The following is a 57,671-nucleotide window of genomic DNA, read 5'->3' on the forward strand; positions in this document are numbered from 1 at the left end:
GAGATAAACGCTTATAAAACTTCCTCTGAATAGTTTTGCTGTCTGAAATCATGCCTTGACTGACACAATTCATCGCTTGAGTGCTGCAACTCGTATCTTGTTCTGCACCAATCATGCCTTGGTTTGTACCTCTGAACCTGATAAAACAAACTTAAAAGGCTGTTTAGCGCATCTTTTTATCGGGTTCAGAGCTGCTGTTACGGCAAATAAAAAGCAGCGCCGATACTTATTGCACCGGCACTGTCCGAATCTGTCTTTAATATTTTATGCTCTCCCTTTTTAGTACAAAAGATTCTGAAAGAGTCTTAAGAGGTACCATCCATTCTTTGTAGGTCGCTATTTTTACCGGACAGCGATAAAAATTTACTCTCGATAGAGGCTCTTTTATCCTTTGTTTCGGTTAAAACAGGCTTGTCGTGCGTTTATCAGAATTGGAAGTAGATGAACGGCTGAATCTCGGAGCTTCTTATCTGGAAGACGCAGAAGACAAGACCTACAAGAATAAGTGCCTGTACCACGAAAGGAGTTTCGCTGATGAAGTTTTGGAATCGTTTTTCTCCCTTATGTCCTACGAAATGGAGAGCAAATCCGAGCACCATAAGAGCAAAGACTTCTTTGTATCCTACGACAAACTGAGTGAAGACTTCGGGGTGAAAGGAGGTGAATATCTGCTTGAACATAGCTTGAACGACCTCCATGTTATCGGCACGGAAGAGGATCCAAGACGCCACAACAAGATGAAAAGTGAGAAGCCGTCCGGCAACTCGTTTGAACCAATTGGATTCGGGTTGCTTTCCAAAGATCTTTACAGTAAGCTCCCGATATGCTTTATGAACAGCCAATGCGATACCATGAAGGGCTCCCCAGATGATGAAACGCAGAGCGGCTCCGTGCCAAAGTCCTCCGAGAAGCATCGTAATGAGGAGATTCATGTAGGCTCTAAGGCGTCCTTTCCTGTTGCCACCGAGTGGGATGTAGAGGTAATCTTTCAACCACGAAGAGAGAGAAATGTGCCATCTGCGCCAAAATTCGGTGATATTGACGGACTGATAGGGAGAGTCGAAGTTGATGTTGAATCTAAAGCCCAAAAGCAGTGCTATACCGATAGCCATATCCGAGTAGCCGGAGAAGTCGCAATATATTTGAAGCGCATATCCGTAAGCACCCAGCAGGTTCTCCAATCCCGTATAGAGAGCCGGGGCATCGAATATTCTGTCTACGAAATTGAGGCTGATGTAGTCCGAGATAATCGCTTTCTTGAAGAGACCGCTGATGATAAGTGCGAGAGCTTCGCCATATTCGGTCCTGCCGAGAGTGGGTGTCTTTCTGATTTGAGGGACAAAATCTTTTGCCCTTACTATGGGACCGGCAACGAGCTGAGGGAAGAACGAAACGTAGAACAGGTAGTCTATCCAGCGATTCAGAGGCTTCACCTCCCCTCGATAGATGTCTATGATGTAGCTCATGGTCTGGAACGTATAGAAAGAGATACCGGCAGGCAGGAAGATGTCGCGCAGTGTCCACTCTTTCAGAATCCATTCGGGCTTATTGACGAGCAGTCCCAGTTCGTTCAGTAACGTTACTCCGATGTCTCCAAGGAAGTTGAAGTATTTGAAGTAGGCAAGCACCCCAAGGTTGATACACATACTCAATGCGACCCAATACTTCCTTACTCCCTCTCTGCTGCGAGATAAAGCGTGTCCGATGAGAAAGTCGCTCGTCGCAGCCAGCATCAGCAATACAACGTACTCGCCACTGCTCTCGTAGTAAAACAGCAAAGAGAAAAGGGCTACGTAGATGATGCGCAGAGATGTTCGCCGGCGAAGCAGGTAGTAAAGAGGCAGGAAGAGAAGAAACATGAAGAAGAACAGCCCGCTGGAAAAGATCAGCGGGGCCTGCGGATCATACTTTAGGACTTCTCCGATGCGTGAGAGATCTATGTGTTCTAAAAAGCTCACTGTGCTATGGGGTGTTAGTAGGTATCTTTTTTGTAGAGCTTCACTTCACTTATCATGTCGGATGAGATAAGAGAAGGATGAGAAGATTGGTCGAGAAACTGTCGTAAAGCCTCGGCGGTCAATGCTCCATGCTTGAAATAGCCCTCCTTTGTATAATGGATGTGATCTTGATGCATCCAGCCTTTACTGACCCATCTTTGAGCTTCTTCTTCCGTTCCGATCTGTTGGTAAAGGTCATATACGCCATAGCCGTTGCTTTTTGCAAAATCGAGGATAATGGCTGCTGCCTTTGCGGTATTGGGATTGAAGAGATAGCTGTATGTCGTCCTCCACTTTCTTTTGCTCTTCTTGCCGGTATTGCGAATACGCTTCGACTGCTTCAAGAAACTTGGAGGAGGTGTTGTGAAAAAGAGCTGAACGTTAGGAAGAGCCTGTGTTATGGCAGAGGTGAAATCTTCAAGCTGTTGTCTGAAATTGGATTCGCTGAACCGCCACGTATAGGAGTCGTTTGTTCCAAGTGATACAACCAGTACTTCCGGCTGCATCTTCGTGATGTTTTGAATCTGTTGCGGATCTGTAAAGGTGGAGAAGGTTGCTCCGTTTATTCCGGTGTAAGATACCGAGAAGTCCGTCAACAGAGCTTTGATAGGAGCAGTTGTATAGCCATATCTTATATGACTATCTCCCAAATGAAGCAGCTTGGTCTGCGCTTGAGCTCCCCACATTCCAAAGATGAGAAGCAGCAAGAAGGCTACTTTCTTGTTTAATTTTGTCATAGTACTTCTGTTCAATATCAAATGCTTCCATAAATTTTGTCGCCACGAGTCGCCCTCCTTTGTGCGACAAGTGCGTGTAATCCTTGGCAGCAGCACCCTGCGATGCCAGTTTAGCTATGCCTCCAAGCTCTTGCATGGCTTCGAGCAGGCTGTAAAAACTGATCTGCTCTTCTTGTGCAAGTCGCTCTTGGGCGCGATGAAGTGCAATAACGCCCGGCATGGTAGATGCTCCTCCGCCGGCAGAACGCTGCCCTCTGTCGGAAACACCCATGAGAAGAATGTCTGCACGAGGATTGGAGCGTTTGAGTTGTCGGATGACTTTACGCATCTGACTGATGTAAGAGGAGTAGTTGGTCTGTTTTGCAGATGCCACATTAAGCCCATACTGAAGGATGATAAGGTCGTATGGACGGGCGTCCGTAAATTCTTTATTGATCGAGGAGTCTATTGAGAGGATGCGTATCCCGGAGTTGCCTCTTAAAGAAAAGTTATCCACAGATATTCCGGACTTACCATCCAAAGCAATACCGTAGCTCGCAAAGCTGCTACTCGGCGTATCTACACGCAGACGCACGCTTCTGCTCGTACCTTCATAGAGCAGGTGAGCAACAACAACTCCTTCCGTTGCAGGCAAGAGCTGTTTGCTGATACTGTCTCCAACCGAAACCTGTATCTGCGTATCTTCGTTGCTTCTATAGTAGAACCAAGACTGTTCGATGGGTTTTGCACTTTCGGGAAGTGTGTATTTGACCCAGGGAGAACCGCTCGAATAGGTGTGATAGTATCCGGTTATAGACTGCTTTGACGGAGATTTGTCAAGCAACGAGTGTGTTTTCCATCCTCCGAATTCGTGTCGTACCGATGCCCGAAAGCCGGCAACCTGAGAGGTTAAAGCCAACCAGCCTACTCCCGAACCACCATAGCGGGTCTGGAGCTGATTCCTGAGAGCATCCGTAAAAATGTCTCCCTCTATGAATGAGTCTCCCAATACGGCAATCCTCACAGGACGACCGAGATTGTCCCTGTTCTTGAGGCTGGAGAAGAATTTTTGCATCCCTTGCCGGTTTACTGTATAGTCTCTGATGAGAGTAAGCGAAGTGTCTGTATTCGTAGCTCTAAGCAGACTATCATAGGTGGGTCTGGTATCCGGAGCGAGCTGCTCTGCCGTTGTGCCATCTATGGTATCCGTTTCATTCAGGTACTGACCTCTTTCGGAAAGATCATCTGCATCGTTTGGATCTGCCGGAGGTATTGAGAGAAGTGTATCCGGATCGCTATTTTCGTTATCATCTGAAGGTATATCGCCATCCGCAAGAAGTATATCGTCTGTCAGATCTCCGTTTTCATCACCGGACTCTTCTCGCAGATCAGACAGTATATCTACCGGTTTCAGAGTCCGGCTGCCTATCTTTTCCGGGAGGAAGTAAAGAGCAACCAAAGCTCCAAGCAGTACCCATAGTAGAGCAAGAACTCGAACCTGATAGTTTTTATCTTTTCTCATTAAATGATTATATCCTGAGGTTTCTTTGTGAAACTTGTCTTCTTATTTTATTCGCGCAAATTTACACATTTATATCGAAGTACATGATAACAGCCTTATCTCAAAAGAGTTAAAGTATTAAAAGAGTTTTTTAGAAAGAAACTCTTGCTCCCTTTTGAGAGTAGTCTGTTACTCTCCTCTCAGTATCTGTACCGCAATGGGGCAATTCATACATCGCCCCTCCATGCAGTAGCTTTTGTAGAGTTGGATCAAGGCTTGGCTCTCTCCTGCATTGGAGATTGAAGCAAAGGTATTGGGGGATTCAAACAGGCGAACTATTCGATTGTTTTCGGGAGCTATCTGCTTATAGGTATCCAGCAATTCCTTTTTTCTTTCGGTTAGTTTTGCTTCATTCTGTATGGTGTCCGAATAGTAAGTCCAAAGCAGTGGGAGGAAAACATTGATGATAATGCTTTGTTTCGTTGCCGTACCCAATCCATTGAGTTTTTTATCGGACGGTTTGCCGAAATGGTAGTGTCGGCAGAAGTAGGGACTCGGTTCTACATCCAAAATAGAGAGCAGCATAGCGTAGGAAGGATTATTAGAAAACAGTCGCTCTACTCTATGGTGATCTTGCAGAATTGCAGCCGATATAGCGAGCATGCGTGTCGGGAAAACCACGGGACGAAGTCGAAGAAAGCGGATGGAGCCTTTAGGCATGGGAGTTAATCCGAACTTTTGAGCATAAAACAGAAACTCTTGTCCCAGAAAAGCATGATATTCATCTGAGTATGGCTCTGCAAGAAGCCCCGCTTGTCCCAATAGCATGGCTTCTATTGAGGTAATTCGGTTGGCGTGCTTACGAATAAAGGAGAGTGGAAGAGAGTTGGCTATCTGTTCAAACGCTCCATTGTTGTGTCCCATACCCATATAGCGCAGAAAGAGAACGTAAAGACGCTGAGACCAATCCGCCCCTTCCCCCATTTCTCGTACCTTTTTACTTTTCTGCTCCAATCTCTCCACAAGCCAAAGATCTTGAAGGTATTTCCATCTTTTAGGCGGAAGAGTTGTAGCTTCGGGCAGGCAACGGAGATAGCTGTTTTTAATATTAAGATCCGTGAGTTTGCCCAGTACGGAAGAGTCTATTTGCATTACGGCAGTGGGAATATCATATCCGGAAACAGAGCGTGCCGATGAATTGGGAGATAAGACAACGTGCAAGATAACTCCCGAATAGGCAGGGTCGGTATCGTGCCCATGTTGTTTCCATTCGGAAGCATTGGTATGAATTTCAACAGCTCCTACCCATTCAACCTCTCCTATCCTGATCTTGGCTGAAAGAAAATCCGGCCCTGCCCCGTGGTTATGCTCTCCGGGATGAAGAACTTCCGGGACAATACCATCCACAGTAGTAAGAGAGCTGTAAAGGCGATGCTTCCAGATATAATGCAGGTAGGTTTCGGGACAAGATTTCATCTTTATTCGCGTAGAGAGAATAGCTATTGAGCTTAAGACTTATGAAGCTTTTCCTTTAAGAAATATCCTGTATATCCTTCTTTACATTGGGCTATCTCCTCCGGAGTACCGGTGGCTACGATATATCCTCCTTTATCTCCACCTTCAGGACCAAGGTCTATAATGTAGTCGGCACACTTGATGATTTCCATATTGTGTTCGACCACTATGATGGAGTGCTGCTGTGCAATAAGAGCATCAAAGGTCTTGATCAGCTTATATATATCGTGTACGTGCAAGCCGGTGGTAGGTTCGTCAAAAATGAAGAGGGTCTTTCCCGTATTGGTGTTGGATAGGTAGTATGCCAGCTTGACGCGTTGATTTTCTCCTCCGGAAAGTGTAGAAGAACTTTGTCCCAGTTTTATATACCCGAGACCCACGTCTTGCAGAGCCGTTAGTTTCTCTGATATCTTTTTGCATTCAGTATGGCTTTTGCTGTGTCCCGAGAAAAACTCTATGGCTTGATTGACTGTCATCTCCAACAGATCTGCAATAGAGACATTTTCAAATCGGATCTCCAGAATATCATCCTGAAATCTTTTGCCATGACACTCCTCACAGATAAGAGAAATATCTGCCATGAACTGCATTTCCACCGTTATAGAGCCTTCTCCCTTACACGCTTCGCATCTTCCTCCCTCCTTGTTGAACGAAAAGTGAGCCGGAGTATATCCCATTTGTTTGCTTGCCGGAAGAGAGGCATATAGCTTTCGGATATCATCATAAGCCCCTACGTAGGTTACGGGATTCGAGCGTGAACTTTTTCCTATGGCATTTTGATCCACGTACTCTACTCTCTCGATGTATTCTAATGGAGCATCCACATTTTCACATAGAATGCCTTCCATTGATGCCTGTTCCAGCCTTCTCTTAACCCCTTCGTATAAAATCTCTCTGATGAGAGTACTTTTCCCGGAGCCGCTTACCCCTGTTATTACGGTAAGGATTTGTAGAGGGACATCCACATCTACATGCTTAAGGTTGTGCATGTGTGCTCCTTTTATGCCGATACTGTGCTGCCATATTCTTCTGGTCCCGGGTACAGAGAGTTGAGCTCTTCCGGAAAGATATTCTACTGTATGGCTTCTGCTGGTTTTCGGAAGGGTGTGAGGAGAACCTTGATAGACTACCTCTCCTCCATTTCTTCCCGCATCCGGGCCGATGTCTATAATTTCATCTGCGGATAAGATCACATCTTCGTCATGCTCTACTACCATCACCGTATTTCCTATATCTGTCAGCCTGCGGAGAACATCTATCAGAAGGTGAGTGTCTCTGGCATGAAGACCGATGCTCGGCTCATCCAATATGTATAGAGAGCCTATAAGACTGCTTCCAAGAGCAGTGGAAAGATGAATGCGTTGCGTCTCTCCTCCGGACAATGTATTGGATGTACGAGAACAGGTTAGATACCCAAGACCTATATCGACAAGGAACGAAACACGGTTCCGAAGTTCTGTCAAGATCCGTCCTGCAACCTTTTCGTCATGAGGGGAAAGCTTTAGCTGGTTCAGGAACTCTTTCAATTCCCAGATAGATATATCTACCAGTTCGGCGATATTCTTTCCTCCCACTTGGACATATAGAGCTTCTTTCTTAAGCCTCTTGCCTTTGCAGGTCGGACAGGTCGTTTTACCCTTATATCGTGCCGAAAGAATGCGGTAGTGCATCTTGGTTGGATGATCTTCCAAATACTTGAAGAAGTCGTATATGCCCCAAATTTCTCCATCTCCATTCCAGAGTAGATCCTGCTGTTTTGGGGATAGATCTTTGTATGCTTTATGTATCGGAAAGTCGTATTTCTCTACTGCTTTCTGTATAAACTCCCTTTGCATCTCCGACATCTTCTCTCCTCTCCAACACGCCACGCAGTTATCATAAACGGAGCGATTCTTATCAGGTATGACAAGTTCCGGGTCTATACCTATTATTTTGCTGAAACCTTCGCAGGTTGGGCATGCTCCCACCGGAGAGTTGAAGCTGAACATATTATCCGAAGGCTCTTCAAACTCCATCTCGTCTGCTTCAAACCTGTCGCTGAACAGAGTCTCTTGCCAAATCTTGTCGGGGCTCTCCTGATGGAATATCATACAGCTTCCTCTTCCTTCAAAGAAGCAGGTCTCTATGGCATCGGTGATACGAGAGAGTGTGCTATCGTCATATTCCGATATGGCAGAGAGTCTGTCCACTACGATGAATAGCCGGGATGCGTTGTTTATTCTGTTTGAAAGGGAATGGTCTTTGGTATCTTGAATATCCGAGATGCGCACAACCTCTCCATCAAATAAAATCCTGCTGTATCCAATACCCGAAAGAATACCCAAATGAGCCTCCACGGTTCTGCCCTCAGGTATTTTGATCGGAGCCGTGATCATATATCTTGCTCCTTCAGAAAGAGAGTGTTGTATGAACAATAACACATCGGCGGTGCTGTGGCGCTGAACCTCCTTTCCGCTTATCGGGCTGATGGTCTTTCCCACACGAGCATAAAGCATACGCATATAGTCGTATATCTCGGTGGATGTTCCTACCGTCGATCTTGGATTACGGGATGTAACTCTCTGTTCTATCGCTATTGCCGGAGGAATCCCTTTGATGTAATCGCACTCCGGTTTGGACATTTTGCCCACAAACTGTCGGGCATAAGCCGAAAGACTCTCCACATATCTCCTCTTACCTTCTGCATACAGAGTATCGAAAGCAAGGGAACTTTTTCCGGATCCGGAGAGTCCGCTTACGACAATGAAGCGATTTCTTGGTATTCTTAAGGAGATGTTCTTGAGGTTATTAACTCTTGCTCCCGCTATTTCTATGTAGTTGTCATTCATGGAAGGAGTGTTCTATCCATTCGTCTATAACTTTTGGAAAGTGTGCTTGTTCCAAAAGCGATATTTTGTGTGCGACATCATCGGGAGTGTCTGTCGGACTAAGTTCGACCTCTGCTTGAAACAGAATCTTTCCCTTGTCGTACTCTTCGTCTATGATATGTATGGTTATTCCCGACTTACTCTCCTTGGCGGCTACCACTGCTTCGTGTACATGATGTCCGTACATGCCTTTGCCGCCATACGCAGGCAGCAGAGCCGGGTGTATATTCACGATCTTCCCGGGGAATGCAGCCAATAACCATTCGGGGATAAGCAGGAGGTAGCCTGCCAGAATGATGTGTGTTGCTTTCAAGGTTTGTAGAAGCATCATCAGATTTTCCGGATTTTTGGTAAGATCTGCTGTGCTGAGCGTGTAGGATGGTACGGTAAGACTCTCTGCACGTCGATGGACATACGCATCTTTGTTATTGGATACAACCGCTACAACTTCGGTCTTACTTTTCTTTTGAGAGGATCGAAAATAACGAATAATATTTTCTGCATTGGAACCACTACCTGAAGCAAAAATGACAAGCCTACTAAGCATATTGATGTTAATTTGAGTTATTTTTGCGCCTTGAGAGTTAAATATAGCACATTTATGCGGTTGATGAGCATAAATATTGCGCTACTAAAACTTTTTTCTCTACTTTTGCAAACAAAGATAGACAGAAAAAAGTATTTATATAAACCTATAATTAAAAGAATTATGGACAGAACAGAATTGGAAAAGAAAGTAGTGGACATTATCGTAGATAAGCTAAACGTTCAAGCATCTGAAGTAACAGCAACTGCAAGCTTCACTAATGATCTTGGTGCTGACTCATTGGATACAGTAGAGCTTATCATGGACTTTGAAAAGACTTTCGGTATCAGCATCGACGATACAGAAGCTCAAAACATCAAGACTGTGGGTGATGCTATGGATCACATCGCAGCTAAGCTTCAAGCGTAAGCACTACGATCTGATCGGAACCTCTTCTTACTTTATTTCCATATAGGCAGAGGTTTGTTTTCTTAATAAAAGGAGAATACTGCATGAACCCACTCCCTCATAATGTCAGGGTATTATAGTGGTGTTTCTGCAGTATTTTCTTTTTAGTAACTTTGATGAGGAAAAGACAACACATTATATTATATACTTAAACAAGAACCTATTAAAATGCAACTAAAAAGAGTCGTAGTTACAGGCCTCGGAGCCATAACACCATTAGGACATAATGTTCCGGAGACATGGGCTGCTGTGCTCAATGGAGAATCTGGGGCAGCACCTATCACGCTGTTCGATGCAAGCGAGTTTAAGACAAAGTTTGCCTGCGAGGTTAAAGGCTTTGATCCTATGAGCTATTTCGACAGAAAAGAAGTGCGTAAGTATGATAGATATGCACAGTTTGCCCTTGTTGCTGCGGATGAAGCTGTCAAGGACGCCGGAATAGATATAGAGAAAGAAGATTTGGATAAGGTTGGAGTCATTTTCGCTGCCGGTATTGGTGGTCTTCGTACATTTGAAGAAGAGATCATGCAATACGAGCCCGGAAAAGCTCCTCGCTTCAGTCCTTTCTTTATCCCGAAGATGATAGCGGATATTGCAGCAGGCCATATCTCCATGAAGTATGGCTTTCGCGGTCCCAACTTTGCTACGGTAAGTGCTTGTGCATCCTCTACCAATGCCATCTCCGATGCCTTCAACTATATCCGTTTGGGTAAGGCAAACATGATTGTGGCAGGCGGATCGGAAGCCACTATCTGTGTATCCGGCGTTGGAGGTTTCAATGCACTTCAAGCCCTTTCTACCCGCAATGATGATCCTAAGGGTGCATCTCGTCCGTTCAGTAAGTCTCGTGACGGATTTGTCATGGGCGAAGGAGGTGCAGTGCTTATCCTTGAAGAGTTGGAGCATGCCTTGGCAAGAGGAGCGAAGATCTACGCTGAGGTTGCCGGAACAGGGCTTTCCGCAGATGCTCATCACCTTACTGCTTCTCACCCGGAAGGCTTGGGAGCAAAGTTGGTAATGAGGAACGCTTTGGAAGATGCAGAGCTTAAGCCGGAAGACATAGACTACATAAACGTTCACGGAACAAGTACTCCGGTCGGAGACGTTTCGGAAGTAAAGGCTATACAGGCAGTGTTCGGCGATCATGCTTATAAGCTCAATATCAGCTCTACAAAGTCTATGACAGGACACTTGTTAGGGGCTGCAGGAGCGATCGAATCTCTTATCACCGTTCTTTCCGTAAAGAATGATGTTGTACCTCCTACCATAAATCACGAAGCGGGAGACGAAGACGAAGAGATAGATTATAAGCTCAACTTCACCTTCAACACCAAGCAAGAACGCCCTGTTCGCTGTGCTCTTTCAAACACCTTTGGCTTTGGAGGACACAACGCCAGCGTGATATTCAAGAAGTATAACTCTTGACAAAAAGATACAGAAGCTCATGATTTGTAGTTTCTTAAAACGTAAGATAAGGCTTCTCAACCGTTCGGCAGGGAAGCCTTACTTACGTTTAGAACAGCTTATCGGGTATAAACCTCGAAATCTCAAACTCTATACCACGGCATTTACGCACAGGTCTGCTTCAAGGGGCAAAAGGCGTGAGAGCAACGAGAGACTCGAATACTTGGGAGACTCCGTCATATCTCTCGTTGTCGGGCATGCGCTGTTTGACCTCTATCCGGAGGAGTCCGAAGGGCAGCTTACCTCGTTGCGTTCTATCCTGGTCAATAGGAACAATCTCAATCATGTGGCTCAAAAGCTGGGGCTGGAGCATTACCTGCACTCCTCCAAGGGGTTGGACAAGCAAGGCAGTGCCGCTCTCGGAAACTGTCTTGAGGCTTTGGTCGGAGCCATCTATCTGGACAAAGGGTACGATGCTGCCCGTAAGTTTGTCCTCAAACACGTTGTCATAGATGTCAAGAACATAGAGAAGACCTCCGTGAAGGAGGAAAACTTCAAGACGGAGTTCATCATCTTCATGCAGCGAAACAAGATAGACTATGAGTATCGCGATTTGGACTCGTTCGTCGATCCCAATCTCGGACTGATGCACCGCTGTGCCATCTTCACCGATGGGCGACAAAAGCCTTTGGCGATAGGGGTGGGACACAACAAAAAGATAGCTCACCAGAATGCTTCAAAGGATGCAATAAAGCTGATCAAGAAGTATCAGGAAGATCTCTCTCTCTTGCAGGATCATCAGCCGCAAGCCTCCATCCACTAACTCCGTGCGAACGATGTTACTGCTCATCGGGTCAAAGTCTCTGCTCGGAGGGAACAGAGCTTTTGTATAGAGCGTTTATGAAGATGATCTGAACCTGTTCACAAGTTTACTTGAACCTATTCGATACTCCCGATAAAGCTTATCGGAAAACAGCATCAAGTTTTGGTTGGTACAAATCAAGCCTTGAATGGTGGAAATCAAACTTCGATTTTTAGAAATCAAAGTTTGATTTTTCTTTTTTACCCTATATAGAAATTGTTTTGAACCTGTTTGGGAGATCTTTTTATAGGCTTCAATGCCATTTTATATGTTTGCATTCCGTGATCCGAAAGAGATCTTAGCGGAAGCCGACCTTAAACATGATGCCGAGGTAGGAGAGAGAGGTGGGAAACATAACCGGAGAGATGAGAGGTGTGGTAAGGTCTCGGTCATAAAAGAGCCTTACCGAGAAGTCGCTTCCCAAAGCGTACTCCACAGCTGTTTTCAGGCTATGCGTCCGCAGTCCTTGCGTTGCTTCCGGATTTGAAAAGAGCACACCGGAGCTGTTGTCCTTGCGAAGATAGGTCCAAGAGAGCTTTTCGGATCGGCGGTAAGAGAGATGGAAAGACAGCTCTTGCTTTTGCGGCTTCAGAGAAGGAAGAAGTCTGAAAGAGACTTTGTTCAGTCCGGATACTCTGTAATCGAGAGACAGATGCAGCTCGTTCTGCGCACTCTCTATCACTCGTCCCGATGAACCCGAATAGAGAAATCCTTTTCCGGTGTTGTATTGGAAGATGCAGGTGAAAGAGTTGAAGAGAGAAGCATCCACCCCGATAAGGGGGAAGAAATCCGCTTTCACTTCGTACCTCTCCGGAGCAAGGGCAGGAGCTTTTATTGTCGTAGGATATGCCCGGATGTCCGCATCTGCTCTGGTGGATAGACCTCTGTAGCTGTGCCGTAAAGAGAGCCGTTGAAGCCATCGGGAGGAGCCGTCGAGAGGGAGTTGCCACCTTATCTCCCAAGAGGGCAGAAGGGGTATGGAGGACACGGTGGTGAGTTCTTCCGGAATTTGATGAGACTTCAAAAAGAGAATCGAGGAGCTTTGTGTAGAAGTGTGTCGGCGAAGAGCCGGACTACTGCCCTGTGTGTAGAGATCCTGTTTGGTATCGAAAGCGGAATGCAGAAGAAGATCTATGGATAGTCCGTTCCACGGGGAGAGCTGTGCCGTAAGCGTCTGTTCCTCTCTGTAATAGAGGGTGGATGGGGAGTTGTGCGTAGCTCCTTGCAGGAGATTTCCGCCATGCAGAAGAGCGTCTCTGAATTTGGAGCTGTGCTCCAACCCCAACAGGTAGGAGAATATGGGAGTACGGCTTCCGGTGTCGTCCCGGAGCTGTTCTCCGAAGAGTCCGCTCACTTTGGGTTTCAGGTGTGGATAGCGAGAGGAGGTTTGCCACTGCTTGTGGAGGATGAACCTGCGAATGGTATAAGGGAGACTGCGCCAAAAGGATTTGCCGGAGCTGTTGCCCCTGCTCCACGAACCCTCATCTTGAGGAAAGATGGCTCTGTAAAGTGCTTCGGCAGACAGCGTTGCCGACAATTCCGTTCGAGCATTGCCGGAGAGCTGATGCCCCGAAAAGAGCTTTTCCGACCGGTTTCCTCTCTGCCATGAGGCGGAACTGATGTGGCGCAGAGAGCCGTGAACCGATCGTTTGAGCCACTTGATCTCTTGGAGAGGCAGTGTGTACGCCATCTCGGTAGCGGTAGTGTGCATATAAGGATCGCCCCACTGTTTGATCTCATGCAGTACAGAGTCTCTCCACACATCGTAGTCTGCTTTTGCAAAATGGCGATTCACTCTCAGATATGGTTCCCGTATGAGTGCCCGATGACCGCTTTCCCACTTCCAGAAGAGCCTGGGCGAGAGTTGCCACTCCAGCTTAAAGTCCTGCATCCAATCCCATTTATGGTGTAGACGGATGGGGGGTAGAAGCTGTGTTCTTGCACGCTCCTGCTGTTCGCCGTACAGCCTTTCCATGCTGTTTTTATAGAACAGACGAGTAGGCCACACTTGTAGAGACAAGGGGGTAAATGTTTTACGTGGGGCGATATAGTCGTACTCCAAGGAGAGCTTGGCGTGCTCTCTGTTGTCGAAAAGAGAGAGCGCATTTTCCGCCGTATGCCTTTGAAGAAAAAAGGAGAAGCGAATGTTGGACGGGTCGTAAGGCATGGGACTTTTGCTTCTCAGCTTCCAGCCTATATCGGGAGCAGATATTGTCGTGAGCAACACTCGCTCCGATGAAATCTTTTCAGATGCTTCGTTGGTGCGTATGTCCCCCTGTACCGGATCATATTCGGGTGTCGAGTGTACCCTGCTTTGGCGTATAAAGAGAGGGATGGAGAGCTTCCACGAGGCAGGAAACAGCTCTCCTGCTTGCAGGTTGGCACTCCACTCTTTTTCTCTTTTATGGCTTCGGTCTCTACGGCTGTACATTTCATTGATAGAGCCGAAGCCGGGTGTCCGCTCTCTTGCACGGAAAGAGACGTTGCCTATATTACCGAGAGAAAGAGAGCTATCCAGCTCCATACTGCTTCCGGAAGATAGAGAAGAGCCTTTCAGACTCCAATGGTTGCACCACAACTCTATATCTTTTGGGGTGGCAGAGGCGTTTATAAGACCGATAAAGACGGTACGGATGTTTGCGAGGTTCGGATTTCCCTTTACCCTGTAAACGGCTTCTCCTTTCTGCTTGGCATAGGGAGTGCCAATGGAGATTCCGTTTGAAACCAATGCGGTATTGCGTTCGGCTTTGAGCTGCGTCCACTCTTCGAGCAGAATATCCACATAGTTGGCTTGCGGCCAGACGGCTTCTCTGTCGGAGGCGGAGTTATTATTGTACTTTCCGGGAGAGGTTATCGAAAGAGGGATTTCGTACTCGTAGTAGTTCTCGGAGTGGTCGTCCCCTATTCTGAACGATAAACGTATATCTCCGGTTCCTGCCTGCTCTATCGCCTCTTTGAGATTTTCTGCGTGGGTGAAGAGGGTCAGCCTTTCGTAATCTCTCAAATCTGTGGAGAGTGTTCTGTAAATACCGGAAATGGCACCCGGTTCGAGATTTTTTATTTGCAGGGCGAGAGCTTTCTCATCAGGCACATAGGTGGTGTGCACACCCTCTTCGCGCTCTCTCCAAATGCCGGGCGGAGAAATGTAATTAACAGGCAGGCAACCGGAGTCTTCCTCTATGCTTACACTGCTGACAGCCGAAACGGCGGACGAGGATTGTATGCCCGACTCGGAGAGAACAGAGGCAGCCCTCCATTCGGATTGGGAGAGCTTCCATCCCGTAAACCTCAGGTGGATCTCCTCTTCAAATCCGGTGATGGAGAGACGAACGAACGGAATGTGGCGGAAGTCGGAAATATTGCCGACCAACTCGCCATAGGACTTGAGAGGAATTTTGATTTTGTACCAGCGAATATTTTCTTGGCTTCCGTCAGGCAGTTTCACGGGTGTCTCCACAAAGCTCTCCACATAAGCTTCTCCCGAAGAGAGTGCCTGACGAGAAAGAGGAATGGTGTAGCGGAAAAAGCTCTCTTTATCGAGCAGAGAGTGATTCCCGTCCAGATCTTTGCTGTCGGGATTGAGCGTTGCAGCCAATGCCCTGCCGGACGGATCGTAACCGGGAAGGGAGTTTCCTTCTGTTCCGTTGATGTACTTATGCCGAAACAGAAGAGACGTTTGAGGCAGTGAAAGCCAGAAAGGATCAAGAGGAGAGAGGTATCTGTCCCCGGATGGAGAGTGGAGCCGAGAGAATGGGTAGAGCATCTCTTCCCGAAGAGCCTGTTGGGAGAGGCTGTTTTTCCATGCCTGTAAAAAAGAGGCATACAGCGGATGACTCTGCTCTTCCTGCGAGCTGATGCCATTCAAGCCGACATCCTGAGCCTTGACCTCATCAAGGTTTTCAAAGTTGAATGCTTTGGTCTGAATGCGTCCCGTTCCGGCTTTGCCCCATACGGTGGAGATAAAAGGTTTATTGGGGTTTTCGGGTGTGGGGAGTAGATTTTCTGCTCCGATAGTACCATCTTTGAGAATATCTTCCGAAATCTGTCCGAGGTCTATGACCAACCGTCCGGAGCCATACTCTTTGTCCGGCTTTCCGACATAAGGATCCATCATCCAAAACTCCATGTACTCGATATTTTCTTCTTCAAAATCGGAGAAAGGAAGACGTTGAATGATACTTGCCCACTGCTCTTTGGGAGAAAATGAGTCCGGATTGAGATTGTAACTGCCTCGCTCCATCGGATAGAAAGAGAGGTTCAGAACAGGCAGATAAGAGGTAAGAGTTTCGGTATGACGAGATGGAAAGAGTTCGCTGACACTTACTTCTCTTTGAAGATGAAAGATGCCGGGATGAGCTCCTTGGGGTAAAGGGTAGCCCGCTTCTCTCCATTCGTACTGCAACATGGGGTCTATTCTATACCATGAAAGGTGAGATCTGGTATAGTTTTGCTTAACGGGATCCAAAAGTTGCTGCTGTAAAAAGGGAGCCGAACCCAGATGCCATGCTTCGGGATAGGTGAGATCTACGTAGGGAGTAGGGGTATCAAAGTCGTCTATGATGATCTCTCCGTTTCTTCCTTTCAGTCTGCTCCACAGTTTGGCATAAGAACCTTTTACGGAGAATCGGGACGGAGCATCGTGTGTCTTGCCACTGATGCGCTCTATCCAGGCATGAACTTTCGGGAGATCCGTATCGTAGCGAAGAGAGAAGCCGAGCATGCGATTTTCCACCTCTTCCTGTCCCAAATAAGTTCGGGATAGTGCGCTCTCTTCATCGTAGTGGAGCAGTGAAGAGGTCAAGGAGAGACCTTTGACGGGAGCCCATCGGGCTTCCAATCCGATGAGGTCTTTCTTCTTCTTGAACCGCTGTGCCGGATCGTCTATATTGACCTCTACCGGAAGTTCTGCTTTGAGAATGAGCGGATTTGTAATATGTACCACTCCGGAGAGATAGTCTACAGTGTAGTCTTTATGCTCTGTCAGAGGTCTTCCTCCTGCTGTTACCCTTACGCTTCCTTGAGGGATATTGGTGGCTCCCAACAATATTTCTCCCGTGCCTCCACTTCGTTCATAATATCCTCGGAGAAAGAACCGGTCTTTCTCTTTTTGCCGCTTTGCCACGGTAAGAGTGCTGTCGTAGAGTGCATGATAGGCATAGGGGGAGGAGCCTCCCAGCAGTTGCTCCAAATCTTTACCGAAAGGCTCCAAGAGGGGAAACAAAAGAGAGCCTGTCTCTTTTATGTAGGATATATCCGTGAGCAGGTCGGGTATGCCGTCTGTCCCTTGTGTGCCGTCCGGTTTGGCAAAGTCCAGCTTGAGAAGAGTAGCCAAGGAGAGTTGGTTGATAAAGCGACTCTCCACACTTTCTCCATGTGGCATTACGAGAAGATCCACTTTTACCTTATCCGGTTCTACTCCTCCTCCCGGTGTGAGAGTGTATATATTCTTTAGCATCAGAGGATAAGTGGGATGGTTGGGAGACTTATCCCATGCCGATAGAAGCTGTCCCACTATGACGGAAGATTTATTGGCAGATGAGATAGATCGCTGTCCCACCTCTTCGCCTCCGTTTTGATGGTGGTACCGAAAAGATACAGCGAGCAGTTCGTCCGGAGCAAGAGCTCTTTTTAGAGAGAGTATGCCGAGTAAGGGATGGAGGCTGTACTCCGAGGGCATCATTCTTCGAGCATTTCTGATCACGGAAAAGCTCTGTGGATCTTCCGATGAGAGGATGGCTTCTGCCTCTTCCACCTGTTTGTCTTGCAGTGTCGCTTCATACTTTTTTATCAAAGAGGCGCGCATCTCTCCGAGCTTGGGAGTGAAAGCGACAATATCTCTTACATCCTCCATGACAGTATAACGACTGGTAATCCATACTTCTACCTCTTCCACCGTGTAGGGAGAGGAGAGTATCGGAATAGAATGCATTGCATCGGGAAACGCATCTCGGAATGCGGGAGAGAGGAAGAAGTGCTTTCGGAAATCGTAGTCGGAAGCTCTTAAAGAGAAAGAGTGTCGCTCTTGAGAGGCGTTCTCCCTGTGGATTGTTCGGCTCTCTCCTTCCTGCCTGGAGGCAAAAGCCTCTACTTCCAAGTGTCCTATATTCCAAATAGAACGCAATCCCATGAGGTTTCCCATGGGAAGGATCAGGGAGTTTTCGCTGCGAAAGTCAAAATATCCTGCATCAAGACTCCTCAAGGGGTCGTTTTCAAGTCCCATATACTGCAACTTGAGTAAACGTTGCTTGCGAGCAAAAGGGGAGCTGTTATTGAATCCGACTTGCAGTTTTACCCTGTCTTTAATACCTGCTTCAAGTATAAGGTCAAGGTTGTTTTCAAAATTAAAGACCCTCCTCTTGCGTAAATGCATGGGGAGGGTCGGATTGAGATTTTCTATTGTTTTTATTCCTGTCGCTACTCCCGCATTTCCAAGTGGTCGGATATAAAACTTGGATTTGGAAGCAGATACAACAAGAGTATCGGTCTGAGCAGTAAGCGGCAATGAGATACAGAACAAAGCTCCCAAAGCCAAGAGTGTGCGTCTTAAAAGGCACAATGGATGTTTATCTCTCTTACTGCCCCACACTTGATTTTGTTTTTAGAGCATCGTGAGCCCTTTCTTTATTTTTTCGTTCAGAGAAAGCTCCGGATATTTCTTGAAAAGCGTATCTACCACTTTCTTGGCAGCAGCACGAGGATAGCCGAGAACGACAAAAGCACTTACCGCTTCCTCTTTTTCTGCTTGTGTTTCTGCGGTATCTATATCTTCTATCACCTCTGCCGTTCCGGCAAACTGTTCTGCCGGAATGATTCCGGTGATCTTATCCTTCAGGTCAAGAATGATTCTTTGGGAGGTCTTAGCCCCTATACCTTTTACCCCTTTCAGGGCTGTATCGTTGCCTAAGGATATGTGTCGGGAAAGCTCTCCGGGAGAATAGGAGGATAGTATCAGCCTTGCTGTGTTTGCTCCAACTCCATTTACCGTGATAAGCAGGCGGAAAAGCGCTCGCTCTTCGGGCTGAACAAATCCGAAAAGATCGTGTGCATCTTCTCGAATTATCTCATGGATGTAGATTTTACTCTCTTGAACTTTCTGGAGAAGATTGTAGGAAAAGAGCGAAATATGTACTTCATATCCTATGCCGGAGACTTCAACCACCGCAGTAGTCGGATGTAGGGATGTTATGGAACCTTTGATGTATTCGATCATATAGATGAGATAGCTTAGAGATTACAGGATATAGCTTACTTCTTTGAATGCAAATTTACGTCTGACATCGGTTGTCGGATCATACAGACGCAACATACCATCCACATCTACACCTTCTACGAGTAGCTTAAGAGTCCCCTCGGCTGTTTCAAACTCATGCAGACGTCCATCTTTTCGATAGAGAAGATTGTTGTATTCGTCCCTCGGAGAAACAAAATCTACCTTCATCTGTCGCCATATCTTGATGATCTCTTCCGTGCATCGTATCATAAAAGAGTAGATATCCACCTCTTTTCCATCTTCTCTTTCTATCAGAATGGAAGTGGCATTGGGTGCATCTTTGGGGTCGAACAGGAGTTGGTTGATATTGATACCGATACCCACTATCGCTTGTTTGAATTCGGAACCTTCCCACTCATTCTCAATGAGTACTCCGGCTACTTTTCTATCCTCTACAAATATATCATTGGGCCACTTGATGGATACTTTCTTCCCTCTGGGGATATACTCTTTTATGACTGTTCGTATAGCTAAAGAGGTAAATACTGAAATATCAAAAGGGTGAAACTCTTCTCGTCGCTTGCTGCTGCGGAAGAATAAACTCATTGTGAGATTCTTTCCCGGTTCCGATACCCATATATTCCCTCGCTGACCTCTTCCCTCTGTTTGGTTGTCCGTGTAGACTACCTGCCAACATTCTGTATCCGGATGCTCTTCCAAATAAGCACGCAGATAGTTGTTGGTAGAGGTGGTAGTCTTAAGATAAATAGGGGTTGGCATTGTCTCTTTCATAGTCGCTTTCTTTATTCTGATTTTCTTCTTCTTATGTATTTGCTTCCTGCAAAACCGATGGTTGCCACCATGAGTAGCAGGATAATCCAGCCGGCAACGGATGCTATCCGCTCTGTTGTGTGAACAGAAGCAGGATCGAACCACATCTCAATGGTATGCTCCCCTGCCGGTATGGGTAATGCTCTCAAAATATAGTTGGTTCGTAACAGCTTCGCAGTCTCTCCGTCTATGGTAACATTCCAGCCATCTTTATAAAATATTTCGGAAAAAACAGCTAAGCCATCTGCTTTGTTGCTAGTACGATACACCTTTCTGTTCGGGAGCTTGCTTACTAAAGATATGGTGGCTGTGCTATCTGTCTCAAAGCTCTTCTTCCCTTTTAAGTCTTGCAGGTAAGTCTGCTCTATGACGGCAACCTCTCTCAGATTATTTTCTCCGATAGCCTTAAACTCTTCGTCCGCTCCTTTTACCTTTTTTACAGAGGAAACAAACCAACCATTGCCATAAGCCAGAGAATCTTCTACCACGCTTAGTCCTCGAAGAGAGTCGGGCAGAATGTAGTATTTGGTATTGAGAGCTCGCAGAATATTTCTATCCATCTTGGAGAGGTAACTCTCTATAAGATCCTGATACCGCTGCAACTTCGCTGCATGATAGCCTCCGACAGAGTTGTGATGGTAGCTTGTTGTGGCATCGTTGAAGGTGTTTACAGCCAAGTTCATTACCCTATAATCGGTTGTGTCTTGCAGGATATACTTGTCTGCTTCGGTTTTAGCATAGGTTTGCTCCATTAGTCTGTTGGCGTCATGATACTTCTCGTCGTTCAGGTAACGTTTATCCACGCTCCAAAGATCGACAATCGCCAATATGGTAACGGCAGCAACGGTCAGTGTTTTATTCAGCTTGCCGTAGGCTGACCCTGCCAAAACAGCCATGCCTAAAAGGGAGAATATCACCGCTCTCCAAGCATCTGCGGTGAACAGAGCTTCTCGGATATTTCTTAGCTCCCCGACCGCTATCTGAAATTCTTGGTTTTGTGCTATATAGGGGGCTAATATTCTTTGCTCTTCATCGCTTAAAAATCCGCCATATAGTCCGGGAAAGAGAGCAAAGATAAGAGCTACTCCGCCTGTCAATGCCGCTGCGATAATATACTCGTTCTTGTATGTCTTGAGTGCTTTAGGGGTCTGTATCCATTTCGTAAGTCCTAAAATGGCAAGAAATGGTATGGTAAACTCGGCCACGACAAGTATGGATGATGGTGTCCGGAACTTGTTATACATCGGGAAATAGTCGATGAAAATATCCGTCAGCCATATCATATTATGTCCCCAAGAGAGCATCACGGTGAGAAGAGTTGCTCCTGCCACAGCCCATTTAACAGGTCCTTTGACAATCAAAAGCCCAAGAAAGAAAAGAAAGAGTACGACAGCACCGACATATACAGGCCCTGCCGTGAAGGGCTGATCGCCCCAATATCTGTTTTGTTGAGCAACGAAAGGTCTGTATGGCTCTTGTATCTCCGATAGCATATCCCTGTTCGATGTCCCAATCTGAGTAGAATAGCCTCCTTTGGCATCCGGTATGAGGAAAGTAAGCATCTCATCTATACCATAGCTCCACTGCGTGATATAAGCTTTGTCAAGACCTCCGGCTGTAGTCGTGTGCTCTTGTCCATCATCTGCTTTAGGTGTTAATTCGCTACCACCTCGCATAGTCTCCTTGCTGTATTTATAGGTATGATAAAGATTGGTTGCATTTGTCGCCACTCCTATAAGTCCTCCAACAAAAGCAAGCAGAGTAGCCAAGAGGAAAGGCTTCCACGCTTTAGACCTATAAGCTTCTACCGCCCATCCTATCACCAGAGCCAGCATTAGAAAACCAAAGTAATAGCTCATCTGTATGTGATTGGAGTAGATCTGTAAGGCGGAGAAGAGGGCTATTACGAATGTTCCAAGCAGCCATTTCTTACGTTTATAGAGTAGCACCAAGCCGGCTATAGTGGGTGGAATATACATGAGAGCAAGTAGCTTCCATATATGCCCGGCATCTATAAGGATGATGAAGTAGGATGAGAATGTCCACATTACTGCTCCTGCAAAAGAGGAAAGCCTTTTCACTCCCCATGCACGCATGAAGATGTAAAACCCAAGAAGCATAGCAAAGAGCAGATAACTATCTCCCGGCATCAGATCAAAAGGCTTCTTCAGCTTGTAGAGATCACCTATCGTCTTCAGGTTTGATGCGGATGGATATGTCGGAGATATCTGATACATAGGCATGCCTCCGAATGCGCTCTCTGTCCAGAGAGAGTTCTCTCCTGTCTCTTGTCGGTATTCTCTTACATCTTGAGCCATACCGGAAGCTCCCAATCCATCCATTTGGAAAAGTATTCTTCCCTCTACATTGGCAGGGAAAAAGTATAGGAACGCTATACCGGCCATGAGAAGAATAAGTGCTGCCGATATTAGCCAGGGACGTTTGAGGAACTCTTTTATATTCATATTGATATTGTCTGTTTTGAGTCTGAAGTGAAAGGGGAAGTTATAAATTTTATTCGTAAAAATTCTTTTCGTACTTCGTGAAATTTTCTTTTCTCTTTATCATTCGTTGCCAAAGTGCATGGAGAAAACCTATACCATATCCGTAAAGCTGGATATAGCTGGTGCATATTGCTTTAAGTCCGATACTTAGAGAGCCTGTTCTGTACCATGCGGCGATCATTAAGGCTGCCATGTAAGCAAAGATTGGAATCAACCACCAAGACGATATGGTTACAGCCAAAAGAAGTAATGCCAAATGTCCTAATACAAATAGGGTCGGAAACAGGTGTACTGCTTTCAGTGTGCCGGGATGAAGCATGGAGAGATTGATGCGTGCGATACCGCTGTTGTAAACTTGCTTGTAGAACTGTCGGTATGTGCTTCTGCGTTTATGATAAAGCCATATTGAAGGATAAAAAGCAGAATGATAGCCTGCACGAAGGACTCGTATGCTGAAGTCTATATCTTCCCCAAAACGCAAATTTCCAAAGCCGTTTACTTTTTCAAATGCTTCTCGTGAGACTCCCATGTTGAAGGTACGAGGATAAAACTTATCCAGCTTTACACTCTTGCTACCACGTATTCCTCCTGTTGTGAGAAAAGATGTCATGCTGAAGTCTATTGCTTTCTGCAGAGGTGTAAACTCCTTCATGGCTCTATCCTGTCCGCCAAAAAGATCGGCGCTTTCTTGCTTTATCTCTTTCAGTAGATTTTCTACATATTTTGGAGGAAGTATTGTGTCTGAATCCAAGAATACAAATATCTCTCCTTTTGCAACCGATGCACCATGATTTCTGGCTCCTGCCGGCCCTGTATTCTTCTGTACAAGATAGGTGATATCTAAACTTTTCTGCCAGCGTTCTATTATATCTTTTGCCGGAGATGATGAGCCATCTTCCACAACCACAACCTCCCAAATATTTTGATGGGGTATGGACTGCCGGGAGAGAGAAGCAAGTAGTTCTTCTATCTCATCCGGTCTGTTGTAGAGGGGAATTATAAAACTTATCATCCGGTTTGCTGTTTGGAAAGACCTCTGTTACTTATCTAAAGGGACTATACTTTCTTCTACGGGAGTAAGCAGCTCTACTCCATTATCGGTGATAAGGTAGGTGTTTTCCATACCTACCGGTCCAATGCCGGGGAGGACAAACTTTGGTTCTACCGCTATGGTCATTCCACTTTGGAAGGTATCCTTGCTTTTCCCTGTGAGTACAGGCTGTTCGTTAATCTGAATACCCATGCCATGCCCTACGAATTTCGCTTGAAATTCCGTACCCATGAATACCGACTCAAGCTGCTCCTCCGCTACTTTTTCTTGTGCATGCAGATAAATGTCAGCCACTGAAGAGCCGTGCTTTGCATGATGTTCAAAAAAACGACATATACTACGAGCTACTTCATGAGCATGGTAAGCTCTATCGGGAAGTGTCCCAACGGAGTAACTTCTTGTGATGTCTGTATTATAAACAGAATAGTTCCCTGCAAGATCCACCATTACGGAGCTATTCGGTCGTATTATTCTATTCGTTGCTCCCATTGGCATAGCAGGTGTTCCCACTCCTCCCATTGCAAAATCGTATGGAGCCGGAGACTGAGCATTGTCTCCACTGATAACGTTCCCCATAAAGATTTCCATTCTTGGACCGTAACAACGGAACGTTCCGATGCTTCCACGGAGTCGCATAGCTCTTTCTAACTCTATTTGCAACTCCAACTCCGTCATCCCTTCCCTGTACAGGCGAGGAACATCTTCGTATATCTTACAATGCACAAGAGCACTTTCTCTCATGACTTCTATCTCAAATGGAGTCTTGACCATTCTTGCACGGAGCATGATTCCGTTTGCACTTATAGGAGAAACCTTACCGGTTACAGAGAGCTTGGAGAGTCTGCAATACTCGGAAAAGGATAACTCCTCCTGCTCCAAAGCTGTCCGTTCAGTGATAGCAAAGCCTTTTTCTTTCAGGATGTCGGGAATCAATTCCGGTTTTCTGACGCTGTATCTGCAATTTTCCGGCAGTTCATCGATGGCTTGAGATGGACGCTCTATGAAGAAGACAGGCAGTTCCAACTCTTTATGCAGATAAGCATAGCCCGATACCACTGTTCCTGTAAGATAGATCATGTTGGCATTTGCCCGGATAAGTATAGAGTCTATCCCATTGTTCGTTAGCTCCTGAGAAGCTGTAAATATTTTGTTTAGTCTTAGCTTGAGTTCCGCTAAAGAGATATACATACAGAGTTTTCTTATTTATGTTTGTTGTAAAACACGAAGTTAGTAATATAAACTCAGATATAAGTTGTCTCTTTTGCTTATATTTGCCCTATAAGGAAGCTATTAAAAATCTTACTAAAACGGAGAGAAGAGATGGGTATAGAACAAATACAAGAATACATCTTCCCGGTTCTGCTACCGGTTTTGTATTTTGGTTTCTTTCTTTTTGACAAGAATAGCAGGAGGTATCTGTGGGGAATATTCTCTTATGCGGTGCTTGTTGCCTTGCTTATAGTATTACCTTATTACAGCTCTTTGTGGGTAACATCTGCTATTTTCTGTGTCGTTGGTTTGGGGTTGATGCTTTTGTCTCTCTTTGTCTTTGGCATAGATAAGGAGAGGTATGTGCGTATCATGGGCAAGAAGGTATCGGTCATGAACTTTTTTGCTCTCTTCTTGGTTATCACAATAGTCTTAGCCTCACGTTCCAACGTGCCATCCTATATTTCCGGCTATGTCCTTCCCATTCTTTTTATCTCAATGGAGAGGACGCTTTGTGTCTTTCATCGAAGGGAGAAAAGAAGAAAAAAGAGTTCCAAAACGAAATAAAAAAGCAAGCCCACTGTATCAGCAGAAACAGTGGGCTTGCTTTTTTGATATTACAAGATTTACGATAGCTCTATCTTCCGAACTCGTCTCTCATGTCTTCCGCCTTCAAAGGGAGTTTTAAGGAAGATGTCCAAGATCTCTTTCGCCTCTTCTGTCGTAATGAACCGGGCAGGTAGAGAGAGGATATTGGCATCATTGTGCTCTCTTGCCAAGCGAGCGATTTCAGGTATCCAGCAAAGAGCAGCACGCACATTGGAATGCTTGTTGGCTGTCATGGAGATACCATTGCCCGAACCGCAGATGGCAATGCCTCTGCTCAGATTCCCCTGCTCTATCTCCTTTGCAAGAGAGTGAGCAAAGTCGGGATAGTCGACACTCTCATCACTATAAGCACCAAAATCTTTAACTGTGTATCCCATAGTTTGGAGTATCTTCTTCAATTCTTCTTTCAAAGTATATCCGGCATGATCACAAGCCATGCCTATCATTGAAGTAGCCATGCGATCTCTTTATTTACCAAGCAGGTTCTTTACTTGTGTATAAACGTTTTGCGCTGTAAAGCCAAGCTTTTCGTCCAACACCTTATATGGCGCAGAGAAACCGAAAGAATTCAGTCCCCATACCGTTCCGTGGGCTCCGACCAGACCCTCCAATGTAACGGGCAGACCTGCGGTAAGACCGAAGCGAGGTACATTCGGAGGAAGAACTTCCTGTCTGTAAGAGTCGTTCTGATTCATGAATACCCCTTCCGATGGAACGGATACCACATTGGCATGTATCCCTTCTGCTTCAAGAAGCTCTGCTCCTTCCACAAGAGTAGATACTTCCGAGCCGGAAGCAAGCAGGATGATGTCCGGACTTTGATGCCCTATAAGCGTATAAGCACCCAAAGCTGTTCTACGGGCTTTAGCGTAGTCGCTATCCGGCAGATTCTTTATATTTTGACGAGAAAGGATTAAAGCCGTCGGTGTTTTGGTGTTGTTCATTGCCAACTCCCATGCTACCGTTGTCTCGTGTACATCTGCAGGACGAAGAGCAAGCAGAGCATTCTGACCCGAATGATTCTTCAACTTTTCCAACAAACGTATCTGAGCTTCCTGCTCTACCGGTTCGTGAGTCGGTCCATCTTCTCCTACGCGGAACGCATCGTGTGTCCATACGTATTTGACAGGAAGCTCCATCAGAGCAGCCAGGCGTACGGCAGGTTTCATATAGTCCGAGAAGACAAAGAATGTACCGCATGCGGCAATAAGACCTCCGTGCAGTGCAATACCGTTACAGATACACGCCATGGTGAGTTCTGCCACACCACTTTGGATGAACGCTCCTTTATAATTGTCACGAGAGAAAGTCGTGCTCTTTTTTAAGAATCCGTCTGTCTTGTCAGAGTTGGAAAGGTCTGCACTTGTTACCATCATGTTTTCCACATGCTGAGCAAGATAGCTCAATACGGTAGCAGATGCAGTTCTTGTAGCCTGATCCGGTTTTTGTTCTATCTCTTCCCAGTTCACTTCGGGAGCCTTGCCGGAACACCATTGAGACAGCTTCTTTGCAAGCTCCGGCTCTGCTTGTTCCCACGTTGCAAAAGATTTTTTCCAATCTTCGGAGAGAGCGATGAGCTCCTCTTTGCGCTTAGCATAGAGAGCTTCCACTTCGGGGAATATTCTGAACGGATTTTCCGAATCTCCGCCTAAGCCTGTGATTGTTGCCGGAACATCCGCACCTGCCGCACTTAGAGGCTGTCCGTGAGTAGATACCTTGTTTTCAAAAGAGACTCCTTCGGGTCCCACTGCTCCTTTGCCCATGATGGTACGACCGATGATAAGCGTTGGCTTTCCTGTTGTCGCATTAGCTTCACGAAGAGCGGCACGGATCTGGTCATGATCATTGCCGTTAATGTCTATCACGTGCCATCCCCACGCTTTGTATTTGGCGGCGACATCTTCCGATGTAACCTCCTTTACCGTTGTGGAGAGCTGTACATTATTTGCATCATAGAACATGATGAGGTTGTCCAAACCGAAGTGTCCTGCCATGCGACCGGCACCTTGAGAGATCTCCTCTTGCACGCCTCCATCAGAGATGAAAGCATAGATCTTCTGACGCATCACCTCTCCGAAATGAGCCTTCATATATTTGGCTGCAATGGCTGCCCCTACCGCATAAGCATGACCCTGACCAAGAGGACCGGAAGTATTCTCTACTCCGCGAGCCACATCAAGCTCCGGGTGTCCGGGAGTAACACTTCCCCATTGGCGAAACTCTTGTAGCTCTTCCATGCTATACTTTCCGGTAAGGGCAAGAGTGGCATAGAGCATAGGAGACATGTGTCCCGGATCGAGGAAGAAGCGGTCACGAGCGATCCATTGAGGCTCATTAGGGTTATAAACCATAAACTCAGAGAAGAGAATATGAGCAAAGTCTGCTCCGCCCATAGCCCCACCGGGGTGTCCCGATTTGGCTTTCTCCACCATGGAAAGAGTTAAGACACGAATGTTATCTGCTGCCATTGCAGATGAGGTTTTCATTTCCATAAGCAATATAAGGTATGCGCGTTATATTTTAATACTGATACAAAAATACAAATAAGAGGGGATAATTTCAATTCTATTATCGTCTGTGCAATAAAACGATATTCTCCACGTGATGGGTGTGAGGGAACATATCTACCGGCTGTACACGCTCCACGCTGTAATGAGAGTCCATCATTGCAAGATCTCTTGCCTGTGTGGCAGGATTGCAGCTTACGTACACGATGCGTTCCGGAGCTGCACGAAGAATGGTCTCGACGACATCCTGATGCATCCCGGCACGTGGAGGATCCGTGATGATCACATCCGGCTTGCCATGTGTCCGTATAAACTCATCATTGAGAACATCTTTCATGTCTCCGGCGAAGAAGGTCAAGTTGTCAAGCTGATTATCTTCCGCATTGTGCCTTGCATCTATTACAGCGTCTTCGACATACTCTATCCCCACTATTTTTGAAGCGGATTTGGAGAGGAAGCAAGCGATAGTCCCGGTACCGGTGTACAGGTCATAAACCACTTCGTGAGGCTGTATGCCTGCCATCTCTCTTACTTGTGAGTAGAGCTCGTAAGCCTGCTTGGAGTTGGTCTGATAAAACGATTTCGGTCCAACCTTAAAGCGCAACTCCTCCATGGCTTCCATGATAAATCCTGGGCCGTAGTAGGTTACCACGTCAAGGTCATTGTAGGTGTCGTTTCTTTTCGGATTGACTATGTAGAGCAGTGTAGTGATTTCGTTTCCAAACCGTTCCAGTATGGCATCGAGAAGTGTCCTGCTCTTCTCTTCGTCTTCTTCGTGAAAGATGACCAGCACCATCACTTCTCCCGTCGAAGAGGTGCGGATAACCAGATTGCGCATATATCCGACCTGCTCTTTAAGATCGAAGAACGGGTACTGCCCCGGACGAGCCAGACAAAAATCTCTGACGAATAGACGGATCCGGTTGGACAGGTCTATTTGCAGGTGACACTCCTCTATGTTGAGCACCTTATCGAACATACCGGGAATGTGAAACCCTAATCCCGCCCGGCAACCAACATCTCCATCGCCGATCTCCTGCATCTCTTCCGCTGTAACCCAACGCTTATTGGAGAAAGTGTATTCCATCTTGTTCCGATACTCGAATATCTCTTTGGAGCCGAGAATAGAGCGTCTGTCCTTAAGCTCTATCTTGCCTATCCGTTCGAGTTGATCATATACCTGACGCTCTTTCATCGCCAGTTGCATGGCATAAGGAACGTGTTGCCACTTGCATCCGCCACATGTTCCGAAATGACGGCAACGAGGTTCGACCCGATGCAGAGACGGCTCTAACATTTTCACCACACGCCCTTCAGCAAAAGAGCTTCTGCTCCTTCCGAGCTGTACATCGACCAGATCACCCGGAGCCGTGAAAGGTACAAACAACACCTTTCCATTCTCTAGTCTTGCCAAAGATTTCCCTTCGGCAGCCATCTCTTCTATACGGACGGCTTCCAGTATCTTTCTTTCCTTTTGTCTTTTTCTACTCATCTTCTCTCTTATCTATGGCTTTGCTCTCCAAGGTCAGCACTTCATCGTAGGCTTCCCATTCCGGATCACGCTCTGCATGACAGCGTATCGGGAAAGTAGGAAAATCGGTTGTGCTTTCGTTGAGAGTCTTTTGAAAAGCCTCTATGTTCCTTGTGTAATACGACCAGCTTGCCTCGCCGTCTCCCGTTGCTTTCAGTACGCAGATGGCAAGTTTGTTCTTCTCCATGGCGCGACGAACGGCATCTCCCCATGCTTCTATGGACTTCGACTCTTCTGCCGAGGGGAGTCCTTCCGCATCTTCATCGTACTTCCAAAATATATCCACTCTGACAGGGTACTTCCCGCTTCCTCTATGTTCTGCAATGTCTACACGGCCGTTCACAAAAACCGTCCTGCCATTCTCTCCTTCTGCCAGTGCGAAGAACCATTTCTTACTCAGTTTCATATCTTATTCTGTTCTCTTTTTCGGTGTTGTGCCAGCTGTATGGCGTTCACTATATTTTGCCAAAAGACGTATGCCGCCGGGATCAGCGATGCCAACGGATGTATGTACGTGGTTGCTATCCATATAGCCAATACCGTATTTTTCTGTGCAAAGCTCTGCCCCACCGTGACGGCATTTCCCACATATCTCTTTCCTATCCATCTTCCGACGGCAAAGCAGAAAAGACAGATCACTAATGCCACGACAAGAGAGGAGGATATAAAGAAGCCGCTCATCTCTTGATGCTCGAAGAAGAAGCGGATGGTGGTAGCCGCAATTATAGCCAGCGAAAAAGACCATACCAGTATGGAATATTTGCTTGCATGCTCTACCTTGGAATGCAGTCGTGGAAAAAAGTATCTCAACACCCATACGATGGCGAGCGGACCCATTACCATCAACGCCACTTGTGAGATCACGCTGAAAAACGTCTCCACTGCATTCGCCTCCCGATCGAATCCCCCCACAAAGACCATTACCGGAACAGCCAGCGCACAGAGGATATTGCCCAAAAAGAGATAGCAGGTAACGAAAGAGATATTCCCTCCCAAAAAGTTGGTGATAACACCCGCAGCTGTTGCCGTAGGCGTAAGAAAGATGAGCAGTGCTCCCATTGCCAGCAAGTGGTCTACCTTGTTCAGAGCAAGATAGGCTGCCGTACCGCAGATGAGCGTAAGCACCAGCAGGAGCAGATGCACCCATGATGGCGCAAGGCTTTTGGGAGAGATCTTCGTATAGTTGAGAGTAAGCAGGATAAATAGCAGCCACGGCATCAGATACCCCATATTGCTTAAAATGGGATAGAGTATCACGCCTATGAGCATTGCCCAAAGGAGCTGATAGTTTTTGAATGTCTGTATCCAGCCGGTCTGTTTCATCGCTTTGCTTATCCCTGTTCAGGATTGGCAATGCAAAGGTACTCAATAAGGTCTATACCACGAAAAGGAGAAAAAGGTTTATCAATAATTGTTGCTTTGCCTGTGAGCGGATCCTCAAAGAAGATATTAAGCAGCGACTAAAAAGATGAAGCACAGAGAGCTGTATGAATGCAGGAGAATATTTCACAATACCAAGCCATCTCTTAAATCTTCCGAACGGCTTCATAAAGTATTCTTAAAGGATTTATAAAATCCTCCGAAGCTGACCACACGATGAAATCGAGGCTTGATTTGCAAAAACCAAGACTTGACTTTAGACATTCAAGGTTTGATTTCCGGAAATCGAGACTTGATTGGAATTACTAATCCCGTTAAGAGAGAAAAATATATGCTTTCAGCAGGATTTTTTAATCTGTTTAGAGAAGCTCTACAACGCTATCAGAGAAGAGAGAAAGGGGGGAGAGGCTTTTAAGAGAGGGAGTAATGGTCTCATTACTAAAGGTTAAGAGTAGAGAAGATTTGGGGATTGCGTTTTTTGTTTCAAAGATTTTTTATTTACCTTTGCACCCAAATTTTACGAAACTATTGTCGCAAACCGCGGCCGTGTATTCTAGAACACCACGTAAAAAACAGGAAAAATGAAAGAAAAAGTATCTGTACCTTTCATGCTGCTCGGCATATTGTTCAATGTTTGCCTTATTGCAGCTAATCTTCTTGAGACTAAGATTATCCACATTGCAGGGCTTGATGTTACTGCCGGACTACTGGTCTTTCCCGTCTCTTATATTATCAACGACTGTATCGCAGAGGTGTGGGGCTTCAAGAAAGCCCGTCTCATCATCTGGAGCGGCTTTGCCATGAATGCTTTTGTCTGTATTCTTGGTCTTATCGCTGTGGCTTTGCCTGCGGCTTCGTTCTGGGAGGGAGAGGAGCACTTCAACTTTGTTTTCGGTATGGCACCACGTATTTTGGTGGCGAGTATGACTGCTTTCCTGGTCGGCTCATTCCTTAATGCGTATGTGATGAGTAAGATGAAGGTGGCAACCAAGGGGAAAAACTTCTCCGCTCGTGCCGTTACTTCCACACTCGTGGGTGAGACAGCCGACTCTCTGATCTTCTTCCCGATAGCCTTTGGCGGTATCATCGGATGGAGTGAGATTATCGGAATCATGGTTTTGCAGATCTTCCTCAAGTCGCTCTATGAGGTGATCATTCTGCCTATAACCATTCGTGTCGTCAAAGCTATCAAGAGAATCGAGGGGATCGATGTCTATGACACCGACATCTCTTACAATGTCTTGAAGATAAAAGACCTGTAACAATGTATCTGGATACGGCTCTTGTCGTCTTCAGTGGCGGTCAAGACTCTACCACGTGCCTTTTCTGGGCAAAGAGAGCATTCGCTCACGTGCGAGCCATAAGCTTCATTTACGGGCAGAAACATGTCAAGGAGATAGAGTTGGCTCGCTCCATTGCCGCAGAAGCCGGCATCCCTCTTGAGGTGAAAGATATCTCTTTTATAGGCTCTTTGGGTAGAAACTCTCTGACGGACAGCTCTATAAAGATGGATGAAGAGAAGCCGGAGAACAGTGTGCCGAACACTTTTGTTCCGGGAAGAAATCTTTTTTTCCTCTCCATTGCTGCCGTTTATGCACGAGAACAGGGTATCCGACATATCGTTACCGGGGTCTCTCAGACCGATTTCAGCGGCTATCCCGACTGCAGAGACAGCTTTATCAAATCCCTGAACGTTACGCTCAATCTTGCCATGGACGATGAGTTTGTTCTCCATGCTCCTCTGATGTGGCTGGATAAAGCGGAAACATGGGCTTTGGCGGACGAACTGAATGTCTTGGAACTTATACGCCATAAGACCTTGACGTGCTATAATGGTATTCCGGGCGATGGTTGCGGTGCCTGTCCGGCGTGTACACTCAGACGCAAAGGACTGGAGAAGTATCTCTCGAACAGGAATCCCCGATAGTTTAACAACAGAAAGAGATAAAAAAACGTATGACAGAACTAAAGGATCAACTCTCTCTACTGGGACGCACAACGGAGTACAAGCAAGACTATGCACCGGAGGTGCTTGAGGCTTTTGATAATAAGCATCCGGATAATGACTATTGGGTGCGCTTCAACTGCCCGGAGTTTACAAGTCTTTGCCCTATCACCGGTCAGCCGGACTATGCGGAGATCCGCATCAGTTATATACCCGACGTGAAGATGGTAGAGAGTAAAAGTTTGAAGCTGTATATGTTCAGCTTCCGCAATCATGGCGCTTTTCATGAAGATTGTGTGAATATCATCATGAAGGATCTTATTGCTCTGATGAATCCCAAGTATATCGAAGTTACGGGCATATTCACTCCACGTGGAGGAATATCCATCTATCCGTATGCCAACTATGGTCGTCCCGATACGAAGTACGAGCGCATGGCGGAGCAACGTTTGATGACAAGAGAGTAAGCGCAGAGCCATTTTTGATGACTTATGCAAAGAAACAGGGCTGAACTTCCATATTAGTTCAGCCCTGTTTCTTATTTTGTGGGGATATTTAGGCGATGAGTGCGGTTCAAACAATCAGAATGGAAGATCGTTTACATCGCTTTCCAGTGTCTCTATCATCTTGTCCCAAGGGATCGGTTCCTGTGTTTCTTCCGGCTCTTTGTCCTTTTCCGGTTGGGACGAAGCGGATTTGTCTCCGAGAATTTCGATGGAAGAGGCAACGATCATGGGTGTTTTGGAGATCTCTCCTTTATGGTTCGGAGTGCTTTTGTAGCGCAACTTCCCTTCTACCAACAGCAGCTGTCCGGTCTTGACATAGCTCTCCACGAACTTGGCATTTGCACCAAAGGCGGAGATGGAGTGCCAATCGGTCTGAGGATCTACCTTTTCGTTCTCCTTATTGATGTAGCCTCTCTCGTTGGTTGCAAGCGAAAAGTGGGCACGCAGAGAGGTGAAGTCGTAGTACTTGATCTCCGGATCCGATCCGACGTAACCTATCAGAATGATTTTATTGTAAGTCTTTCCCATAAGAAGTGAAGTCTGAAACATTATAGACTACGGCATAAAGCTCGGATACAACACTCTCTATCGGGGAGTCTGTCCGCTTTTTTCTCATGAGCAGAAGCGGAGTGGGCGACTCTTCCGGGCGGTATGGTGGCTGAAAGTAAGGAATATCTTCCGGCTCGAAACCGAGCGAACGGTATAGCTTGATGCGTCTGACAGCGTTCTGACCCGCTTCCGGATGTTCGCATTCCAGTACAATATCTTTGTCCTCATACTCTTTCATCAGGTCGTTGAGTATCTCTGTCCCCAATCCTTTCCCCTGATAGTCGGGCATCACCATGAGATATTCTATATAAAAAGAGCCGGAAAGAGGATAGGACATCACCACAGCTATGATCTCTCCGCCCTCTTTATAAACAGAGATATAGTGCTGCCGCTCTGCCAAGCTACGGAATGTGCGCCGCTCTTCACGCGGGAAAAGCTCTACATAAGCCCTGACCAGCTTAAAAATCTCTTCGGCAGAAAGGTCTTCTAACTGCACTCTTCTATTTCCATGCTCAAGGCTTCCCATTGTTCTAATGTGCGTTTATGCGTTTCGCTTAGCTTGGAATACTGCTCGAGAAGAGCCGGTGAGGTCTCGTTGCGAGCGAACTTCTCCTCCATGGATTTTAGCTCTTCTTCTTCCTTTTGGATACGCTCCTCCAGCTGTTCCAGCTCTTTTTCCAACTTTCGTACTCTCTTCAGTGTCTCTTTCCGGCGCTGATAATCTTCTTTCCCTTTGGTCGAAATCTCGCTGGTTTCAGCAGGTACACTCTTTTTGACAACCGGAGTCTCCATGCGCTCTTGCAGTAGCTGAAGATAGTAGTCTATGCCTCCGAGATGAGTGATGGCAATGCCGTCTTTGACCTCTATGACCTTTGTTACCAGACCGGAAAGGAAATCACGGTCGTGGGAGACTATGAGTACCGTGCCCTCATAGTTCAGAATGGCTTCTTTCAGAACCTCTTTGTTGTGGATATCCAAGTGGTTGGTCGGCTCGTCGAGTATAAGCAGGTTGCCCGGTTCGAGCAGTAGCTTTATCATTGCCAAGCGGCTCTTTTCTCCTCCCGAAAGCACCTCCACTCTCTTTTCGGAGGTCTCTCCTCCGAACATGAAAGCACCAAGGATGTCGTTTATCCTAAGGCGGATGTCCCCTACGGCTATCCGGTCTATGGTCTCATAGATGGTAAGCTTGGGGTCTAAGAGCGATGCGGCATTTTGGGAGAAGTAGGAGATTTCGACATTGTGCCCCAATGTGATCTCTCCCGTACGGGGCAACTCTCCGAGTATTGCCCGAAGAAGCGTTGTCTTACCTGCTCCATTCTTCCCGACTACGGCAATCTTCTCTCCGCGTTTGATCTCTAAGTTTGCTCCTTTGAGTACATCCAACTCTCCGAAAGAGACCCTTAAATCTTCCACTTTCAGAGGATAAGCACCGGAAACAATGCGCATCGGAAAACGGAAGTGTATGCTTCTGCGTTCGATGCGATCGACCTCTATCCGGTCGATCTTCTCCAATTGCTTCACGCGACTTTGCACTTGAACGGCTTTCGTAGCCTTGCTCCTGAATCTCTCTATGAACTCTTCGGTCTTACGGATGCTCTTTTGCTGATTTTCGTAAGCCCGCATCTCTTGTTCGTAGCGTTCTTCTCGCAAAGTGAGATATTGGGAGTAAGGTACTTTGTAATCGTATATCTTTTTATTGGAAAGCTCTAATGTTCGAGTGGTTATATTGTCTACAAAGGCTTTGTCGTGCGATACTAAAAGCAAGGCGGAAGAGGATTGTTTCAGAAAGTTTTCCAGCCAAACGATAGACTCTACATCCAGATGATTGGTAGGCTCGTCGAGTAAAAGAAGATTGGGTTTCCGCAACAGAATCTTTGCCAACTCTATCCGCATCCTCCATCCTCCGCTAAACTCGGAGGTGGGACGGTGTAAATCTTCTCGGATAAATCCGAGTCCGAAAAGCGTTTTTTCTATCTGTGCCTTGTAGTTTTCGCTGTCGAGGATAGCAATTTCATCGGTCAGATCAGACACTTTCTGGGCTAACTCCATGTATGAGTCGGAAGAAAAGTCTTCTCTTTTTATCAACTCTCCGGAGAGTGATTCCAGATACGCTTTCTTCTGAAGAATATCACCGAAAACGGTCTCCGTCTCTTCCCAAACAGTTTTCCCTTCTCCGGGAAGGAGGTGTTGGGACAAATATCCCAACACACTCCCCGAAGGAAGAGATACTATACCCTCGGAGGGAGAACGCTTTCCGGCTATGATGTTCATGAGAGTAGTCTTCCCGGCTCCGTTGAATCCGGTAAGAGCCACTTTCTCGCCTGCGTTAATCACAAACGAGACACCCGAAAAGAGCGTGTCCGCTCCGAAGTAAACAGCTAAATTTTGTACAGATAGCATGTTGTCTTACTTCTTGTCCAAAATATTGTGCAGGCGGTTCACCCAGTAAGCATAGTGGCGCTTGCTGTCCTTATCTGCGGCTGAGGCAAGTCTGGACTTGTAAAGCGTTTGTATTTCACGCACCTTTTCGTACATGAGAGCTTGCTTTACGTTTGCAGGGATAGTTGCAAATACCGGAATACGGAAGAATGAGGTTTCTCCCTTATCGGCTTGCTCGGCATTGTTATCGCTATGCTTGTGGTTGTGTGTACAGCCATGGCTGCATTGCCATTGAGGCTTGGCGTCTTCCATCAACTCTTCAAATCTTTTCTGTGCAGTTACTACAACCGTAACCTGGCCTGATGAGGTGAGAAGAGAATTAAGAGCAGCGTCTTCGATGTCTCGGTCTATGTCTTGAAGCTTTTTACCTTCGTAGCTCTTGCGGAACAACATACGGACAGCATCGTTTACGTAAGCATCCAAAGAGTAGTTGTTCTTAGGATCTGCCTTGTATCCGTGTGCCACAAAAGCAAGACGGTAGTCGGCAAAGATCTGACCAATAACAGCGCGGGGCATCACATCGTACAGCGCAAGACGTGTTCCGTATTTCAGATATTGTGCCTCAGGGAATAGCCATGAGCGGTAAGTGCGCAACTGATTGTCCAACCAGTTCATCGCTTGTTTCTGTTTCGCTTTCGGCTCATACGTTACGGCATTTTGGCTGTCGCCTTGTCTGTTTTCAGTATAAATGATGCCACCGAGATGAGGAATAACATGACCTACATGTCTGAAATACTGCATGGCGATAGCATTTTGCACATCCAGTAGATCGTCTGTACGCTCTTTATCTTTTTGCAACCACTTTTCGTAGTTTGCCATGATGAACTTAAGGTTCTTGATAGCAAGATCTCCGGCTTTGATGTGATCGTTGGACAGGTCTTCCATTTGGTCTGTCGGGTCTAATGAGATGATCTGTTGCGCACCGAAGCGATACATCGGATCATGATCTTTGGCTTCTATCCACTTACGAAGTGTTGCCTTTTCATCTTCAGGATTTTTAGTGCCGGGGATCAGACGGTAGCCGTAATTGATTGCATGGATGTCGTAAACACCGAGATTCGGAGGAGTAAGGCGTACCCCTCTTTCCAAGTCGCCCGGTTGTGCCACGAAGTTGTTACGTGCATAGTCCATGATACTTGGAGTAGTACCATACTTTTGAGTGAATGACGGACTTCTCAGAGAGTCGATAGGGAAAGAGTAAGACGCACCCATGTTGTGCATAAGACCCAATGTGTGTCCTATTTCGTGAGCAGCAACGTATCTCATAGACTCTGCCATCACTTCATCCGGAAACTTATCTGTGCGAACTCGCTTGTCTGCAGCAGCTGTCTGAACGAATCTCCAGTCGTGTAGAAGGCTTATAACGTTGTGATACCATATCACATCGGCATTCAGAATTTCACCACTGCGAGGGTCAACATAGCTTGGTCCCATGGCGTTTGGTACTTCTGTCGCAGCGTACTTGATACATGAGTAGCGCAAGTCGTCCGGGTCAAACTCAGGATCTTCCTGTGCATTCGGGTAGAGCTTAGCTACTACGGCATTCTTAAATCCGGCAGCTTCAAAAGCCGTGTTCCAGTCTTCCACACCATCAAGAATGGATTGTCTCCACTTCTTAGGGAATACGGTGTCCACGTAGAATACGATAGGCTTCTTCACTTCTACCACTTCTCCGCGCTTGTAAGCCTCCATGGCGGCAGAGTCTTTAGGCTCTACTCTCCAGCGGTGAATGATTTGGAAGTTTTCTATCTTATCTTTATCTGTAGTGAAACGAGTGCGATAAGAGCTGAAGTAACCCACTCTGTTATCTTGCAAACGAGACTGCATCGGTTCTCTTGGCAGTAGAACAAGCGAGCGGTGTGTTTCAAGAGTGTAGGCTTGATCTGTTCTGTAAGACATCAGACTCTTTACTTCGATATTCTTTGGGAAGTTTTTCACGGATGTTATTCTCGATCCGCCGGGAAGCGGAGCGGTAGGCATCTTCGTACGTGTACCCACCGGAGAGAGATAGCGTTCGCCTCCAACGAAGATTTGAGTAGCGTCTATGAGTACCTTACCATCCTTTGTACCCTTTATCGGGAATACGCGGATGATCGGATCCAAATAGTTTTTCTTGAAAGAGGGAATGATGGGGTCGTTGGCTGCAACCGAGATATAAGTGTTCACCTCGTGCATATAGACGGACTGCTTATCCTTTGTGAAGCGAACAAGGAAAGGATCTGTAACCATCTGTCCTGCCACATGTTCATTCGGGTTGCTCGTTTTAGAGATTCTGTTGGAGAGCAAGAAGTTGTCGTTATTTGTGAAGATCTCTTCCGGCAAAGCAAGATGAAGCATGCCTTTATCGTCCAAATAAGTGGTGAAAAGCCCTTGGCTCTCTTTTGCATCCTTTACCGCTGCCTTAAACTTCTCAGCTTCCGGATCCGGCTTGGCATTCTTAGCGGCCTCTTCTGCGGCTTTTTTCTGTTTAGCTCTCTTAGACATAAAGATCTTGGAGATACAGCTGCCTTTCTTCTCCTTCTTTTCTGTCTTGGCTTCTTGCCCCTTTTCTTGAGCAAGAACGGCAGGTACGCCCGGTATCGTAACGGATACCACCATCGCTGCCGTCATGGCTATAAGCCATTTGTTTGTCTTCATAAGCGAATTTGTAAATATTGGTTGTTAAGTATTATATGATTCATTCTGTTCGTCGTCCGCATTCGGTCTCAGTATGAGAGTGCCGCAGCGGCTGCAATAGGCTGCTTCGGGGTCTTCGGACGGATGTCCGCACGCATAGCAGTAGATGGATGCCGCCGAGGCAGTAGTGCCGTCGGACTGCTTCTTTGTTTTCTTTTCGAGATCTCTTCTGTGCCGTTCGGCTCTTGTGAGTTCAGAGCTGACGATACCTGTCGGTACTGCAATGATGGAATACCCCAACAGCATCACCACCATGGATATAAGCTGACCCGCCCATGTCACGGGCGTAATATCTCCATAGCCCACCGTGGTTATGGTGATCACTGCCCAGTAAACGGATCGTGGAATGTCGTTGAACATCGGGTTCACATCCCCCTCCACAAGATACATGAGAGAGCCTAAGATGGATACCAAAACGACAATAAAGAGCATGAATACCGCTATCTTCGGTGTGCTTTTCCGTATGGCTCCGTAGAGCAGATGGCTTTGCTGTATGGCGCCACCCATACGAAACACCCGGAACAGACGCAGTAAGCGAAGCACTCTGAGCACCAACATATAGTGCGTTCCTGAGAATGCGATGGCAAGGTAAGTGGGGAGGGTCGAGAGCAGATCCACTATTCCGTAGAAAGAGAAAGCGTACTGCATCGTTTTGGTAGAGCAGTAGAGCCGGAGGAGATATTCTATGGTAAAGAGGAGCGTAAAGATCCACTCCAGGACGTTGCACACCTGCTTCCATGGGCTCTCCACGCCGACGCTGGAGTCTATAAAGACTACAAAAACGCTGAGAGCCACCATCACGAGGAGGATCTTATCGAATCGTTTACCTGCCGGAGTATTTGTACCGAAAAGGACTTCGTGCAAGCGCTCTTTGCCGTACCAGGCTCCTGCCGTGTGTTCTCTCTTTTGTGGCTCCGGATTGGGAGCGGTATTGTCGGACATTTCTCTCATTCTCACCGGTGCCGATCCTTTATTGCTTTTAACTGCATTGCGGATTGGCTTTTTATCGTCCAAAGATAAATATTTTTAGTCTATTGATGAAAAAATAATCACTAACTTAGAGTCCTGAAAAAGTGTTGTTTTATCTCCTTTTTCGGTTGCTTTTGCCCATCATCTTCAGCCCCGAAACGGGAACAATATTCTCCTATGGATTTTCACAAGAAAGCTCTTTACAGATATATCGTGGTATTTGCCCTTCTTGCGGCAGCTTTTTTTCTTGTCATTATGATGCGTATGCCGCAGTTTGCTATCACGATTTTGCTCTATCTTTCCCTTATTGTCGCTGTTTCGATGCTATGGCCTGTGTGGAAGTGTAAAATCAAGAGTCTGTTCAAGATACCGCTTTTCTATCTGCTGTTTCTCTTTTCTGTCGTTACGATGTTCCTTACCGATCAGATCACTCTCCAGATGATGGCGATTCTTTTTACTCTTTTAGACGGAATGTACCTCTTCTATATGGAGGTGGAAGGGGCTAAGAAAAAGGAGTAACGACCGGCGATTTTTATATATTTCATCCCGCCGAAAATTCCCCCTTTCCGGCTCTCTCTATTTTGATTCTCACCTCTGTTTTGAGAGCCGAGAATTGTGTTAAATCGAGGTTGTCCTATTAACACTAATTTCGATACCTGTTAAGCAAAAACGCTAAACGAGCATATTTTGTCGGCTTAACGTGTTTAATTTTTCAGTGAACACGTTTACCGATTTCATTAAACACGTTTACCGGATTCGATAAACGTATTTAGATTTTTATCGAAAAGGATTGATTGTCAGGGTTTTACTGATTTTCCCTGATTTTGCCCCTTTTCGGGGCGATTTTAACATTGATCTTTATTAACAGACGGTAGCTCTAAAATGGCTGTTTATTAACCAAAATTATGCCCATGAATTCGTCCGAGGGGAAAAAAGTTTGAGAATTGGGCTCTTTTATATTCTGTTGGATATGAATGGAATACGGCTTTTGTGCCTCGTGATGACCTGAAGAGAGGAGAAAACAGAGGGGAAATTTCACCTCCTTTGACGGCTTCCGTTTTTGTATAAAAACTACCTAAAAATTTCACCAATGACTCTCACCAATCACTCCGGTAAGAGAAAAATATGAGCGGAAAAGAGAGAAAGAAAAAGTTTAGCGAGCAGAGGGGGTAGGGCTTGTAAGGGTAGGTTTGCAGTCTATAATCTTCACGCCATAGGAGTGGCAGGCTATGCCGTTGGGAGAAAAGTCGAATCTCACAATAAGTGAGGTCGATTCCTGCTCGCCTTTCTGGTCAAAAACGAAGTTACCCAAGCTGTAACAGATATACTTCTCTCCGCTTCTGCGGATCGGTTGGAGCACGTGCGGATGGTGCCCCACAATGATATCCGCTCCTGCTTGTAAAAGGGTTTGAGCATCCCTTACCTGCTTTACGGAGGGACGTGTCCGGTACTCTGTCCCCCAATGTACCACTACTGCGACATAGGTTTTCGGGTTTCTGCGTTTGTACTTCCGTATCGTTTCGGAGAGCTTGGGAGCACTATGCTGGCATATTCCCGCCTTTTGGGGCAGAGGGAACCAGCCTTCCAACGGGATGAGTACCGTATTGAAGAGTGCCACTTTTACCTCTCCTTTACCGATGATAACAGGGGTGGAGCGTTCGGCATCCGTGTATCCGTAGCCGAGCGGAGCTATGCCCGATGCTTTGAGATGCCTGTAAGTGTCTCGAATGCCTCCGATTCCCTGATCGTTGGTGTGGTTATTCGCCATTGCGGCGTGCGTGATACCTGCTTTTGCCAGAGCCTTTGCCCACTCCGGCTCTCCTCGGAAGATGAACCGCTTGTTTATCGGTGTGCGAAGAGTGGTTAAGGGGCATTCCAGATTGATCACCGTGGCATCCGCCTTATAAAACAGAGGAGAGACCGATGAGAAAAGCTCATCGATCCCTCTTCTTTCTATCTCTTTCCTTACGCCTCTATCCAGCAGGACATCGCCCGTAAAGAGTATGGAGAGAGTCTCCTCTCCGGATGTTTGGGCTGCTATTGCCATAGAGGCGGAGAGTAGCAGGCATACTATGTTCAGGATGGCTCTTGTCAGCATCCGGAGCTGTACTGTTCTCTGTCGTCAGATTTAGGAGCTTTGCCCACCACGAGAGGCTTCATCCAATCCGGTATGCCTGGAGCTTTCTCCTCTTCAAGTAGTTTTTGCCACTCTTCATCAGTGAGTCGTTCGTTGAGCGGACGCACAAACTCATAGTAGCTGAAGGTGGCACCGCGTGTGAGATAAAGGAATCCGTCTATCTCCACTACGACATAGATAGGATTGACATAGCCTGTACCCACGTGCAATACACCTTGTTTGTTACATTCCAGTACATTGCGAGTATAGATGTCTGCCACAACCGCAACGGAGCGATCGGGACCTTTTACATAGGTCCAAGAACTAAAAAACGTTCCCGGATCCAATATCGACAGGGTATAGTCCTCTATGTAGCTTCCCAAAACCCCTATCATCAGGTGGTCGTTTTCTGTCAGGTTTTCTCCTGCAAGCTCTTTCTTGGTTACATCTATGAGGAACAGGATGTGTCCTTGAAGCTGATCTGTTTTCGACTCTAAATCTTTGGTAAGACAGTTGTGCTTCTCAAGCAACGCTTTCGTTACATCCAGGATCTCATTCATCTTCTCCCAGAAAGGAAGGTTGGGCTCTACATATCCTTTGACGTAAGGGTCCGGAAGACCGCCTCCACCGCATTCGGCAGCAACCGGTTGCTCTCCATAGAGAATGGCATCGTGCTTCAGCTCTGCCCATGAAGCCAATGCTGTGTTGAGGTTCTTGTATCCCCACTCCTTGGTCTTCATGAAGTCCGGAACATTTTTGTCCATACGTACCATTGTAAACAGCGATTCCAACCATCTGTTGTATAGCGGTGGCTCTGCCGGTTTGTAGGTGCGGAACTTCTCTTTAAGCTTATCCAGCTCGCCGGAGTAGCCGCTCCAATTCAGATCTTCGTTATAGAAGTTTTTCAGAATATCCTCTGCTTGCGTCAAGCCGTTAGCAGCGAAAACATCAAGGCCTTTAGGGAATGCTCTCTTGCTATCAGGGGTTATATCCACCAATTCTTGCAGGATCTCGTTGTCGGGGAGATAGCGTTGAGGCATGAAGTTGATCTTATCATGGCAAGTAAGTTCTATCTTCGGCGAAATCTTGTTCTTCTGTAATGCAAGAGATTTCATCTCTTTACGGATTGTGGCAATGCCCTCTGCACTTAATGCTTCACCCATTTTTGAGATGTTTTTCTTACGCATGATACCGACAACATCCATGACGGAGAGGTTGTCCGACTCACCTACAAGGAATACCGTTTGGCTATACATGCCGTCATAGAGGGCTTCGATAGATTTGCCTTCTCTGGTTTTGCTGCCTCTTAAAAGGATCGCTTGAAAGAGTGTTTTCTCAAAGTCTTCATCGCCATCGAGGCAGAAGTAGGCAACTTGCAGCCACATCATTGCACGGAAATAGGCTTTGGTCTGCTCCGAACGAGTATAATTGCCCCTTGGTTTGAATAAATCGAATGGGAAATCCGCACCTGTGGCAAGAAAAGCCGACATGGAGCTTTTCTCTTTGAGTATATTTTTGATCTCTTCTGCTACGGCATTTTCATATTTTTCCGCTACCGGCAGTTTTTCTCCCGTTAGAAGATAGTACGGAATAGCGTAGAACGCTGCGGTGTATTCTGCCAGTGCTTTTATTTTCTCTTCTCCCGTCTCCTTTGAAATGCGTGTGGCATTTCTGTACATGCTTTCGGAGATTTCTGTTATGGCAGGTATGAAGATCTCTTTTTCCAGAGACTTCAGCACATAAGAGAAGTACATGTGGAAGGTTTGCAGGAAAAGATCGGTGGTGATAAAGCTTGGGATGTTCTCATAGTCGTTCTGTTCGTACAGGTGGAATAGCTGTTCGTGCGTGCCGTAAGCGATGGTAAAGTTAAAAGCATCGAGGTTCTTCATGAACAGGGAATCCACTTCGTAAAACTGCCGATCGTTTACGATCATTTCGGTCTTGCCCAAACGAAGATTCCCTTTGACTATGTATTGCTCTTTTTTAAGCTCCTCTATCCGCTTATCGACTCTGGCTACAAAAGCGGCTTCTTCGGGTGAGAGCGTGATGTCGCTGTACTCTGTCGGGAAGTGTGTGCCGTTCTCTTCGGACTGTTCAAAGAGCTCTTCGTACAGTTTGGTGTACCAGTCCGTGTTGTTGGAGAAGAATCCGTTGATGTTTGCATCCATGAAGTAGAGTCCGTGAATAGCATACGGATAGTTTCGCAATAGCAACAATTCCTCCATTGTATAGGCTTCGATCTCTTGATTAAGGTCTAATGAGCGTGGCAGCATAGAATCCCCAAAAAATGGGACACTCTTTTCCGCCGGAGTCTCACCGCTATTTTCTTTTTTTGAAGTACATCCTCCGATGGCAATGACAAGTATCAGACAGATGACAGATGCTAATTTTTTCATGAGGTTATAGTTTGAAAATGTATGTTTAAGCCGTTTGTTGTTTGGGTGGTATGGGGCAGAAACTCTTTCTTACAAGATCTTTTTTGCCTCCTCTTCCGTTATCTCTCGCGCGATGTAAGAAACAAATTTGAGACCGAAGCCCCTCCACTGATATTCTGAAACCAAATAATTGCCCGAAGGCTCCTGCTCTATCGTTCGCACACGAGCAGGAGAACAACTCCTGTCTACACGGAAATCGTACAGCGGACCACCCATTCGGGAGCCGAGCCAAAGGGGACGGATATAAAGATTGTCCGCAATGCGATACAAGAATAGACGCTTACGCACGACAGGGTCGAATCTTGTACTTTTTTCTACACCCACTACTATCTCCGGAGTGGAATCGCCCCAAATATCGCCGTAATCGAATCTGTAAACCGGATAAGGGAGATTCCACGAGGAGCGATTGCCTCTACAGTTTACCATGTGAAGCTTGTAGTTGGAGTCTGTGATCCTTTCCAAGTAGACCTGTGAGCGTCCCCGTCCCTCTCTCCAACTTACTCTGTCTGCCTGCCGACCGCATGAAGCAACGAGAAGAAGCATCAAGAGAGGCAACATTGTATGGATAGTTCTGCCCATTGTATGTGTTGTGTGGTGTTTCGATACAAATATAGATATTTTACTGCTTTCAATTCGGGTTACCCCTTTTTTTGTATCTTAGCGCAGCAAACCAATACATCACAAAAGTTTACGTGGACCCTGACGGTAGTTTATCCTCGCTTTTTTCGGCCATAGAGGTAATGCCACTCTCTTTGGTCATATACATTGCAATAGCTATAAGTATTCTGCTACTCTTTCTTTCGGCATTCATGTCCGGCTCCGAAGTGGCATTCTTCTCACTCTCTCCTCAAGAAGTGGAAGAGATAAAGGAGCAAAAACACACCAATGATCATACTCTGGAACACCTTCTGAGAGACTCCGAACATCTTTTGGGCACTATCCTCATCGGCAATAACCTTGTCAATGTGGCTATCGTGATGCTCACCACTTATATCTTTCAGAGTGTTTTCGACTTCTCCGCAGCACCTATGATGGGATTTCTGTTCCAAGTCATAGGTCTTACTTTTTTGCTTCTGCTGTTCGGAGAGATCCTGCCCAAGATATACTGCCAACAGCGTGCGTTGCAGATTGCAAGGTCTTCTGCTCCCGTAATGGCTGTCTTTAAGAAGATCTTCTATCCGCTGAGTAAATTTCTTGTTTATCTCGGATCCATTGTGGGCAAAGGCATTGGGTACAAGAAGTATGAGCTGAGTCCCGAAGAGCTGAACAAGGCTATTCAGCTCACCACAGATGCTGAAGAGGAGAAGGGACTACTGACCGAGATTGTGAAATTTTACAGTACCACCGTCTCTCATGTTATGACACCTCGCATGGATATGGTAAGTCTTCCTTACAATACACCTTATGACGAGGTTCTCTCATTCGTGAAAGAGAACGGATATTCCCGCATCCCGGTGTACGAAGAACGCATTGACAACGTGCGCGGCATCCTCTATATCAAAGATCTGCTTCCTCATCTTTCCGAGCCTGCCACCTTTGAATGGCAGAAGATCATAAGGGAAGCATTTTTTGTACCGGAGACAAAGAAGATAGACGACCTCCTGGAGGAGTTTCGCCGTCAGCGGATGCACATGGCTATTGTCGTGGACGAGTTTGGCGGTACATGCGGTCTTGTTACGCTCGAAGACCTTCTTGAGGAGGTTTTGGGCGAGATTTCCGATGAGTATGATGAGGAAAGCAAGCCTTACAAAATACTGAATGACGGTTCGATCATCTTTGATGCCAAAATCTCTCTTACCGATTTTCTCAAGGTAACAAAGATTACAGACCCCGATATATTGGAGCAGGGAGAAGAGGTCGATACCTTAGGCGGTCTCATCTTGGAGGCTAAAGGAGATTTTCCGGTAAAGGGAGAGACAATCTCCGTACCGCCGTACAACTTCATGATATTGGAGATGGGACGGAGACGTATATCCAAAGTAAAATTCTTCCAAGACCCTGATGTGGAATAGTCCGGAGGAGAAAGAGAGACGCATTTTCATCACAAAGATTCCGGATGAATCTTTAGGCGAACGCCGTGAATGGCAGGCGTTCAGGCATCGGACGGCTCAGCAGCTTCTGCGGTATGCTTTTCCCGGACTGACGGAGCGTTATGCTCACTTGGAGTCGGGGCGTCCTTTTGTCCCGGAGATGCCGGAGTGTCGTATCTCTGTGTCGCACTCGCTGCATCATGTTGCCGTTGCTGTTTCTTTTACAGGGCCGGTTTCGGGGATAGACATAGAGGATAATCCCGAACGGGCGGAGCGGCTCGCGGAGAAGTTTGTCCACGAGCAGGAGTACGCTTTTATCGAGAAAGAAGAGCTCTCTTTCGGTATATTGTGGTCGGCAAAAGAGGCTGTCTATAAGTATGTGAGCCATAGAGGGCTGACGGAGTTCAAGAGCAGAATCATATTGCAGAGAGTCCTTTCCGCAGCACCATTGCGGCTGCTCTTCTTTGCATATACCTCTGCGGAGGAGCCTCCTCTGCCTGTGGAAGCAACGGCAATACCTTTGGATAACGGAGTATTGGTATGGGCGGATAAGCCTGAGAGTGCATCGCCCGGCATCGTTCAAGTACCATTCGAGACAATATCTTCAATCACAGTATAAACTAATACCAAATATTTATCACATGATTTCTGCACAGTTCGACCATTTTAACTATAACGTAACAGACTTGGAGCGCAGTCTGAAGTTTTATGAACAGGCTCTCGGCCTGAAAGAAGTACGTAGAAAAGAGGCATCCGACGGCTCTTTCATCCTTGTTTATCTTGGGGATGGCAAGACCGGATTTACGCTTGAGCTGACATGGTTAAGAGATTGGGACAGACCCTATAATCTGGGTGATAACGAGTTTCATCTCTGCGTAAGAGTTCCGGGAGACTACGATGAAGCAAGAGAGTATCACCGTCAGATGGACTGCGTCTGCTACGAAAACGAATCCATGGGTCTCTACTTCATTTCCGACCCCGACGGATACTGGATAGAAATCCTTCCTCTTAAGAGAGGCTGACCTCTTGTGTAAGCCTTTTTCCCGCACCTTTAAGAAGCCCTTTTCGGAGGGCTTTTTTTATATATTCCATCCCGAAAAATGCTCACTTTTTTCTTGTTCTCTATTTTGGTCGGAGGGGTCATTTCCGGAGCACGACCGGACTGTTAAATTCGCCCCGGTTTGTTAACACCATTTTCGATACCTGTTCATTCAAAACGATAAAGCAGTATATTTTGTCGGCTTAAAGTATTAACCGAAATCAATAAACGTATTTACCGATTTCATTTAATACGTTTACCGGATTCAATTAACGTGTTTAGAATTTTTGTTCTATCTGTTGATTATTAGAGATTTAGCCGTTTTTGTGCTTTTGGAGACATAAAAAGGAGAAAATCTGCATTAGGATATGTTTACAGACGAGTGCTCCGATTTTGATTTTTATTAACGCGAATTTGGGGCATGAAACCGCACAAAGAGAGAGCCGATGCCAAATTTAAGATTTTCATTATCTGCTTTATTGTCAGATGATTATTCCTTTTAATGAAATGTTTCATCATAAAACGGCAGAAAAAAGAGACGCCTCAAGAGAGACTTCTCAAGAGGCGTTTTTATATAAAAGCTCCCATCGGAAGGGGGCATAATTCTGACCAAAATCGGAACAAAAAAGAGGTGAAAAAGAGTCTCTCCACTGCTCTTCCAAACTGCTGCCTCTATGGAAGGAAATAGGAGGTAAGCATGGAGGTAACCAACATATAGATAAACATACCTATAAGGTCGTTACTGATGGTGATGAACGGACCCGTTGCTCTTGCAGGGTCGAGCTTGAATCTCTCCAGCATCAAAGGGACAAATGTCCCGAATATACTCGCAAACATGACCACGGAAAAGAGAGAAATGGAGACCGATGCCATTACGATCATATCTTTGAGATAGAAGTAGTTGTACACAAATACGACCAAAGAGATGATGCTGGCGTTGATCAATGAGACGGCAATCTCCTTTGTTACAAGGCTCCAAAGCGATCCCTCCTTGATGGTATTGTTGGCAAGACCTTGCACGATGATTGCCGAAGATTGTATCCCGACGTTTCCTCCCGTTCCCCCGATAAGCGGAATGAAGAGCGGTAGCGTAGGATTGGAAGCAAAGATATGCTCATAACCGCCGAGGATGACGGAGTTGCCTATCCCTCCTGCCATACCTATCAGCAGCCACGGCAGGCGTGCAGCGGTTTGGCGAACGATGTTGTCCGTTGTCTCGATGTCTTGCGTGATACCGGATGCAAGTTGGTAATCCTTTTCATGAATATCGCGCATCTTGTCCACGACATCGTCCACGGTGATGATCCCTAAGAGTCTGTCTATCTCGTCTACTACGGGAACAGCCACCAAGTCGTACTTTTCGATCACGTTGATGGCCTCTTCTATCGGTTCATTGTCCCGGACGGAGATAGGATCTTTCTTCATCACGTGCTTCACCTTGGCGACGGACGGGTTGGTGATTACCTTCTTTATGGGCAGCACTCCACGCAGTCTCTCCTGATCGTCCACCACGTAGATGTAATAAATTTCATTCAGCTCTTCTGCCTGCGCACGCATCTCTTCCACGCACTTGGGCATACTCCAGTTTTCATTTATCACGATCATTTCGGTGGACATGAAGCCCCCGGCTGTGTCTTCATCGTACTTCAAGAGGTCGATGATCTCGCCCGCCTGCTCTACGTCCGCGATGTGAGAGAGGATGTCTTCCTTTTGGTCTTCGTCCAGCTCACGCATGAGATCCACCGCATCGTCGGTATCCATGTTGTCGATAAAGGTTGTGGCGATCTCTTCACTGGAAAGACGGTCGAGGATTTTAGCACGTTCGTCCTCGTCCAGCTCCATCAGCGCATCCGCCGCATCCTCTCCTTCCAGAACCCGATAGACGTACAGCGTCTCGTCCAAAGAGAGCAGCGTGAAAAGCTCGGCAATGTCGGCAGGGTAAAGATCCTTTATAAGCTCTTTTACGGCTGCCTTATTGTCTTGGTTTATCTCTTTTGTTAGCTCCTCTATAAAGCTTTTTTGAAAGTCTATCATAGGTCTGAGCAAGTTTTAGAACCCTGTGTCTCTGCACTCTGTTGCGATAGAATGTGAGGTGTGAGGCGGAGGGTTAGAGTTATGAAATCTTCTACACTGAGCTGCTCCGGGCGTTTGTTGAAAACAGGATCTGCATAGTCGGGATAGTCTGTTCCGAGAAGAGGACGAAGAGAATTGCGCATCGTCTTTCTGCGTTGATTGAATGCCGTCTTGACCACTCTGCGGAACATCTTTTCGTCGCATCCCAACTCTTTCCTGCCGTTGCGGCGTAAGATGATTACGCCGCTCTGCACTTTCGGAGGTGGTAGAAACACTTCGCGTCCGACGGTGAAAAGATACTCGACATCGTACCACGCTTGCAGGAAGACACTCAGAATACCGTAATCTTTCGATCCGGGAGGGGATGCCAACCGCTCTGCCACCTCTTTTTGGAGCATGCCGCTACATAGCGGGATGTACTCTTTATGCTCTAAAATCTTGAAGAAGATCTGTGAGGATATGTTGTAGGGGTAGTTGCCGATGACGGCAAACGACTCTCCGTCGAAAATGAGGGAGAGATCCATCTGCAAGAAATCGCCTTCGATGATGTCTCCTTCCAGCGAAGGATAGTGCGTTTTGAGGTAAGAGACGGACTCTGTATCTATTTCTGCGACTTTTACCTGCCTTCCCATCCGGAGGAGATACTTCGTAAGCACTCCCATACCGGGTCCTACTTCCAAAATGGGAAGCGGACTGCCGGACATCGTCTCGGCTATGCGGTAGGCGATATCTTCGTCTCGAAGGAAGTGTTGTCCCAAATATTTTTTTGCTCTTACGCTCTTCATCTTATTTGGTATCTTTGCGCAGTAATAGGACAAAATTACAAAAAAGCCGCTTATGCGGCTATATAAAAAGAGATATGACTATAAGACCGGCTTTCAAAAAGAGTCTGAAGGTGTTGCTTCCGCTCTTTCTTGGAATTTTTATTTTTTGGTTGCTCTACCGCGATCTCGAAAAGCAAGAACTCTTGAAGACATTGAGAGAAGATATAGACTATGCTGTGCTTGCTTTCTCTCTGCTATTCGGACTTGCTGCCAATATCTTTCGGGGCATGAGGTGGAACTTGCTTATTCGGGCAACAAACGAGGCTCCCCGCATGGCTCATTCGATATTCACAACGTTAGGTAACTATGCCGTGAATATGGCTTTTCCCCGTATGGGTGAAGTGTGGAGGTGCGGAGCGATGTCTCAATATTCGGGTATAGGATTCTCCAAACTCTTGGGTACACTTCTTGTCGACAGGGTTTCGGATGTTGTGGTGGTAGGTCTGCTCGTGGTGTTGATGCTGGGATACAATTTGGATTTCTTCTCCGGATTTTTCTCTTCTTCCCCGTCAGGTTCAAGCGGTATCCTGGCTCTCCTTTCATCCGTATGGCTGTATGTCGGACTGTTGGCTTTTATCCTCCTTTGCGGGGTGCTCTACTACTTTACCAGAGAGTCCGCTTTTGTGAAAAAGATCAAGGAGTTTGCCCTGAATGTTTGGAAAGGGATATTGAGCATCAAAGATCTGGATAAGAAATGGCTCTTCCTGCTGTACACGCTTTTGATATGGGTAGGATATTTCTGCTTTTTCTATACAACGTTTTATGCTTTCCCGTTCACACGAGAGCTCGGACCGGGGATAGGTCTGCTCACATTTACGATGAGCAGCATTGCTGTGGCGGCTCCCGTTCAGGCTGGTATAGGAGCATGGCACTTTATGGTTATAGTTACCTTGACCTCTTTTGCCGTTGCACGGGAGAGCGCGGAGCAGTTTGCCCTCATTGTGCACACCATACAGACGCTGTGGATAACCATTTGCGGACTTGTGGCAATATTCCTCCTGCCTCTCTATTCTGCCAACAAGAGCCGAAAGATGCGTGAGAAGGAGATTTGAAATCTGTTATAGGGATAGAAAAAGGGACTGCATCCGGATGATGTAGTCCCTTTTTTATGGTAGAGTGAACTTAGTACTTGAAGCTGCTTCCCCCGATAAACTCTCTTAGCAGAGAGGTTGGAGGCAGAGAACGCAACCCTATCGGCTCGAAGTGCGAAAGCAGATGCAGCAATCTCTGTGCCTCGGCATACTCCGGCTCGATCTGTTTGACGGCTCGAAGTATAGGCTCTGCAATGGGGCGAAGAGCTGCCAACTCGTACAGCATGGCACTGTTGAACATAACATCTGCATTCTCCTGGAAGGGGAATATCCACTTCTCTTCTCCTCTTCTTACGCTGTTCCACATGGCAAGTGTATGTACTGCGCTGTGGTTACGATACTTTGAGTCCCGAATGATTCTCCTTATCAGTCTGTTGTCCGAAGTAGATAGAAAGTTGAGACGATCCAGGGTGATGCTGGTAAGTGCCGATACATATATTCTGTAAATCTTCTCTTGAGGGATTTGGGATGTCAGCTCCGGATTGAGAGCGTGAATACCTTCGATGATCAGGATATGCTCTTTTCCCAGTTTCAGCTTATTGCCTTTGAACACTCTCGAACCGGTGGTGAAGTCGAAAGTGGGAAGCTCTACCTCTTCTCCTGCAACGATCTTGGTAAGTGTCTCATTCAGGTATGGCAAATCCAAGGCATAGATACTCTCGAAGTCGTATGTGCCGTCTTCGTTCAGAGGAGTCTCTTCTCTATTGACAAAGAAGTCGTCCAACGAAAGAGTGAATGGGCGCAGAAGATTGGTGATAAGCTGGGTCCTCAGACGTTTTGATGTTGTTGTCTTACCCGAAGAGGATGGACCGGCAATGAGAACAATCCTTACTCCTCTTTCTGCATGAAGTGATGAGATCTCCTGTGCAATATCGGCAATCTGCTTCTCTTGCATTGCTTCTGATACTTGTACAAGCTCTGCTGCTGTGTCTTTATCTCTAAGGAGGCAGTTCATCGGTCCGGCTTCTTCGACATCCAGAGTCCGAAGAAGTTCGATGTGATTCTTGAATGTTTCGAGAAGTTTTGGTTGGTTGGTCTTTTCGTTGATCTCTTTGTGATTGGATCTTTTAGGCAGACGGATCAATATCCCATCCTGAAAAGGCTCTAAGATAAAATCCCAAAGCATACTTGTATTCGGTAAAACGTTTCCGAAGATATAGTCTCTATGACCTTCTATTTCCACTAAAGGCGTGTAGCATCGACCAAGTGTCCGTATCATCTCTGCCGTTGATGCTTCTCCACGTTGTTCGAGATACTCTATGGCAGAATCCGTAGGCATGGAGATGATATTTATAGGGAGAGCCTGCTTTATCAGAGATCTCATTTCTTGGCTTAGTGCCTTAACTTCAGAAGCAGTAGGTGTATTCTCTCTTGATCCCCAAGCACAATAATATCCGTTGGATATGGCATGCTCGAAGTCTATTCTCGGATCTCTTAAGTCCGAAAGGTTTACCGCTGCTCTACTCAATAACGCAATAAATGTTCGGAGATAGGTTCTCATCCCGGACTCTTGAGTGTAGTCCACAAAGCTGATGTTACACTCTTCGTAAAGAGGTTCTGCTAAAGAAACGGTCTTATGGTTTATCTGGGCATTCATTATCGGAGCACTCATCGGCTCCATATATTGGTTGAAAATTTCGAGAGGAGTAATCCCCTTCGGAACTGATATACTTCTATTTTTTTGAGATAAAACGATGTTTAATCTGCTATTCATTTCTATACTCGGTTTTTTTTGATTTATTTTGTACAAAGGTAAAGATAGCGAAAAACTTATTTACTACTTCTGCTTCTAATATTCTAAGCTACATAAACATGAATTTTGGTTTTTTTCAAATACTTCAACTCATAGGATCTTTGGGTATATTCCTTTATGGGATGAAGGTAATGAGTGAAGGATTGCAAAAGATAGCCGGAGACAGGTTGCGCAATTTCCTTTCTGCCATGACGAGTAACCGGGTCTTTGGAATCTTTACCGGTTTGCTCATAACTATTTTAGTGCAGTCTTCCAGTGCTACAACCCTTATGGTTGTATCGTTTGCCAATGCCGGGCTTGTTACATTGGGGCAGGCAATCTCCGTTATCATGGGGGCAAATATCGGTACTACCGTTACGGCGTGGGTCATTTCTCTCTTTGGCTTTAAGATAGATATTGCCACTTATGCAGTACCCATCGTTGCTCTCAGTATCCCTTTTATCTTTTCGGGAAAGAGTAATAGGAAGTCTTGGGGAGAGTTTATCATAGGTTTTGCTTTCCTGTTTATTGGCTTGCAGTATCTCAAAGACAGTGTACCCGATCTCAAGAATCACCCTCAGGCATTGGAGTTTCTAAAGGATTATGCTTCCGGTGGATTCGGATCGACAATCCTGTTTATGTTTATCGGAACCATCCTTACCGTGGTGGTTCAATCCTCCAGTGCAACTGTTGCAATAACACTTATCATGTGTTCTAAAGGCTGGATCTCTTTCGAGCTTGCCACTGCAATGGTTTTGGGAGAAAATATAGGCACAACCATTACTGCCAACATCGCAGCGATCGGAGCCAATGTTACCGCACGTCGTACAGCCATAGCCCACTTGCTGTTCAATGTCTTTGGGGTTCTTTTTGCCCTTATATTCTTTACGCCATTCATCAAGCTGGTTGTCCATATTATTTCCAACTATGGACCTGGCGATCCAAGAATGCTATTCGATTTCCTTGCAGAGTTAGGTCCGGAACGGGCATCTCTACTGGAGACCGATGTCAGTCAGGTTTCAGATCCGGCTCTTTTGCGAGATATTGAGATGCGGAATACCGGTATAACGGCTGTTTCTTTCGGTCTATCTCTATTCCACTCGCTGTTTAATGTTTTCAACGTCTTGATCATGATATGGTTTGTAAATGTTTATGTTTACATCTGTCGCAAGATTATTCCTGATAAAAAGCAGAAGAGCAAGGGCGAGGAGTTCCAGTTGAAATATATATCGTTCGGTATGCTTTCCACGGCCGAGCTTTCCATTGCACAGGCTCAGAAAGAGATGGCAGTATTTGGAGAGCGTACATCACGTATGCTCGATATGGTAAAAGAGCTTGTTGTAGAGGAAGATGAAGAGAAATTTGCAGAGACCTACAATCGTGTTGAGAAGTATGAAAACATCTGCGACCGTATGGAACTGGAGATCGCAAACTATCTCTCAAAAGTAAGTGAAGGTCGATTGAGTGCCGAAGGTAAGGAACATATTCGCAACATCATACGTGCCGTAACAGAGATAGAAAGTATCGGCGACTCTTGCTACAATCTTGCCAAGAACATTAAGCGGAGAGAAGATCATAAAGCCAATTCCACGCCTCAGATGCAAAAGAATATCTTGCATCTTTTGGATCTGAACGCCAAGGCTCTTCAGCGGATGAACTTCATACTATCGAAGTCGGAAGTCCAACCGGATGATGCATTGGAGTCATACAATATAGAGAATGCCATCAATAACTTCCGCAATGATGTTCAGATCAGTAGTCTTGATGAGATAAACTCTAAAGAATATACTTATCAGGAGGGGGTTTACTACCACGACATCATTAACGAAGGAGAACGTTTGGGCGACTATATTCTTAATGTAGTACAAGCAGTGGTAGAAAAGAGATTTTAATCGGAACATTCATGAGCAAAATAGAGATAAGAGAAGCCCGGACAAGGGAGGATATGAAAGCCTTTGTGGCTTTTCCCAGAAAGCTCTACAAAGGCAATCCATACTTTGTCCCCCAGATCGAGTCGGAAGAATTGGTTACGCTCGACAGCAAGAAGAACCCGGCATTTCAGTTTTGCGATGTGATCTATTTTCTTGCCTACAAAGACGGAGAAGTTGCGGGGCGTATAGCCGGTATCATCAATTATAAATCCAATGAGGTTTGGAACCAGTCCTATGCACGTTTTGGCTGGGTTGATTTCATTGATGATCCGGAAGTCTCTTCCGCTCTGTTTCATGCCGTAGAAGCGTGGAGTCGTAAACAGGGAATGGAGATCATCCACGGCCCTATGGGCTTTTCAGATTTGGATCATCAAGGGCTTCTTGTTCACGGTTTCGATCAGCTTGGAACCATTGCAACTATCTACAACTATCCCTACTATCCCAAGCAGATAGAGGCATTGGGATACCAGAAAGATCAAGACTGGAAAGAGTATAAGATATACGTCCCCAAAGAGATTCCCGAAAAGCATTTGCGTATAGCAGATCTTGTACAGCAAAAATATAATCTGAAAGTGCGGAAGTTCTCATCCGTAAAGGAGATTATGCCATACATAAAGAGTATCTTCTATACTCTCAATAAAGCCTACGCGCATCTGTACGGATTTTCCGAGCTTTCTACGGAACAGATAGAGTTCTATGTCAAAACATATCTCCCGATGTTGCGGATAGAGTTGGTTACGGTTATTACTCAGGAACCGGACGATAAGGTTATAGGTTTTGCCATCTCTCTTCCGAATCTTAGTCGTGCCATGCAGAAAGCCAAAGGGAAGCTCTATCCTATGGGTATTTTACACCTGCTGAAGGCTTTGAAATCACGCCCAAAAGTGGTCGATCTTTACCTCATCGGAATCTTGCCGGAGTATCAAAACAAAGGGATCAATGCTCTCATCTTCCGAGATCTTATCCCTATTTTCCAAAGGCTTGGGGTGGAATATTGTGAAAGTAACCCTGAACTGGAAAGCAATCAGGCTGTTCAGATGCAGTGGAACTACTTCGAGCGTGTACATCACAAGACAAGAAGGGCGTACATTAAAGAGCTGTAGTCTCGAATACAATAAAAAAAAGAAGAGATACTCCAACCGAGTATCTCTTCTTTTTTTTATGTCTTGGAAGGATGAACCGTTACTTCTTGTCGTAGTCGTATGCCCAGACGATGTAGGAAGAGCCCCAGGTAAATCCTGCACCGAAAGCTGTAAGAACCAGTTTGTCTCCCTTTTTAAGATCTTTTTCCCATTCCCATAAGCAGATCGGAATAGTAGCGGAGCTTGTGTTGCCGAACTTGTGAATGTTGATCATCACTTTCTCTTCAAGCTGCTCTTTAGAGAAGCCCATTCTTCTTGCCACAGCGTCTATGATGCGCATATTAGCCTGATGAGGAACCACCCATTTAATGTCATCGGCAGAGAGGTTGTTGCGTTCCATAAGCTCCAGAGTGGTATCTCCCATGGAAGATACAGCGGCTTTGAACACGGTCTGTCCGTCTTGGAACACATAGTGCTCTCTGTTTTCCACGGTGTCTGTCGTAGGACGCTGGATAGATCCGCCTGCCTTGATTGTAAGGTGAGGAAGTCCTGTCCCGTCTGTACGTATGATAGAGTCTTGCAGTCCATACTCCGGAGCGCAAGGTTCTATCAGAGCACAGCCTGCTCCATCCCCGAATAGAGGAGCGGTGGCACGGTCTTGCGGGTCTATGATGGCAGACATCTTTTCCGTACATACCACAAGTACTTTCTTGTATCGACCGCTCATGATAAAGCCCGATGCGATTTCAAGACCATAGAGGAAGCCGGGGCATGCCGCGCATATATCGAATGCGAATGCGTTGGTACAGCCTGTTTCCAGAGCCACACGGCTGGATGTATTGGGTATCGGATAGTCCGGGGAGTTGGTCGAAAGCACGATAGCCTCTATCTCTTTAGGGTCTATGCTGTGTCTTTCGAGCATATCTTTTACGGCCTGAATTGCCAAGTATGAAGATCCGAGCTGAGGATCTTCCAGTTTACGTCTTTCTTTGATACCGACACGAGTCATGATCCACTCGTCCGATGTATCCACCATTTGGGCGATATCATCGTTGGTAACTATTTTGTCGGGAACATATCCGCCTACTGCAGTAATGGCTGCGTGAATTCTGTTCATGTTATTAGTGTTTGGTACATAGTGTAAAAAGAAAGCACTAAGCTACTCAATCTTTTCGAGAAAAAGAACAGATAGCTTAGTGCTTTGGCGGTCGACTTCTATTTATGTCTCAGAATGTCTCCCATTGCCTACCTCTAAAGAGGGTTATAGGTTTTCGCCTTTTTCGATAGCGATACGACCTCTGTAGTATCCACATTCACCGCAGATGGTGTGATATCTATGCCATGCGCCACAGTTTGGACACTTAGCAATTGTAGGTACTACTGCGTGATCATGAGATCTACGCTTGGCTGTTCTAGCCTTCGACTGTCTTCGTTTAGGATGTGCCATAGTCTATTATTTTTATTTGTTCATTAGTTCCAAAAGCCTAAAGACACTCCGTCCGGAGTATCACTCTTCATCAACCTCCCACTCATCGGCATCCTCCTC

Annotated in this window: 45 protein-coding genes (1 of these 45 running past the window's edge); 14 read left to right on the top strand and 31 right to left on the bottom strand. The window is 46.2% G+C overall.

What is annotated here, in order from left to right; translation table 11 throughout:
* Positions 1–425: 425 nt before the first annotated feature.
* From HQ29_RS09500 to purN, 6 genes are all read right to left on the bottom strand, one after another.
* The gene (locus tag HQ29_RS09500) at positions 426–1,958 is read right to left on the bottom strand and encodes an MBOAT family O-acyltransferase (RefSeq protein ID WP_036790848.1); all 1,533 of its coding nucleotides are present in this window, start codon (positions 1,956–1,958) and stop codon (positions 426–428) included.
* A gap of 14 nt (positions 1,959–1,972) precedes the next feature.
* Positions 1,973–2,734 carry a GDSL-type esterase/lipase family protein gene (locus HQ29_RS09505; RefSeq protein WP_082226877.1) on the bottom strand — a complete coding sequence of 254 codons (762 nt, stop codon included), beginning with the start codon at positions 2,732–2,734 and terminating at the stop codon, positions 1,973–1,975.
* Positions 2,637–4,235, bottom strand: coding sequence for a GDSL-type esterase/lipase family protein (locus HQ29_RS09510; RefSeq protein ID WP_052090063.1), 1,599 nt, complete (start codon positions 4,233–4,235; stop codon positions 2,637–2,639). The genes HQ29_RS09505 and HQ29_RS09510 overlap by 98 nt, the downstream gene beginning before the upstream one ends.
* 168 nt (positions 4,236–4,403) lie before the next feature.
* The gene (locus HQ29_RS09515) at positions 4,404–5,690 is read right to left on the bottom strand and encodes a DUF2851 family protein (RefSeq protein ID WP_036869507.1); all 1,287 of its coding nucleotides are present in this window, start codon (positions 5,688–5,690) and stop codon (positions 4,404–4,406) included.
* Positions 5,691–5,722: 32 nt separating this feature from the next.
* A complete protein-coding gene (gene uvrA / locus HQ29_RS09520; RefSeq protein WP_036869509.1) occupies positions 5,723–8,557 on the bottom strand; it encodes an excinuclease ABC subunit UvrA in 2,835 nt (944 codons plus the stop codon).
* Positions 8,550–9,143: a phosphoribosylglycinamide formyltransferase gene (gene purN / locus HQ29_RS09525; RefSeq protein WP_036869512.1), complete on the bottom strand. Its 594-nt coding sequence runs from the start codon at positions 9,141–9,143 to the stop codon at positions 8,550–8,552. The genes uvrA and purN overlap by 8 nt, the downstream gene beginning before the upstream one ends.
* Before the next feature lie 162 nt (positions 9,144–9,305).
* On the opposite strand from purN, the gene HQ29_RS09530 reads away from it, so the two are divergent.
* The 3 genes from HQ29_RS09530 to rnc all read left to right on the top strand — a co-directional run bounded on the left by HQ29_RS09530 (position 9,306) and on the right by rnc (position 11,817).
* Entirely contained in the window at positions 9,306–9,551 is a 246-nt protein-coding gene (locus HQ29_RS09530; RefSeq protein WP_036792572.1) for an acyl carrier protein, read from the top strand.
* Positions 9,552–9,758: 207 nt separating this feature from the next.
* Positions 9,759–11,015 carry a beta-ketoacyl-ACP synthase II gene (fabF, locus tag HQ29_RS09535; RefSeq protein WP_036848457.1) on the top strand — a complete coding sequence of 419 codons (1,257 nt, stop codon included), beginning with the start codon at positions 9,759–9,761 and terminating at the stop codon, positions 11,013–11,015.
* A 19-nt stretch (positions 11,016–11,034) separates the two neighbouring features.
* Positions 11,035–11,817: a ribonuclease III gene (rnc, locus tag HQ29_RS09540; protein ID WP_052090064.1), complete on the top strand. Its 783-nt coding sequence runs from the start codon at positions 11,035–11,037 to the stop codon at positions 11,815–11,817.
* 337 nt (positions 11,818–12,154) lie between these two features.
* Here the strand turns inward: rnc and sov are convergent, their stop codons facing one another.
* The 6 genes from sov to HQ29_RS10360 are packed head-to-tail and all read right to left on the bottom strand — an operon-like array spanning position 12,155 to position 24,640.
* Positions 12,155–18,412 (bottom strand): T9SS outer membrane translocon Sov/SprA, encoded by a 6,258-nt coding sequence (gene sov, locus HQ29_RS09545; RefSeq protein WP_161781580.1) that lies wholly within the window; start codon positions 18,410–18,412, stop codon positions 12,155–12,157.
* A 42-nt stretch (positions 18,413–18,454) separates the two neighbouring features.
* Positions 18,455–19,066 (bottom strand): Holliday junction branch migration protein RuvA, encoded by a 612-nt coding sequence (gene ruvA, locus HQ29_RS09550; protein WP_036869515.1) that lies wholly within the window; start codon positions 19,064–19,066, stop codon positions 18,455–18,457.
* Positions 19,067–19,087: 21 nt separating this feature from the next.
* Positions 19,088–19,858: a biotin--[acetyl-CoA-carboxylase] ligase gene (locus tag HQ29_RS09555; protein ID WP_036848448.1), complete on the bottom strand. Its 771-nt coding sequence runs from the start codon at positions 19,856–19,858 to the stop codon at positions 19,088–19,090.
* 11 nt (positions 19,859–19,869) lie between these two features.
* Positions 19,870–22,362, bottom strand: coding sequence for a glycosyltransferase family protein (locus HQ29_RS09560; protein WP_052090065.1), 2,493 nt, complete (start codon positions 22,360–22,362; stop codon positions 19,870–19,872).
* A 49-nt stretch (positions 22,363–22,411) separates the two neighbouring features.
* Complete coding sequence (locus HQ29_RS10355) at positions 22,412–23,413, bottom strand: glycosyltransferase (RefSeq protein ID WP_036869517.1); 1,002 nt, start codon at positions 23,411–23,413, stop codon at positions 22,412–22,414.
* Positions 23,414–23,440: 27 nt separating this feature from the next.
* Positions 23,441–24,640, bottom strand: a complete 1,200-nt coding sequence (locus HQ29_RS10360) for a M24 family metallopeptidase (protein WP_036869519.1) — start codon at positions 24,638–24,640, stop codon at positions 23,441–23,443.
* Positions 24,641–24,772: 132 nt separating this feature from the next.
* Between HQ29_RS10360 and HQ29_RS09575 the strand changes: the two genes are divergently transcribed.
* Positions 24,773–25,228, top strand: coding sequence for a hypothetical protein (locus HQ29_RS09575; protein WP_036869521.1), 456 nt, complete (start codon positions 24,773–24,775; stop codon positions 25,226–25,228).
* A gap of 59 nt (positions 25,229–25,287) precedes the next feature.
* Here the strand turns inward: HQ29_RS09575 and rpiB are convergent, their stop codons facing one another.
* From rpiB to HQ29_RS09600, 5 genes are all read right to left on the bottom strand, one after another.
* The gene (gene rpiB, locus HQ29_RS09580; protein WP_036869522.1) at positions 25,288–25,728 is read right to left on the bottom strand and encodes a ribose 5-phosphate isomerase B; all 441 of its coding nucleotides are present in this window, start codon (positions 25,726–25,728) and stop codon (positions 25,288–25,290) included.
* A 9-nt stretch (positions 25,729–25,737) separates the two neighbouring features.
* Positions 25,738–27,762: a transketolase family protein gene (locus tag HQ29_RS09585; RefSeq protein WP_152566529.1), complete on the bottom strand. Its 2,025-nt coding sequence runs from the start codon at positions 27,760–27,762 to the stop codon at positions 25,738–25,740.
* A 76-nt stretch (positions 27,763–27,838) separates the two neighbouring features.
* Complete coding sequence (gene rlmD, locus HQ29_RS09590) at positions 27,839–29,269, bottom strand: 23S rRNA (uracil(1939)-C(5))-methyltransferase RlmD (protein WP_036869524.1); 1,431 nt, start codon at positions 29,267–29,269, stop codon at positions 27,839–27,841.
* On the bottom strand, positions 29,262–29,714 hold the full coding sequence (locus HQ29_RS09595) for a DUF695 domain-containing protein (RefSeq protein ID WP_036869526.1): 453 nt from the start codon (positions 29,712–29,714) through the stop codon (positions 29,262–29,264). The genes rlmD and HQ29_RS09595 overlap by 8 nt, the downstream gene beginning before the upstream one ends.
* A complete protein-coding gene (locus HQ29_RS09600) occupies positions 29,711–30,631 on the bottom strand; it encodes a bile acid:sodium symporter family protein (RefSeq protein ID WP_036869528.1) in 921 nt (306 codons plus the stop codon). Before HQ29_RS09600 ends, HQ29_RS09595 begins: the two co-directional genes overlap by 4 nt.
* A gap of 638 nt (positions 30,632–31,269) precedes the next feature.
* Here HQ29_RS09600 and HQ29_RS09605 point away from each other — a divergent pair.
* Genes HQ29_RS09605 through queF form a run of 3 tightly spaced genes read left to right on the top strand, consistent with a single transcriptional unit; the run spans position 31,270 to position 33,100 of the window.
* A complete protein-coding gene (locus HQ29_RS09605; protein ID WP_036869530.1) occupies positions 31,270–31,950 on the top strand; it encodes a queuosine precursor transporter in 681 nt (226 codons plus the stop codon).
* Between the two features lie 2 nt (positions 31,951–31,952).
* On the top strand, positions 31,953–32,615 hold the full coding sequence (gene queC, locus HQ29_RS09610; RefSeq protein WP_036869532.1) for a 7-cyano-7-deazaguanine synthase QueC: 663 nt from the start codon (positions 31,953–31,955) through the stop codon (positions 32,613–32,615).
* Between the two features lie 29 nt (positions 32,616–32,644).
* Positions 32,645–33,100, top strand: coding sequence for a preQ(1) synthase (queF, locus tag HQ29_RS09615; RefSeq protein ID WP_036869534.1), 456 nt, complete (start codon positions 32,645–32,647; stop codon positions 33,098–33,100).
* Positions 33,101–33,214: 114 nt separating this feature from the next.
* On the opposite strand, the gene HQ29_RS09620 is transcribed toward queF, so the two are convergent.
* Genes HQ29_RS09620 through HQ29_RS09640 form a run of 5 tightly spaced genes read right to left on the bottom strand, consistent with a single transcriptional unit; the run spans position 33,215 to position 39,745 of the window.
* On the bottom strand, positions 33,215–33,667 hold the full coding sequence (locus tag HQ29_RS09620; protein ID WP_052079477.1) for a single-stranded DNA-binding protein: 453 nt from the start codon (positions 33,665–33,667) through the stop codon (positions 33,215–33,217).
* A complete protein-coding gene (locus HQ29_RS10030; RefSeq protein WP_052090067.1) occupies positions 33,648–34,214 on the bottom strand; it encodes a GNAT family N-acetyltransferase in 567 nt (188 codons plus the stop codon). Before HQ29_RS10030 ends, HQ29_RS09620 begins: the two co-directional genes overlap by 20 nt.
* Positions 34,175–36,088: an ABC-F family ATP-binding cassette domain-containing protein gene (locus HQ29_RS09630; RefSeq protein ID WP_036869536.1), complete on the bottom strand. Its 1,914-nt coding sequence runs from the start codon at positions 36,086–36,088 to the stop codon at positions 34,175–34,177. Before HQ29_RS09630 ends, HQ29_RS10030 begins: the two co-directional genes overlap by 40 nt.
* A 6-nt stretch (positions 36,089–36,094) precedes the next feature.
* Complete coding sequence (locus HQ29_RS09635; RefSeq protein ID WP_052090068.1) at positions 36,095–38,764, bottom strand: zinc-dependent metalloprotease; 2,670 nt, start codon at positions 38,762–38,764, stop codon at positions 36,095–36,097.
* A gap of 24 nt (positions 38,765–38,788) precedes the next feature.
* The gene (locus HQ29_RS09640) at positions 38,789–39,745 is read right to left on the bottom strand and encodes an ion transporter (RefSeq protein ID WP_036869580.1); all 957 of its coding nucleotides are present in this window, start codon (positions 39,743–39,745) and stop codon (positions 38,789–38,791) included.
* A gap of 204 nt (positions 39,746–39,949) precedes the next feature.
* On the opposite strand from HQ29_RS09640, the gene HQ29_RS10475 reads away from it, so the two are divergent.
* Entirely contained in the window at positions 39,950–40,291 is a 342-nt protein-coding gene (locus tag HQ29_RS10475; protein ID WP_036848401.1) for a hypothetical protein, read from the top strand.
* A 634-nt stretch (positions 40,292–40,925) separates the two neighbouring features.
* Here HQ29_RS10475 and HQ29_RS09650 read toward each other — a convergent pair.
* From HQ29_RS09650 to HQ29_RS09660, 3 genes are all read right to left on the bottom strand, one after another.
* Positions 40,926–41,870, bottom strand: coding sequence for a CapA family protein (locus HQ29_RS09650; RefSeq protein ID WP_036869539.1), 945 nt, complete (start codon positions 41,868–41,870; stop codon positions 40,926–40,928).
* Positions 41,864–44,284, bottom strand: a complete 2,421-nt coding sequence (locus tag HQ29_RS09655) for a DUF3160 domain-containing protein (protein ID WP_036869541.1) — start codon at positions 44,282–44,284, stop codon at positions 41,864–41,866. Before HQ29_RS09655 ends, HQ29_RS09650 begins: the two co-directional genes overlap by 7 nt.
* Positions 44,285–44,353: 69 nt before the next feature.
* Positions 44,354–44,902 (bottom strand): nuclear receptor-binding factor 2, encoded by a 549-nt coding sequence (locus HQ29_RS09660; protein ID WP_235318050.1) that lies wholly within the window; start codon positions 44,900–44,902, stop codon positions 44,354–44,356.
* Positions 44,903–45,015: 113 nt separating this feature from the next.
* Here HQ29_RS09660 and gldE point away from each other — a divergent pair, with 113 nt between their 5' ends.
* The 3 genes from gldE to HQ29_RS09675 are packed head-to-tail and all read left to right on the top strand — an operon-like array spanning position 45,016 to position 47,375.
* On the top strand, positions 45,016–46,335 hold the full coding sequence (gene gldE / locus HQ29_RS09665) for a gliding motility-associated protein GldE (protein WP_036792590.1): 1,320 nt from the start codon (positions 45,016–45,018) through the stop codon (positions 46,333–46,335).
* Entirely contained in the window at positions 46,325–46,972 is a 648-nt protein-coding gene (locus HQ29_RS10035) for a 4'-phosphopantetheinyl transferase family protein (protein ID WP_052090070.1), read from the top strand. Before gldE ends, HQ29_RS10035 begins: the two co-directional genes overlap by 11 nt.
* Before the next feature lie 22 nt (positions 46,973–46,994).
* A complete protein-coding gene (locus HQ29_RS09675; RefSeq protein WP_036848391.1) occupies positions 46,995–47,375 on the top strand; it encodes a VOC family protein in 381 nt (126 codons plus the stop codon).
* A gap of 689 nt (positions 47,376–48,064) precedes the next feature.
* Here the strand turns inward: HQ29_RS09675 and mgtE are convergent.
* Positions 48,065–49,426, bottom strand: a complete 1,362-nt coding sequence (gene mgtE / locus HQ29_RS09685) for a magnesium transporter (RefSeq protein WP_036869543.1) — start codon at positions 49,424–49,426, stop codon at positions 48,065–48,067.
* Complete coding sequence (gene rsmA / locus HQ29_RS09690) at positions 49,423–50,250, bottom strand: 16S rRNA (adenine(1518)-N(6)/adenine(1519)-N(6))-dimethyltransferase RsmA (RefSeq protein ID WP_036790924.1); 828 nt, start codon at positions 50,248–50,250, stop codon at positions 49,423–49,425. Before rsmA ends, mgtE begins: the two co-directional genes overlap by 4 nt.
* Before the next feature lie 74 nt (positions 50,251–50,324).
* On the opposite strand from rsmA, the gene HQ29_RS09695 reads away from it, so the two are divergent.
* Positions 50,325–51,341, top strand: a complete 1,017-nt coding sequence (locus tag HQ29_RS09695) for a lysylphosphatidylglycerol synthase transmembrane domain-containing protein (protein WP_036869544.1) — start codon at positions 50,325–50,327, stop codon at positions 51,339–51,341.
* A 70-nt stretch (positions 51,342–51,411) separates the two neighbouring features.
* On the opposite strand, the gene HQ29_RS09700 is transcribed toward HQ29_RS09695, so the two are convergent.
* Positions 51,412–53,094, bottom strand: coding sequence for a nucleoside kinase (locus tag HQ29_RS09700; RefSeq protein ID WP_052090071.1), 1,683 nt, complete (start codon positions 53,092–53,094; stop codon positions 51,412–51,414).
* Between the two features lie 98 nt (positions 53,095–53,192).
* Here HQ29_RS09700 and HQ29_RS09705 point away from each other — a divergent pair, with 98 nt between their 5' ends.
* Both HQ29_RS09705 and HQ29_RS09710 read left to right on the top strand, forming a co-directional pair.
* Entirely contained in the window at positions 53,193–55,004 is a 1,812-nt protein-coding gene (locus HQ29_RS09705) for a Na/Pi cotransporter family protein (RefSeq protein WP_036869545.1), read from the top strand.
* An 11-nt stretch (positions 55,005–55,015) separates the two neighbouring features.
* A complete protein-coding gene (locus HQ29_RS09710; protein ID WP_036790932.1) occupies positions 55,016–56,146 on the top strand; it encodes a hypothetical protein in 1,131 nt (376 codons plus the stop codon).
* 79 nt (positions 56,147–56,225) lie between these two features.
* Here HQ29_RS09710 and HQ29_RS09715 read toward each other — a convergent pair whose 3' ends face one another.
* From HQ29_RS09715 to HQ29_RS09720, 3 genes are all read right to left on the bottom strand, one after another.
* Entirely contained in the window at positions 56,226–57,242 is a 1,017-nt protein-coding gene (locus HQ29_RS09715; RefSeq protein ID WP_036790935.1) for a beta-ketoacyl-ACP synthase III, read from the bottom strand.
* 144 nt (positions 57,243–57,386) lie between these two features.
* Positions 57,387–57,572 (bottom strand): 50S ribosomal protein L32, encoded by a 186-nt coding sequence (gene rpmF, locus HQ29_RS10240; protein ID WP_081964552.1) that lies wholly within the window; start codon positions 57,570–57,572, stop codon positions 57,387–57,389.
* A 60-nt stretch (positions 57,573–57,632) separates the two neighbouring features.
* Positions 57,633–57,671 carry the end of a YceD family protein gene (locus tag HQ29_RS09720; RefSeq protein ID WP_036869546.1) on the bottom strand. 447 nt of this gene lie beyond the right edge of the window, so the window shows 39 of its 486 coding nt (coding positions 448–486); the start codon falls outside the window, past its right edge; its stop codon occupies positions 57,633–57,635.

This window comes from Porphyromonas canoris (genome assembly GCF_000765975.1).
GTDB classification, from domain to species: Bacteria; Bacteroidota; Bacteroidia; order Bacteroidales; family Porphyromonadaceae; genus Porphyromonas_A; species Porphyromonas_A canoris.

What these genes read in the sequence shown, in the direction of transcription:
- HQ29_RS09505 (WP_082226877.1), bottom strand. Translation starts at nt 2,734, where the DNA reads ATGACAAAATTAAACAAGAAAGTAGCCTTCTTGCTGCTTCTCATCTTT.
- HQ29_RS09510 (WP_052090063.1), bottom strand. Translation starts at nt 4,235, where the DNA reads ATGAGAAAAGATAAAAACTATCAGGTTCGAGTTCTTGCTCTACTATGG.
- HQ29_RS09515 (WP_036869507.1), bottom strand. Translation starts at nt 5,690, where the DNA reads ATGAAATCTTGTCCCGAAACCTACCTGCATTATATCTGGAAGCATCGC.
- uvrA (WP_036869509.1), bottom strand. Translation starts at nt 8,557, where the DNA reads ATGAATGACAACTACATAGAAATAGCGGGAGCAAGAGTTAATAACCTC.
- purN (WP_036869512.1), bottom strand. Translation starts at nt 9,143, where the DNA reads ATGCTTAGTAGGCTTGTCATTTTTGCTTCAGGTAGTGGTTCCAATGCA.
- HQ29_RS09530 (WP_036792572.1), top strand. Translation starts at nt 9,306, where the DNA reads ATGGACAGAACAGAATTGGAAAAGAAAGTAGTGGACATTATCGTAGAT.
- fabF (WP_036848457.1), top strand. Translation starts at nt 9,759, where the DNA reads ATGCAACTAAAAAGAGTCGTAGTTACAGGCCTCGGAGCCATAACACCA.
- rnc (WP_052090064.1), top strand. Translation starts at nt 11,035, where the DNA reads ATGATTTGTAGTTTCTTAAAACGTAAGATAAGGCTTCTCAACCGTTCG.
- ruvA (WP_036869515.1), bottom strand. Translation starts at nt 19,066, where the DNA reads ATGATCGAATACATCAAAGGTTCCATAACATCCCTACATCCGACTACT.
- HQ29_RS09555 (WP_036848448.1), bottom strand. Translation starts at nt 19,858, where the DNA reads ATGAAAGAGACAATGCCAACCCCTATTTATCTTAAGACTACCACCTCT.
- HQ29_RS09560 (WP_052090065.1), bottom strand. Translation starts at nt 22,362, where the DNA reads ATGAATATAAAAGAGTTCCTCAAACGTCCCTGGCTAATATCGGCAGCA.
- HQ29_RS10355 (WP_036869517.1), bottom strand. Translation starts at nt 23,413, where the DNA reads ATGATAAGTTTTATAATTCCCCTCTACAACAGACCGGATGAGATAGAA.
- HQ29_RS10360 (WP_036869519.1), bottom strand. Translation starts at nt 24,640, where the DNA reads ATGTATATCTCTTTAGCGGAACTCAAGCTAAGACTAAACAAAATATTT.
- HQ29_RS09575 (WP_036869521.1), top strand. Translation starts at nt 24,773, where the DNA reads ATGGGTATAGAACAAATACAAGAATACATCTTCCCGGTTCTGCTACCG.
- rpiB (WP_036869522.1), bottom strand. Translation starts at nt 25,728, where the DNA reads ATGGCTACTTCAATGATAGGCATGGCTTGTGATCATGCCGGATATACT.
- HQ29_RS09585 (WP_152566529.1), bottom strand. Translation starts at nt 27,762, where the DNA reads ATGGAAATGAAAACCTCATCTGCAATGGCAGCAGATAACATTCGTGTC.
- rlmD (WP_036869524.1), bottom strand. Translation starts at nt 29,269, where the DNA reads ATGAGTAGAAAAAGACAAAAGGAAAGAAAGATACTGGAAGCCGTCCGT.
- HQ29_RS09595 (WP_036869526.1), bottom strand. Translation starts at nt 29,714, where the DNA reads ATGAAACTGAGTAAGAAATGGTTCTTCGCACTGGCAGAAGGAGAGAAT.
- HQ29_RS09600 (WP_036869528.1), bottom strand. Translation starts at nt 30,631, where the DNA reads ATGAAACAGACCGGCTGGATACAGACATTCAAAAACTATCAGCTCCTT.
- HQ29_RS09605 (WP_036869530.1), top strand. Translation starts at nt 31,270, where the DNA reads ATGAAAGAAAAAGTATCTGTACCTTTCATGCTGCTCGGCATATTGTTC.
- queC (WP_036869532.1), top strand. Translation starts at nt 31,953, where the DNA reads ATGTATCTGGATACGGCTCTTGTCGTCTTCAGTGGCGGTCAAGACTCT.
- queF (WP_036869534.1), top strand. Translation starts at nt 32,645, where the DNA reads ATGACAGAACTAAAGGATCAACTCTCTCTACTGGGACGCACAACGGAG.
- HQ29_RS09620 (WP_052079477.1), bottom strand. Translation starts at nt 33,667, where the DNA reads ATGGGAAAGACTTACAATAAAATCATTCTGATAGGTTACGTCGGATCG.
- HQ29_RS10030 (WP_052090067.1), bottom strand. Translation starts at nt 34,214, where the DNA reads ATGGGAAGCCTTGAGCATGGAAATAGAAGAGTGCAGTTAGAAGACCTT.
- HQ29_RS09630 (WP_036869536.1), bottom strand. Translation starts at nt 36,088, where the DNA reads ATGCTATCTGTACAAAATTTAGCTGTTTACTTCGGAGCGGACACGCTC.
- HQ29_RS09635 (WP_052090068.1), bottom strand. Translation starts at nt 38,764, where the DNA reads ATGAAGACAAACAAATGGCTTATAGCCATGACGGCAGCGATGGTGGTA.
- HQ29_RS09640 (WP_036869580.1), bottom strand. Translation starts at nt 39,745, where the DNA reads ATGTCCGACAATACCGCTCCCAATCCGGAGCCACAAAAGAGAGAACAC.
- HQ29_RS10475 (WP_036848401.1), top strand. Translation starts at nt 39,950, where the DNA reads ATGGATTTTCACAAGAAAGCTCTTTACAGATATATCGTGGTATTTGCC.
- HQ29_RS09650 (WP_036869539.1), bottom strand. Translation starts at nt 41,870, where the DNA reads ATGCTGACAAGAGCCATCCTGAACATAGTATGCCTGCTACTCTCCGCC.
- HQ29_RS09655 (WP_036869541.1), bottom strand. Translation starts at nt 44,284, where the DNA reads ATGAAAAAATTAGCATCTGTCATCTGTCTGATACTTGTCATTGCCATC.
- HQ29_RS09660 (WP_235318050.1), bottom strand. Translation starts at nt 44,902, where the DNA reads ATGGGCAGAACTATCCATACAATGTTGCCTCTCTTGATGCTTCTTCTC.
- HQ29_RS10035 (WP_052090070.1), top strand. Translation starts at nt 46,325, where the DNA reads ATGTGGAATAGTCCGGAGGAGAAAGAGAGACGCATTTTCATCACAAAG.
- HQ29_RS09675 (WP_036848391.1), top strand. Translation starts at nt 46,995, where the DNA reads ATGATTTCTGCACAGTTCGACCATTTTAACTATAACGTAACAGACTTG.
- mgtE (WP_036869543.1), bottom strand. Translation starts at nt 49,426, where the DNA reads ATGATAGACTTTCAAAAAAGCTTTATAGAGGAGCTAACAAAAGAGATA.
- rsmA (WP_036790924.1), bottom strand. Translation starts at nt 50,250, where the DNA reads ATGAAGAGCGTAAGAGCAAAAAAATATTTGGGACAACACTTCCTTCGA.
- HQ29_RS09695 (WP_036869544.1), top strand. Translation starts at nt 50,325, where the DNA reads ATGACTATAAGACCGGCTTTCAAAAAGAGTCTGAAGGTGTTGCTTCCG.
- HQ29_RS09700 (WP_052090071.1), bottom strand. Translation starts at nt 53,094, where the DNA reads ATGAATAGCAGATTAAACATCGTTTTATCTCAAAAAAATAGAAGTATA.
- HQ29_RS09705 (WP_036869545.1), top strand. Translation starts at nt 53,193, where the DNA reads ATGAATTTTGGTTTTTTTCAAATACTTCAACTCATAGGATCTTTGGGT.
- HQ29_RS09710 (WP_036790932.1), top strand. Translation starts at nt 55,016, where the DNA reads ATGAGCAAAATAGAGATAAGAGAAGCCCGGACAAGGGAGGATATGAAA.
- HQ29_RS09715 (WP_036790935.1), bottom strand. Translation starts at nt 57,242, where the DNA reads ATGAACAGAATTCACGCAGCCATTACTGCAGTAGGCGGATATGTTCCC.
- rpmF (WP_081964552.1), bottom strand. Translation starts at nt 57,572, where the DNA reads ATGGCACATCCTAAACGAAGACAGTCGAAGGCTAGAACAGCCAAGCGT.